This window comes from Paraburkholderia sp. BGA-UO-ETr-F21 (assembly GCF_059567925.1).
Map to the genome: position 1 here is coordinate 57361 of NZ_JCAQOY010000009.1, position 57145 is coordinate 114505.

51 protein-coding genes and 4 pseudogenes (2 of these 55 running past the window's edge) are annotated in these 57145 nt (G+C 62.7%); 28 read left to right on the plus strand and 27 right to left on the minus strand.

Translation table 11 applies throughout. The annotated features are described in order from the left end of the window. The 3 genes from hpnJ to AC57B1_RS08400 form a co-directional block, all read left to right on the plus strand. Positions 1 to 344: the 3' end of a hopanoid biosynthesis associated radical SAM protein HpnJ gene (gene hpnJ, locus AC57B1_RS08390; protein WP_496417217.1), read on the plus strand. 1078 nt of this gene lie to the left of the window's left edge; 344 of the gene's 1422 nt are visible here — the last part of the coding sequence; the start codon falls outside the window, past its left edge; it ends in the stop codon at positions 342 to 344. Next, positions 341 to 1501 (plus strand): bacteriohopanetetrol glucosamine biosynthesis glycosyltransferase HpnI, encoded by a 1161-nt coding sequence (hpnI, locus tag AC57B1_RS08395; protein ID WP_408350920.1) that lies wholly within the window; start codon positions 341 to 343, stop codon positions 1499 to 1501. The genes hpnJ and hpnI (AC57B1_RS08395) overlap by 4 nt, the downstream gene beginning before the upstream one ends. A 103-nt stretch (positions 1502 to 1604) precedes the next feature. Further along, positions 1605 to 2600, plus strand: a complete 996-nt coding sequence (locus AC57B1_RS08400; protein ID WP_408481585.1) for a flippase-like domain-containing protein — start codon at positions 1605 to 1607, stop codon at positions 2598 to 2600. Between the two features lie 96 nt (positions 2601 to 2696). Here the strand turns inward: AC57B1_RS08400 and AC57B1_RS08405 are convergent, their stop codons facing one another. Both AC57B1_RS08405 and AC57B1_RS08410 read right to left on the minus strand, forming a co-directional pair. After that, on the minus strand, positions 2697 to 4100 hold the full coding sequence (locus tag AC57B1_RS08405; protein WP_496417218.1) for an ATP-binding protein: 1404 nt from the start codon (positions 4098 to 4100) through the stop codon (positions 2697 to 2699). Next, positions 4097 to 4756: a response regulator gene (locus AC57B1_RS08410; RefSeq protein WP_091793845.1), complete on the minus strand. Its 660-nt coding sequence runs from the start codon at positions 4754 to 4756 to the stop codon at positions 4097 to 4099. The genes AC57B1_RS08405 and AC57B1_RS08410 overlap by 4 nt, the downstream gene beginning before the upstream one ends. Before the next feature lie 324 nt (positions 4757 to 5080). On the opposite strand from AC57B1_RS08410, the gene AC57B1_RS08415 reads away from it, so the two are divergent. The 3 genes from AC57B1_RS08415 to hpnK are packed head-to-tail and all read left to right on the plus strand — an operon-like array spanning position 5081 to position 7532. Then, positions 5081 to 5431, plus strand: a complete 351-nt coding sequence (locus AC57B1_RS08415) for a hypothetical protein (RefSeq protein ID WP_408350927.1) — start codon at positions 5081 to 5083, stop codon at positions 5429 to 5431. A gap of 12 nt (positions 5432 to 5443) precedes the next feature. After that, positions 5444 to 6718 (plus strand): bacteriohopanetetrol glucosamine biosynthesis glycosyltransferase HpnI, encoded by a 1275-nt coding sequence (hpnI, locus tag AC57B1_RS08420; protein WP_496417219.1) that lies wholly within the window; start codon positions 5444 to 5446, stop codon positions 6716 to 6718. Beyond that, a complete protein-coding gene (gene hpnK, locus AC57B1_RS08425) occupies positions 6708 to 7532 on the plus strand; it encodes a hopanoid biosynthesis-associated protein HpnK (protein WP_408350933.1) in 825 nt (274 codons plus the stop codon). Before hpnI (AC57B1_RS08420) ends, hpnK begins: the two co-directional genes overlap by 11 nt. Positions 7533 to 7561: 29 nt before the next feature. Here the strand turns inward: hpnK and AC57B1_RS08430 are convergent, their stop codons facing one another. Then, entirely contained in the window at positions 7562 to 8542 is a 981-nt protein-coding gene (locus AC57B1_RS08430) for a LysR family transcriptional regulator (RefSeq protein ID WP_496417220.1), read from the minus strand. Positions 8543 to 8859: 317 nt separating this feature from the next. Between AC57B1_RS08430 and AC57B1_RS08435 the strand changes: the two genes are divergently transcribed. The 9 genes from AC57B1_RS08435 to AC57B1_RS08475 all read left to right on the plus strand — a co-directional run bounded on the left by AC57B1_RS08435 (position 8860) and on the right by AC57B1_RS08475 (position 21152). Then, entirely contained in the window at positions 8860 to 10344 is a 1485-nt protein-coding gene (locus AC57B1_RS08435; protein ID WP_496417221.1) for a UbiD family decarboxylase, read from the plus strand. After that, positions 10337 to 10963 (plus strand): UbiX family flavin prenyltransferase, encoded by a 627-nt coding sequence (locus AC57B1_RS08440; RefSeq protein WP_408481554.1) that lies wholly within the window; start codon positions 10337 to 10339, stop codon positions 10961 to 10963. Before AC57B1_RS08435 ends, AC57B1_RS08440 begins: the two co-directional genes overlap by 8 nt. Further along, positions 10960 to 14004, plus strand: coding sequence for a xanthine dehydrogenase family protein molybdopterin-binding subunit (locus tag AC57B1_RS08445; RefSeq protein WP_496417222.1), 3045 nt, complete (start codon positions 10960 to 10962; stop codon positions 14002 to 14004). The genes AC57B1_RS08440 and AC57B1_RS08445 overlap by 4 nt, the downstream gene beginning before the upstream one ends. Further along, a complete protein-coding gene (locus tag AC57B1_RS08450) occupies positions 14001 to 14822 on the plus strand; it encodes an FAD binding domain-containing protein (protein ID WP_496417223.1) in 822 nt (273 codons plus the stop codon). Before AC57B1_RS08445 ends, AC57B1_RS08450 begins: the two co-directional genes overlap by 4 nt. After that, positions 14795 to 15376 (plus strand): (2Fe-2S)-binding protein, encoded by a 582-nt coding sequence (locus tag AC57B1_RS08455; RefSeq protein WP_496417224.1) that lies wholly within the window; start codon positions 14795 to 14797, stop codon positions 15374 to 15376. The genes AC57B1_RS08450 and AC57B1_RS08455 overlap by 28 nt, the downstream gene beginning before the upstream one ends. Continuing rightward, positions 15369 to 16946, plus strand: a complete 1578-nt coding sequence (locus tag AC57B1_RS08460) for an AMP-binding protein (RefSeq protein WP_496417225.1) — start codon at positions 15369 to 15371, stop codon at positions 16944 to 16946. Before AC57B1_RS08455 ends, AC57B1_RS08460 begins: the two co-directional genes overlap by 8 nt. 3 nt (positions 16947 to 16949) lie before the next feature. Beyond that, positions 16950 to 17756, plus strand: coding sequence for an enoyl-CoA hydratase/isomerase family protein (locus AC57B1_RS08465; RefSeq protein ID WP_496417226.1), 807 nt, complete (start codon positions 16950 to 16952; stop codon positions 17754 to 17756). A gap of 193 nt (positions 17757 to 17949) precedes the next feature. Further along, the gene (locus AC57B1_RS08470; RefSeq protein WP_496417227.1) at positions 17950 to 19683 is read left to right on the plus strand and encodes a GMC family oxidoreductase; all 1734 of its coding nucleotides are present in this window, start codon (positions 17950 to 17952) and stop codon (positions 19681 to 19683) included. Between the two features lie 92 nt (positions 19684 to 19775). Next, on the plus strand, positions 19776 to 21152 hold the full coding sequence (locus AC57B1_RS08475) for an MFS transporter (RefSeq protein ID WP_496417228.1): 1377 nt from the start codon (positions 19776 to 19778) through the stop codon (positions 21150 to 21152). Here AC57B1_RS08475 and AC57B1_RS08480 read toward each other — a convergent pair. Next, a complete protein-coding gene (locus AC57B1_RS08480) occupies positions 21149 to 22072 on the minus strand; it encodes a LysR family transcriptional regulator (protein WP_496417229.1) in 924 nt (307 codons plus the stop codon). The two genes, AC57B1_RS08475 and AC57B1_RS08480, sit on opposite strands and share 4 nt — an antisense overlap. A gap of 202 nt (positions 22073 to 22274) precedes the next feature. Here AC57B1_RS08480 and AC57B1_RS08485 point away from each other — a divergent pair, with 202 nt between their 5' ends. Continuing rightward, entirely contained in the window at positions 22275 to 23141 is an 867-nt protein-coding gene (locus tag AC57B1_RS08485; RefSeq protein ID WP_496417230.1) for a ProQ/FinO family protein, read from the plus strand. 15 nt (positions 23142 to 23156) lie between these two features. Here AC57B1_RS08485 and AC57B1_RS08490 read toward each other — a convergent pair whose 3' ends face one another. Further along, positions 23157 to 24509 carry a TAXI family TRAP transporter solute-binding subunit gene (locus AC57B1_RS08490; protein WP_496417231.1) on the minus strand — a complete coding sequence of 451 codons (1353 nt, stop codon included), beginning with the start codon at positions 24507 to 24509 and terminating at the stop codon, positions 23157 to 23159. A gap of 284 nt (positions 24510 to 24793) precedes the next feature. Here AC57B1_RS08490 and AC57B1_RS08495 point away from each other — a divergent pair, with 284 nt between their 5' ends. The 3 genes from AC57B1_RS08495 (at position 24794) to AC57B1_RS08505 (ending at position 26667) form a co-directional block, all read left to right on the plus strand. Next, complete coding sequence (locus tag AC57B1_RS08495; protein WP_496417232.1) at positions 24794 to 25255, plus strand: DUF2946 domain-containing protein; 462 nt, start codon at positions 24794 to 24796, stop codon at positions 25253 to 25255. Between the two features lie 104 nt (positions 25256 to 25359). Next, the gene (locus tag AC57B1_RS08500) at positions 25360 to 26253 is read left to right on the plus strand and encodes a hypothetical protein (RefSeq protein ID WP_496417233.1); all 894 of its coding nucleotides are present in this window, start codon (positions 25360 to 25362) and stop codon (positions 26251 to 26253) included. A 15-nt stretch (positions 26254 to 26268) separates the two neighbouring features. Continuing rightward, on the plus strand, positions 26269 to 26667 hold the full coding sequence (locus tag AC57B1_RS08505) for a copper resistance CopC family protein (protein WP_496417234.1): 399 nt from the start codon (positions 26269 to 26271) through the stop codon (positions 26665 to 26667). Positions 26668 to 26780: 113 nt separating this feature from the next. Here the strand turns inward: AC57B1_RS08505 and tssM are convergent, their stop codons facing one another. The 10 genes from tssM to tssH all read right to left on the minus strand — a co-directional run bounded on the left by tssM (position 26781) and on the right by tssH (position 40674). Then, positions 26781 to 30809, minus strand: a complete 4029-nt coding sequence (gene tssM / locus AC57B1_RS08510; protein ID WP_496417235.1) for a type VI secretion system membrane subunit TssM — start codon at positions 30807 to 30809, stop codon at positions 26781 to 26783. A gap of 32 nt (positions 30810 to 30841) precedes the next feature. Further along, a complete protein-coding gene (tssL, locus tag AC57B1_RS08515) occupies positions 30842 to 32077 on the minus strand; it encodes a type VI secretion system protein TssL, long form (RefSeq protein WP_496417376.1) in 1236 nt (411 codons plus the stop codon). A gap of 186 nt (positions 32078 to 32263) precedes the next feature. Next, positions 32264 to 33610, minus strand: coding sequence for a type VI secretion system baseplate subunit TssK (gene tssK / locus AC57B1_RS08520; RefSeq protein WP_496417236.1), 1347 nt, complete (start codon positions 33608 to 33610; stop codon positions 32264 to 32266). Positions 33611 to 33622: 12 nt separating this feature from the next. Then, positions 33623 to 34123: a type VI secretion system lipoprotein TssJ gene (tssJ, locus tag AC57B1_RS08525; RefSeq protein ID WP_496417377.1), complete on the minus strand. Its 501-nt coding sequence runs from the start codon at positions 34121 to 34123 to the stop codon at positions 33623 to 33625. A 113-nt stretch (positions 34124 to 34236) separates the two neighbouring features. Next, positions 34237 to 34719, minus strand: coding sequence for an Hcp family type VI secretion system effector (locus tag AC57B1_RS08530; RefSeq protein ID WP_091793890.1), 483 nt, complete (start codon positions 34717 to 34719; stop codon positions 34237 to 34239). A 46-nt stretch (positions 34720 to 34765) separates the two neighbouring features. Beyond that, entirely contained in the window at positions 34766 to 35203 is a 438-nt protein-coding gene (locus tag AC57B1_RS08535; RefSeq protein ID WP_496417237.1) for a DUF3828 domain-containing protein, read from the minus strand. Positions 35204 to 35253: 50 nt separating this feature from the next. Further along, the gene (locus AC57B1_RS08540) at positions 35254 to 35655 is read right to left on the minus strand and encodes a hypothetical protein (protein WP_496417238.1); all 402 of its coding nucleotides are present in this window, start codon (positions 35653 to 35655) and stop codon (positions 35254 to 35256) included. A 130-nt stretch (positions 35656 to 35785) separates the two neighbouring features. After that, complete coding sequence (gene tssC / locus AC57B1_RS08545; RefSeq protein ID WP_496417239.1) at positions 35786 to 37279, minus strand: type VI secretion system contractile sheath large subunit; 1494 nt, start codon at positions 37277 to 37279, stop codon at positions 35786 to 35788. A gap of 33 nt (positions 37280 to 37312) precedes the next feature. After that, positions 37313 to 37858: a type VI secretion system contractile sheath small subunit gene (tssB, locus tag AC57B1_RS08550; protein WP_496417240.1), complete on the minus strand. Its 546-nt coding sequence runs from the start codon at positions 37856 to 37858 to the stop codon at positions 37313 to 37315. 38 nt (positions 37859 to 37896) lie between these two features. Then, the gene (tssH, locus tag AC57B1_RS08555) at positions 37897 to 40674 is read right to left on the minus strand and encodes a type VI secretion system ATPase TssH (protein WP_496417241.1); all 2778 of its coding nucleotides are present in this window, start codon (positions 40672 to 40674) and stop codon (positions 37897 to 37899) included. 569 nt (positions 40675 to 41243) lie between these two features. Here tssH and AC57B1_RS08560 point away from each other — a divergent pair. The 9 genes from AC57B1_RS08560 to AC57B1_RS08600 all read left to right on the plus strand — a co-directional run bounded on the left by AC57B1_RS08560 (position 41244) and on the right by AC57B1_RS08600 (position 47413). After that, positions 41244 to 41906 carry a TagK domain-containing protein gene (locus tag AC57B1_RS08560; RefSeq protein WP_496417242.1) on the plus strand — a complete coding sequence of 221 codons (663 nt, stop codon included), beginning with the start codon at positions 41244 to 41246 and terminating at the stop codon, positions 41904 to 41906. Between the two features lie 51 nt (positions 41907 to 41957). Beyond that, positions 41958 to 42536 (plus strand): type VI secretion system baseplate subunit TssE, encoded by a 579-nt coding sequence (gene tssE / locus AC57B1_RS08565; RefSeq protein WP_496417243.1) that lies wholly within the window; start codon positions 41958 to 41960, stop codon positions 42534 to 42536. 75 nt (positions 42537 to 42611) lie between these two features. Next, positions 42612 to 43709, plus strand: a complete 1098-nt coding sequence (locus AC57B1_RS08570; RefSeq protein WP_496417244.1) for a type VI secretion system protein TssA — start codon at positions 42612 to 42614, stop codon at positions 43707 to 43709. Between the two features lie 474 nt (positions 43710 to 44183). Then, positions 44184 to 44450, plus strand: a complete 267-nt coding sequence (locus AC57B1_RS08575) for a PAAR domain-containing protein (protein ID WP_496417245.1) — start codon at positions 44184 to 44186, stop codon at positions 44448 to 44450. Beyond that, the gene (locus tag AC57B1_RS08580) at positions 44447 to 44992 is read left to right on the plus strand and encodes a PAAR domain-containing protein (RefSeq protein ID WP_408351010.1); all 546 of its coding nucleotides are present in this window, start codon (positions 44447 to 44449) and stop codon (positions 44990 to 44992) included. The genes AC57B1_RS08575 and AC57B1_RS08580 overlap by 4 nt, the downstream gene beginning before the upstream one ends. Before the next feature lie 8 nt (positions 44993 to 45000). Next, a complete protein-coding gene (locus tag AC57B1_RS08585; protein ID WP_496417246.1) occupies positions 45001 to 45564 on the plus strand; it encodes a lysozyme in 564 nt (187 codons plus the stop codon). After that, positions 45551 to 46000, plus strand: coding sequence for a hypothetical protein (locus AC57B1_RS08590; RefSeq protein WP_496417247.1), 450 nt, complete (start codon positions 45551 to 45553; stop codon positions 45998 to 46000). Before AC57B1_RS08585 ends, AC57B1_RS08590 begins: the two co-directional genes overlap by 14 nt. A 204-nt stretch (positions 46001 to 46204) precedes the next feature. Continuing rightward, entirely contained in the window at positions 46205 to 46654 is a 450-nt protein-coding gene (locus AC57B1_RS08595; protein WP_496417248.1) for a hypothetical protein, read from the plus strand. 3 nt (positions 46655 to 46657) lie between these two features. Further along, the gene (locus AC57B1_RS08600; protein ID WP_496417249.1) at positions 46658 to 47413 is read left to right on the plus strand and encodes a hypothetical protein; all 756 of its coding nucleotides are present in this window, start codon (positions 46658 to 46660) and stop codon (positions 47411 to 47413) included. 507 nt (positions 47414 to 47920) lie between these two features. On the opposite strand, the gene AC57B1_RS08605 is transcribed toward AC57B1_RS08600, so the two are convergent. From AC57B1_RS08605 to hpaC, 12 genes and pseudogenes are all read right to left on the minus strand, one after another. After that, the gene (locus tag AC57B1_RS08605; protein ID WP_496417250.1) at positions 47921 to 48370 is read right to left on the minus strand and encodes a hypothetical protein; all 450 of its coding nucleotides are present in this window, start codon (positions 48368 to 48370) and stop codon (positions 47921 to 47923) included. 115 nt (positions 48371 to 48485) lie between these two features. Next, positions 48486 to 48716 (minus strand): annotated as a pseudogene (locus AC57B1_RS08610) (integrase core domain-containing protein); the annotation flags it as partial. Further along, entirely contained in the window at positions 48644 to 49006 is a 363-nt protein-coding gene (locus AC57B1_RS08615) for a class II aldolase/adducin family protein (protein ID WP_496417251.1), read from the minus strand. The gene AC57B1_RS08615 and the pseudogene AC57B1_RS08610, both read right to left, overlap by 73 nt. A 9-nt stretch (positions 49007 to 49015) precedes the next feature. Further along, complete coding sequence (locus AC57B1_RS08620; RefSeq protein ID WP_046565360.1) at positions 49016 to 49813, minus strand: alpha/beta fold hydrolase; 798 nt, start codon at positions 49811 to 49813, stop codon at positions 49016 to 49018. Positions 49814 to 49843: 30 nt separating this feature from the next. Continuing rightward, positions 49844 to 50737, minus strand: a complete 894-nt coding sequence (locus tag AC57B1_RS08625) for a fumarylacetoacetate hydrolase family protein (RefSeq protein WP_046565363.1) — start codon at positions 50735 to 50737, stop codon at positions 49844 to 49846. A gap of 24 nt (positions 50738 to 50761) precedes the next feature. Beyond that, on the minus strand, positions 50762 to 52018 hold the full coding sequence (locus AC57B1_RS08630; RefSeq protein WP_046565365.1) for an FAD-dependent monooxygenase: 1257 nt from the start codon (positions 52016 to 52018) through the stop codon (positions 50762 to 50764). Positions 52019 to 52446: 428 nt separating this feature from the next. After that, positions 52447 to 53185 (minus strand): annotated as a pseudogene (locus AC57B1_RS08635) (IS6 family transposase). 70 nt (positions 53186 to 53255) lie between these two features. Continuing rightward, positions 53256 to 53486: a hypothetical protein gene (locus AC57B1_RS08640; protein ID WP_149029642.1), complete on the minus strand. Its 231-nt coding sequence runs from the start codon at positions 53484 to 53486 to the stop codon at positions 53256 to 53258. 417 nt (positions 53487 to 53903) lie between these two features. Then, positions 53904 to 54797 (minus strand): annotated as a pseudogene (locus AC57B1_RS08645) (IS630 family transposase); the annotation flags it as partial. 276 nt (positions 54798 to 55073) lie between these two features. Next, positions 55074 to 55226: pseudogene (locus tag AC57B1_RS08650) on the minus strand (integrase core domain-containing protein); the annotation flags it as partial. A gap of 70 nt (positions 55227 to 55296) precedes the next feature. Then, a protein-coding gene (locus tag AC57B1_RS08655) for an IS3 family transposase (protein ID WP_085954161.1) occupies positions 55297 to 56531 on the minus strand; the annotation gives its coding sequence in 2 pieces (ribosomal slippage) (positions 55297 to 56177 and positions 56177 to 56531; 1236 coding nt in all). 416 nt (positions 56532 to 56947) lie between these two features. Further along, a protein-coding gene (gene hpaC / locus AC57B1_RS08660; protein WP_496417252.1) for a 4-hydroxyphenylacetate 3-monooxygenase, reductase component crosses the window boundary here: on the minus strand, positions 56948 to 57145 show its final stretch. The gene runs 342 nt beyond the window's last position; only the last 198 of its 540 coding nucleotides appear in the window; its start codon lies beyond the right edge, outside the window; the stop codon is at positions 56948 to 56950.

Genomic DNA, 57145 nt, shown 5'->3' on the forward strand with positions numbered 1-57145 from the left:
AATACGCCAAGGAGATCAATCCGCACACGATCCAGGTGTCGCTCGCCGCGCCGTATCCCGGCACCAGGCTCTACAACGAGGCCGTTGAAAACGGCTGGCTCGAAGAGAACAAGGTGATCAACCTCGTCAGCAAGTCGGGCGTGCAACTCGCGGCGATCGGCTATCCGCATCTATCGCGTGACGAGATCTACCATCAGCTCGAACGCTTCTATAAGCATTTCTATTTCCGGCCGTCGAAGATCTGGGAAATATTGCGCGAGATGCTGACGAGCTGGGACATGATGAAGCGACGCTTGCGTGAAGGCGTCGAATTCTTCCGTTTCCTGCGCGCCCGCCAGGCGTGAGCGCCGCGCATCTGGCCGCCGTCACGCTCGCCTGCGCGTGCGCGGCGGGCGCGGTCCTCGGCATCGGCTACACCGCGCTCGCCGGTGTGCTGATCGGACGGTTCTTCAAACGCGCGGTGTCCGAGCCGACCGACTTCGTGCCGGTCACCATCGTGAAACCGCTGCACGGCAACGAGTGGGCGCTGCTCGACAATCTCTCGAGCTTCTGCCGGCAGAACTATCCGGGGCCCGTGCAGTTTCTGTTCGGCGTGCACGACTGCGCCGATCCCGCGCTGCAAGCCGTCGACGAATTGCGGCGCCTGCATCCCGAAGCGGACATCACCGTAGTGGCCGATGCGCGCCTCTATGGGCCGAACCGCAAGATCAGCAACATCCTCAATATGCTGCCGCAAGCGCGGCACGACGTGCTTGTCTTCGCCGACAGCGACGTGAGCGTCGGAGCGGACTATCTGCGCCACGTGATCGGCGAACTGCAGAAGCCCGGCGTGGGGCTCGTCACCTGCGCGTATCGCGGACAGCCCGATCCCGGTTTCTGGCCGCGCCTGTCGGCCAAGGCGACCAACTATCAGTTCCTGCCGGGCGTCGTGACGGGCCTCGCGCTCGGGCTCGCGCGTCCGTGCTTCGGCCAGACGATCGCGATGCGGCGCGATACGCTCGACAACATCGGCGGCCTGACGCCGTTCGTGCGGCATCTGGCGGAAGATCACGCAATTGGTGAAGCGGTGCGGCTGACCGGCGAGAAGGTGGTGATTCCGCCGTTCACCATCTCGCATGCCTGTGTCGAAGCGAGCGCGGCACAGCTGATCGAGCACGAGTTGCGCTGGAGCCGCACGATCCGCCGCATCGATCCGCTCGGCCATCTCGGCTCGGCACTGGTTCATCCGTTCGCGTTCGCATTGCTCGCGGTTATCTTCTCGGCGGGCGGCTGGTGGGCTTGGTCGCTCGCGCTGGCCGCCGTCGGCGCGCGGCTCGCCCTGAAGCTGCTGTCCGATCGCGCGTTGAAGCAGGCGCATCGTGACCTGTGGCTGCTGCCAATATGGGATATCGTATCGTTTGCGATTTTCGTCGCGAGCTTCTGGTCGTCGCGCGTGATCTGGCGAGGCTTCAGCTTCAAGGTGGACGGCGACGGCCTGTTGTCGGCGGCGCAGGACGAATGACGGACGAAGGGCAGCCTGGATCGGCAATGATGAGTCGTATTTTCGAAGCAGCTTTCAAACGCGAAGCAACGCGCCAGAAGCGCGCGTACGAGGTGGGCGCGTGATGAAACACCTCGGCCGCGTCGCCGCGCTAGTTGGCCTGCTGGTCTCGCTCTGGCTCGTCTGGCAGGATAATCCCGCCGCCGTGCTCGGCGCGCTGCGCGCGGCCGGCGTGGGACTGCTGCTGGCTGCGCTCGCCCACGTGCTGCCGATGCTCGCCAATGCGTGCGACTGGCGTTCGCTGATTCGCGGCGCGAACCGTCCGGGCGTGTTCCAGATGCTGCACCTCGTGTGGGTGCGCGAATCGGTCAACAGCATGCTGCCGGTGGCGCGCATCGGCGGCGAAGTAGTGTCGTTTCGCATGCTCAGGCGTTGGGGCGTGCGGCCGTCCACGGCGGTGGGCAGCATCATCGTCGACATGCAACTCACGGTGATCAGCCAGTTGCTCTTCACGATGGTCGGCATCGGCTTCCTGTTCGCGCACGCGCATTCCGACACGCTGCGGCTCGCCGGACAACTGGCATGGGGCGTGGTGGTGCTCACGCCGCTCCTCGTGCTGTTCTCGCTCGTGCAGCACGCCAGTCCGTTCGAGCGCATCACGCGCACACTCAATCATATGACGAGCGGCAAGCTCGCCGCACTGGTCGGGCAGTCGGCGCAGATCGATCAGGCCATCAAGCTGATCTGGCGCAGGCGTGGCGTGGTGCTGCGTTATCTGTTCTTCTGGCAACCGTTGCAGTGTTTCCTCACCTCGCTGGAAATCTGGCTCGCGCTGTACTTTCTCGGCGTGCACGTCACGCTCGTCGAAGCGGTGGTGATCGAATCGCTGATCCAGGCGATCAGCAGCGCGGCCTTCTTCGTGCCGGGCGGGCTCGGCGTGCAGGAGGGCGGCTTCATTCTGATCGGCGGCGCGCTTGGCCTCGATCCCTCCACCTGTCTCGCGCTGGCCGGCGCACGGCGCATTCGCGACCTCGTGATGTTCGTGCCGGGGCTGATTGCGTGGCAGTTCGCGGAGTCGTCGAATCGGGCGCCGCAGCGAGCCTTCGAGCGCGCACCTTAGCGAGACGAACGGACAGGGCACGCGGACGTCGTGGCGCGTATAGCGAGCAACTGCGGGTGAGGGGAGGGCGCGCCGTCAGTTCGCGTCGCGATCTTCTCAGCTCACCTGAGCGTAGGCGGGAAACGACACCTCGACCGTGAGGCCCCGTTCGCCAATGCCCGCACCCAGACGCAGGCTCGCGCCGAAGTGCTCCGCGATTCGCGCGACGATCGACAGTCCCAGCCCGCTGCCGGTGGCCTGATTGCCGGTGGCGCGAAAGAAACGATTCGTCAGACGGTCGAGATCGTCGGGCGCGACGCCGGGGCCGTCGTCGCGTACGCTCACCTGCACGCGGTCTTCGGCGTGCTGCACCGCCACTTCGATGCTGCCGCCGGCGCGGCCGTACTTGATCGCGTTATCGAGCAGATTGTCGAGCAGGATGCCGATCAGCACGGGCTCCGCGTTGATCTCGGCGCGCATGTCGCCCTTTAGCATGACGTGAATGTTTTTCTGCTGGGCGTTGCGCTCGTTGGCGAGCAGCGCGTCTTTTGCCACCACGGCGGGTTTGAGCGGCGCTGTCGACATGGTTTCGTGCGCGTCCAGACGCGCGAGCAGCAGCAATTGCTCCGCGAGCCGCGCGCTGCGATCGACGCCTTGCACCACGCGTTCCATTGCCAGCCGTTGCCGCGCTTCGTCCGTTTCGGCCAGTGCGACCTGTGCCTGCACCTTGATCGCGGCCAGCGGCGTTTTCAGTTCATGAGAGGCGTCGGCGGTGAACGCGCGCTCGCGCTCCAGCGAGTGCAGCAAACGCGAGAGCAGCAGATTGATCGCATCGACGAGCGGTCGCACCTCGGTCGGCGCGCGGCCGATATCGACCGGTTCCAGCCGGTTCACGCCACGCGTACGGATCGCCCCCGAGAGCACCCGCAGCGGCGCGAGGCTCCAGCCGATGCTGAACCACACCAGCACCGCCAGCACCGGCAGCGCGATCAACGTGGGGCGGGCGATGCGGCTCGCGACACCGCTCACCAGGTCGCTGCGCGTGTTGGCCGGTTCGAAGACGCGCACAGTGTGCCCGAGCAGCGTGTCGCGCAAGGTGAACGAGTGATACATCTGGCCGCTGAGCGTGATGTCCTGCGCGCCGCTCGCAGCCGGCACCGGTAGATCCCATGCGTTGAGCGCGCGCAATTGCGGGCTGCCCGCCAGCACCTCGCCGTTCGCGCCGCGCACCTGAAAGAGGGCGTCGCGCGGCAGCGAATCGTCGTCGTCGCTGTCGTTGGCGCCGGGCTCACCGCCTCTTTCTTCTTCGCGCACGTCGATGCGGGCGTTGGCGAGCGTGGTCAGATTGCGCTCATCGAGCAGCGCGAGAATCTGCGCGAGTTCGGCGAGCCGCGCCCCTTCCCATTCGCTCACTTCGCGTACGGCCTGGCGATAGCTGGACACGAGCGCAATGCCCCACATCAGCACGATGCTCGCGAGAACCAGCAGCACGAGCCGCCGACGGATCGACGCGCCCATCATTCTTTCTCCACCACGTAGCCGATATTGCGCACCGTCTTGATCAGCTTCGCGCCGAGCTTCTTGCGCAGATTGGACACGTGCACCTCGATCGCGTTGCTCTCGATTTCTTCCTGCCAGCCATACAGGCTTTCTTCAAGACGCGAGCGCGACTGCGGTATGCCCTGGTTGGTCAGCAACTGCATCAGGATGGCCCATTCGCGCGAGGTGAGCGGCACGCGTTTCGCGCCCACTTCGACGGTTTGAGCGGCCGGATTGACCGTCAGGTCCTGATAGCGGATCTGCTCGACGCTGCGGCCTTGCGCACGGCGCAGCAGAGCCCGGCAGCGCGCGATCAGCTCGGTCAGGTCGAAAGGCTTGCCCACGTAGTCGTCGGCACCCGCTTCGAGGCCATCGACCCGATCGACCACCGTGCCGCGCGCGGTCAGGACCAGCACCGGCACGTGCTTGCCCGAATCGCGCAGCCGTTTGAGCAGATCCATGCCCGATACGCGCGGTAACCCGAGATCGAGCACCACCAGCGCGTACGCGGTGGTGTCGAGCGCGAGACCGGCCTTGTGGCCGTCGCGGGCCCAGTCGACGGTGAAGCCGGCTTGGCGCAGTCCTGCTTCGACACCGCAGCCGATCAGATCGTCGTCTTCTACGAGGAGTACGCGCATGGGTCCATTCGTTCCATTCGATGTTTTTTGCATGGCGGCCGGCAGGTCAGGTGTCGAACCGCAGCCCGAAGTTTAACCATGCTGTTCATAACACGCTTTATACGCCTTCTTCCTTAAGGTTTCCTTCAGCTTGAATCGCTACTATCGGCCATCAACAGATCCTTGCCGCGGCGCCATTGCAAGCACGCGGTCTCGCGTCTGTTGCAACGTCTTTGCAGTTCAATCGTAGGCATCTCGATGGAATGGACGGTCGGCCGTTTTTCGGACCGACGGGTCGCGCCGAGGCAAGGCGCCAGGCATTTCGTCAGGCAACGAGACCGAGTCATGAAGCCAGTCACCGTCGATATGCTGCGCGCCCACCTGCTGGTGGCTTCGCTTACGGCCATGGGCGCGGAGTTGCTCGTGTGCCTCGGGCTGCTGGTGTGGCCGGTTTCGGAGCACGCCTTTGGTTCCATGCCGTTCCGGCTTTTGGCCGTGGCGGTGATTGTCAGCGGTGTGATCGTCACGCGCCAGTTCGCGCACGCCGCCTTCGACTTCGCTCTGCAGGGTCATTACGCCACAGGCGCCGGCCGGCCCGCACGGTCTGTCGCGGTCGCCTCGAACTGTCCACGGCGCTGGCTCGTGATTCTTCATCTGCGCCTGACCGGCAGACCGTTCGTGCTCGCCGAGCATTGACGGAATGGGACGATGGCGGCGCACGCATTAACAGCATGCCAATGGGTTCTGCTCGGCGGATGCGTCGGCGCTTCGCTGTACGCGCTGCTGGCGGCGGTTGCGATGCCGTTTTATGCCTCTCGCCGGCACGTAGCGGGTAGTCCTGCTCAAGGCGCTTCGCGCAACGCGCATCCGGTGTATCCCTTCAAACATGTCGGTGTCAGCGTGCTCAAGCCGCTGTGCGGCGCCGAGCCACGGCTCTATGAAAATCTGCGGACCTTCTGCGAGCAGCGCCATGGATACTTCCAGCTGGTGCTCGGCGTGTCCTCGCCCGACGACCCGGCCATTGCCGTGGTCCGCCGGCTTCAGGCGGCCTATCCATTGCACGACATCGAACTCGCGATCGATACGCGCGTGCACGGCAGCAATCTCAAGGTCAGCAATCTGATCAACATGGCGGAGCGGGCCCGCCATGAGGTGATCGTGATCGCCGATAGCGACATTGCCGTCGAAGACCATTATCTCGACAGCGTGGCCGCGCCGCTCGCGGATCCGCGCGTGGGCGTGGTCACGTGTCTTTACGTGGCCCAAGGTGTCGGCGGTTTCTGGCCGCGCGTGGGCGCGCTCTTCATCAACGAATGGTTCGCGCCGTCGGTGCGTGTCGCGCACGCGGCCGGTTCGCGCAGTTTCGGCTTCGGAGCGACACTCGCTTTGCGGCGCGCGACGCTCGAGCGCATCGGCGGTTTCGAGGTGCTGAAAAACTGTCTCGCGGACGATTACTGGCTGGCCGAACACGTGCGCGCCCTCGGGCTGCAAACCGTACTCTCGCGCGTGATCGTGGCCACCGATGTGATCGAGCCGACGTTCTCCGCGCTGTGGCAGCGCGAAACGCGCTGGCTGCGCACGATCCGCTCGGTGAACCCGCTCGGCTTCGCGTTCCTCTTCATCACCTTTCCCACGCCCTGGCTGCTGACCGGCGCGTGGCTCACCGCCAGCCTTGCTGCGAATACGTCCCATGCGGCCCACGTGTGGGCCGAACTCACGTGCGCAACCAGCACGACGATCGGCCTCGCTGCCCGTCTGCTGTTGCATTGGCGCTCCGCGCGTCATGGGCATACTTTCTGGCGTGATCTGCCGCTCGTGCCCTTGCGCGATGCCTTGCTGGCGTTGCAGTGGCTGGCGGGCGCGTTCGGCTCGCACGTGGTGTGGCGCGGTGCGCGCGTGCCCGTCGAGACTTCCACGTCGAGGGCGGCGCGCGGCGGCGCGATGAACGTGATGGATGTCGCGGAGGCGTCCGATGGTCGCTAAGCCGCGCGGACTCATCGTGACCGCCGACGATTTCGGACTGCACGCGCGCGTGAACGAGGCGGTCGAGCGCGCGCATCGCGACGGCGTGCTGAGCGCCGCGAGCCTGATGGTCGGCGCGCCGGCCGCCGGCGACGCGGTGGCGCGCGCGCGTGCGTTGCCGCAACTGCGGGTCGGTCTGCATCTGGTGCTGGCTGACGGCGTCGCGAGCGCGCCGCGCGAGCGGATTGCGGCTTTGGTCGACGAACATGGCCGCTTTGGCAGCAACATGGCGTGGGACGGCGTGAGGTTCTTTTTCTTGCCGCACGTGCGCAAGCAGCTTGCACGGGAAATTCGCGCGCAGTTCGAGGCCTTCGCGAACACCGGTCTGACGCTCGATCATGTCAACACCCACAAACACTTTCATTTGCACCCGACGGTGCTCGGGCTGATTCTGGACATCGGCCGCGAATACGGAATGAAGGCCATGCGCTTGCCGTTCGAAGCGAATGCGCCGCTATGGTTGCGGCCGTGGATCGCGCGGGTCGAGGCGCGTCTGGATCGCGCGGGCATCGCGCATAACGATTATGTGGTTGGGATCGCGAATAGTGGGCGGATGGACGAGGTGGCGTGGCTTGCGGCGCTCGCCGATCTGCCGCATGGGGTGGGGGAGATTTATTGCCATCCGGCGGTGGCGGGCGAGCGGGCGTTGAGCGACGGCATGCGCGATTACCGGCACGAGGCGGAATTGCAGGCGCTGTTGTCGGCGAAGGTCGCCATGGCGATTCGCGCGGCGGGAGTGCGGGTCGGCGGGTTTGCAGATGTGCTGGCCGGGTAGTTTTGCGGTCGGCGCCGGCACTAGAGGGCCTAATGTTTCCCGGACGAAAGCGCCATAGGTGGCTCGCTCGACGCATCTCCAGACGGGGGGCTCAGCGTCGCGTCCAGTTCCGATGCGCTCGACACCTGGCGCAATTCATCGGCGATGATCGACACCAGCGCATCCGCCGCGGCGCTCAACGGGCGTCGCGGATGGGTCACGCACACGATATGCCGCACGATGCGCGGCGCGAGAATGGGATAGGCGCGCAGGCTGCCCTGGCGCACCCCGCGCTGCACGGCGATACGCGGCAGGATGGTCGCGAAATGGGTACTCTCCACCAGTTTCACGATCGTGCTCAACACGTCGATCTCGAAGCGCGGCGCGAGCAGCACGTCTTCATGCTGTGCAGCCGTATCGAGCACGCCCCGCAAGCCGTGACGCTTGGTCGGTAGCACCAGTTCCAGTTCCGGCAGTTGCGCGAGTTCAATCGCGTGCGGCAACTCGGGTCCGTGCGCGGCGCTCGTCACCAGCACCATTTCCTCGTCGAGCAAGGGCTGCGCATCGAGTGAAAGACGTGCGCGCGGTTTGTTGATCAGCGCCGCGTCGAGCTGGCCGCCCGCCACCCAGTCGATGAAAGTCGCGCTGTAGCCGTCCGCCACGGTCACTTCGACATGGGGGTAACGCGCGTGGAAACGCGACAGCGCATCGGCCAGCACGCTTTCCGTGACCGATGCGATCAGCCCGATCGACACATGCCCGGTCACCACCTCGTCGCGCTGCACGAGTTGCTGACGGGCGTGCGCGAGATCGCGCATGATCGGCAGAAACAGTCGGTACATCAGCCGGCCGGCCGCTGTCGGCGCCATGCCGTGCGCGTTGCGCTCGAAGAGCTGCTGGTGCAGTTCGTCCTCGAGTTTGGCGATCTGCATGCTGAGCGCGGGCTGCACGATGTTCAGGCGTTTTGCCGCCCGCGTGACCGAACCGTCCTCGAAGAGCGCGATGAAATACTGGATTTGCCTGAGGTCCATGTTGGTATGAATAAAACATCAGCAAACGTAATGAGAACGGCGCGCCGTATCAGATGAAAACGGGAGCCGCGCGCCACCAATGCCTGTAAAGCGTGGCTGCGGCCCTCCGCCATGGTCGGCGACCCGCGCGGTGGCTCGCGGTCTCCATTGATATCCTGCCTACAATTGCCTGTCATTGGTGCTAACACGCATATCATCAGGAATGATCCAGCGCATCAATAATCAATATTAGAAGTTATAAGCCGATCTCGTTACGCTTCCGTCATCAACTGGCCGTCCGGTTCGGACATGAAGCCGGGGCACGGATGGAGACGTAAATGAATACTCGCGATGCCGCATCGCACGGTACTTTCCACCTGACGTGGGGTCGCCCGTCCGGTGTGCTCACGCTGCGTGACTGGCTGGCGCACCTGGCGCATACAGGCCGGCTGGCCACGATCGATCAACCGGTCGCGCTAGAACACGAACTCGCCGCGATTGCGAAGCGCCTCGACGGCACGCAAGCCGCGTTCTTCACGAAGCCGGGCGGTCACGACGTGCCGGTGGTCAGCGGTTTCATGTCGCGCCGCGGCTGGATCGCCGAAGCAATGGGCGTGGCCGAGGCCGATCTGCTCGCGCGCTTTCGCGACGCGGCCGATCAGCCGGTTCCCTCGAACGAAATTCCTCGCGCCGAGGCGCCCTGCCAGCAGGTCGTGCATACCAGCGGCATCGACCTTCACCAGCTGCTGCCGATTCCCACGCACAGCGAACACGACAACGGGCCGTATATCACCGCGGGTCTCGTGATCGCGCGTAATCCGCGTACCGGCGTGCAGAACGTGTCGATCAACCGCATTCAGGTGCATGGACCGGACCGCATGGCGATCCTGCTGCTGCCGCGCCACTTGTACGCCTTCCAGAAAGCCGCGGAAAAAGCGGGTGAGGCGCTCGACGTCGCCATCGCGATCGGCGTCGATCCGCTGACGATGCTCGCCTCGCAAGCCATCTCCCCAATCGATTCCGACGAGCTCGAAATCGCCGGCGCACTGCATGGCGCGCCGCTGCCGGTGGTCAAATGCGTGAGCAACGGCGTCGACGTGCCGGCCTACGCCGAGATCGTGATAGAAGGGCGCATTCTGCCCAACGTGCGCGAACTGGAAGGCCCATTCGGCGAATTCCCGAAGTACTACAGCGCGCAGGAAGCGCGCGAGGTGATCGAAGTCACCGCGGTGACGCATCGCGAGAAGCCGATTTTTCATACGATCGTGCCGGCGGAAATGGAACATCTGCTGCTCGGCGCGATTCCACGCGAGGCGACGCTGCTCGCGCATCTGCAGCGTAGTCATCCCAACGTGAAGGACGTGCATCTGTCCGTGGGCGGCGTGTGCCGCTATCACCTGTGGGTGCAGTTCGAGAAGAAGCGCGAAGGCGAAGCGAAGAATGTGATTCTGTGCGCGTTCGGCGCGCACTACGACATCAAGCAGGTCGTGGTGGTCGACACCGATGTGGACGTGCACGATCCGGCCGAAATCGAATGGGCCATCGCCACGCGTTTCCAGGCGGACCGCGACCTCGTCGTGATCGAAGGCGCGCAAGGCTCGCCGCTCGATCCGTCCACCACCGTCGGTCAGCCCGAGGACGCGCCGCCGCATCTGCAAGGCGTGAGCGCCAAGATGGGACTCGACGCCACGCGGCCCGTGGTGTATCCGTCGCACGTGTTCACACGGGTGTGCATTCCGGGGCAGGACACGGTGAATCTGGAGACACTCGTGGCCGCCGACAACACCGCGTTCAATACGTATCTGGGCGGCGCGCATGGCTGATCACGGACACCAGCCTCAGCGCATCGTCGTGGGCATCTCCGGCGCGAGCGGCGCGCTGATCGCCGTGCGTCTGCTGGCGGCGTTGCGCCGCCTCGGCACGCACGAAACGCATCTGATCGTGTCGGCCTCCGGCGCGGTCACGGCGGCGCAGGAACTCGGCATGACGCGCGGCGACCTCGAGCGTCTCGCCGACGTGGTCTACAACGTGCGCGACATTGGCGCGGCGGTGGCGAGCGGTTCGTTCATCACGGCGGGCATGGTGATCGCGCCGTGCTCGATGAAAACGCTCGCGGGCGTGGCCAACGGTTTCGCCGACAACCTGCTCACGCGCGCCGCCGATGTGATGCTCAAGGAGCGCCGCCGGCTCGTGCTGGTCGCACGCGAAACGCCGCTCAACCTCGCGCATCTGCGCAACATGACTTCCGTCACGGAGATGGGCGGGATCGTCATGCCGCCGGTGCCCGCTTTCTACGCGCATCCCAGGACGATCGAGGACGTGGTCGATCACACGGTAGGCCGTATTCTCGATCTGTTCGGGATCGAGCATCGGGAGATCGCGCAGCGTTGGAGCGGACTCGCGGACGAATTCGCGGCGCGCCGCTCTGGAGACGACGAATGAATCAGCGCGACTTGCTCCATTCGGGCGACGCGTCGACCCAGGAACGCCCCGCTGAGCCGGCGTTGGAGAATCGCCCGCAGCGGCATCTAGGCCGCCCGATGGAGCGTCTGGAGGATCCAGCGATTCTCACCGGCCGCGGCCGTTATGGCGACGACATCGGTATCCGGCCCGGCACGCTGCACGCCGCGATCCTGCGCTCGCCGCACGCGCACGCGGAACTGGTGTCGATCGATACCGAAGCCGCGTCGAAACTGCCCGGTGTGCACGCAATTCTGACCCGCGACGACCTGCGCGCCTGGTCACGGCCCTTCGTGGTCGGCGTGAAATCGCCGATGGAACAGTGGGCGCTAGCCATGGACCGCGTGCGCTATGTCGGCGAACCGGTGGCGGTGGTGCTGGCGCAATCGCGCGCGCTGGCCGAAGACGGTCTGGATCTGCTCAAGGTCGAGTACGCGATGCTCGAGCCGGTCACGTCGATCGAACAGGCGGCGAGCGATCAGTCGCCGGTCTTGCACGAGAAAGTGGGCAGCAACGTGATCAGCGACCGGCACTTCCGCTACGGCGAGCCGGAAGCCGCGTTCGAGCAGGCGCCGCATCGCGTGAAACTGGTCGCGCATTATCCGCGCAATAGCTGCGCGCCGATCGAATGCGGCGTGGTGATCGCGGAGTATCTGGCCGGCGACGAAGGCTACGACGTCACATCGAATTTCATGGGGCCGTTCTCGCTGCACGCAGTGATGGCGATGGCGCTCAACATCCCGGCCAACCGTTTGCGGCACAAGGCGCCGCGCGATTCGGGCGGCAGCTTCGGCGTGAAGCAGGCCGTGTTTCCGTACGTCGTGTTGATGTGTCTCGCCTCGCGCAAAGCGGGCGCGCCGGTGAAATGGGTCGAGGATCGGCTCGAACATCTGAGCGCGGCGACCTCCGCGACCGCGCGCGTTTCGACGCTCGAAGCGGCCGTGGAAAACGATGGCCGCATTACGGCGCTCGCTTACGACCAGCTCGAAGATTGCGGCGGCTATCTGCGCGCGCCGGAACCGGCCACGTTCTACCGCATGCATGGCTGCCTGACCGGTGCCTATGCGATCGACAATCTGCTGGTGCGCAACCGCGTCGTGCTGACCAACAAGACGCCGACGGGTCTGGTGCGCGGCTTCGGCGGACCGCAGGTGTACTTCGCGCTCGAACGGCTGATGCAGCGCATCGCGCTCGAACTGAAGCTCGATGTGCTCGACGTGTACCGCCGCAATTTCGTCGCCGCCGATGCGTTCCCATATCGTGCCGCGGCCGGCGCGCTGCTCGACTCGGGCAATTACCAGGAAGCATTGCGCCGCGCGCTCGCCGAAGGCAATTACGAAGAACTGCGCAAGCGCCGCGACGCGGCACGCCAGCAAGGGCGGCTATACGGTATCGGCTTTGCGGCGATCGTCGAGCCGTCGGTGTCGAACATGGGCTACATCACGACCGTGATGCCCGCCGAGGCGCGCAAAAAAGCCGGGCCGAAGAGCGGCGCGATCGCGAGCGCGACCGTGAGCGTCGATCTGCTCGGCGGCGTGGTAGTGACGATTGCATCAACGCCCGCGGGCCAGGGGCATATGACGGTGTGCGCGCAAGTGGTTGCGGACGTGCTCGGCGTGTCGCCGCATGACGTCGTCGTCAATGTCGAATTCGATACGCACAAGGACGCGTGGTCGGTGGCGGCAGGCAATTATTCCAGCCGCTTCGCCGGCGCGGTGGCGGGCACGGTGCATCTCGCGGCCGTGCGCGTGCGTGACAAGATCGCGCGCATCGTGTCGAAGCAGTTGGGTTGCGCGCCGGACGAGATCCGCTTTGAAGAAGGCCGCATCTTTGCGAAGGGCGCAGAAGATCGCGCGCAGCCGTTCGGCCGTGTCGCCGCCAATGCACCCCATTGGGCGCCCGCGCTGTTGCCCGAAGGCGAAGAGCCGGGCTTGCGCGAGACGGTGTTCTGGAATCCGCCCAACATGGCCGCGCCGGACGAGAACGACCGCATCAATACGTCGGCGGCCTACGGTTTCGCTTTCGACATGTGTGGAATCGAAGTGGATCGCGCCACGGGCCGCGTGCGGATCGATCGCTACGTCACCGCGCATGACGCCGGCACGCTGCTCAATCCCGCGCTCGCCGACGGCCAGATTCGCGGCGCCTTCGCGCAAGGACTCGGCGCGGCGTTGATGGAGGAATTCCGCTACGGCGCGGACGGCAGCTTCCAGTCGGGCACGCTCGCCGACTATCTGATGCCGACCACCTGCGAGGTGCCCGATCCGCTGATCGTGCATCTGGAAACACCGTCGCCGTTCACGCCGCTCGGCGCGAAAGGACTGGGCGAGGGCAACAACATGAGTACGCCGCCGTGCATCGCCAATGCGGTTGCGGATGCGCTCGGGGTTGACGATATTCGCTTGCCGCTAACGCCGTCGAAAGTGATGGCGCTGATCGGCATCGACGATCCGGAGCCGTCGCGTCCCGAGTTGCGTGAGGCGCCCGCGACCAAACCGGCGACGCCGGGTGGCGGCAAGGCGCTCACCGCGCAAGGCAGCGTGGATTTGCCGGCATCGCCGGCAGCGATTTTTGCCGTCCTGCTCGATCCGAACGCGCTCGCCAAAGTGATACCCGGCTGCCATGCGCTCGAAGCCGAAGGCACGAACCAGTATCGCGCCGACGTGACGGTCGGCGTCGGGATGATCAAGGCGCGTTTCGAAGCAAAGATCGGCCTGTCGGAAATCGACGCGCCGCATCGGCTGCGTCTGGCGGGCGCGGGCATGTCGTCGCTCGGCAGCGCGCGCGGCAGCGGCCTCGTCGAACTGACGCCGAGCGAAAGCGGCACGCGTCTTTCCTACGACTACGAAGCCCAGGTGTCGGGCAAGGTCGCGGCAGTGGGCGGACGCATGCTCGAAGGCGCGGCCAAGGTCGTGTTGCGGCAACTGTTCGAATCGCTCGGCCGTCAGGCGGCGGGCAAGCCGGTTCACACCGGCGGCTCGTGGCTCTCGCGCGTCTTGGCCCGTTTCAGGAGACAGTCATGAAACCCGCACCGTTCGATTATCTGCGCGCCATGACGACGCAGCATGCACTCGACGCCCTCGCGCAAAGCGGTGAGGACGCCCGCGTGCTGGCCGGCGGCCAGTCGCTGATGGCGGTGCTGAACATGCGGCTCGCGCAGCCGCGCGTGCTGATCGACATCTCGCGCACCGACGAGCTGAACTCGGTGCGCGTCGATCACAAGGCCGGCTTGCTGATCGTCGGCGCGGCGGCGACGCAAGGCAGCGTCGAATGGCGCGCGACGCTGCGCGACGAAGTGCCGTTGCTGGCCATGGCGTTCCCGCATATCTCGCACTTCCAGATCCGCAATCGCGGCACGGTATGTGGCTCGGTCGCCCATGCCGACCCGAGCGCGGAACTGCCGCTGGTGCTGGCCGCACTCGGCGGCGACGTGTTGCTGCGCTCGAAAAGGAAACACCGTGTGCTGCCAGCCCACGAGTTTTTCCAAGGCATGTTGATGACCGCGCGTGAGCCCGATGAGCTGGTGGAAGCCGTGCGCTTTCCGCTCAAGCGGCCGGGCGAACGCTACGGCTTCACGGAATTCTCCGCGCGCCACGGCGACTTCGCGATGGTCGCCTGCGCGGCGGTCGTCACGAGCGATTCGATCCGCCTCGCGGTCGGCGGCGTCGCGGACCGGCCGGTGGTCGAGCAATGGCCGCGTCTGCGCGACGACGATCTGCGCAGCGCATTGAACGATTTGAGCTGGAAGCTGGGCGCGCAGGACGACGCGCATATCAGTGCGGCGTATCGCCGGCATCTGGTCCGGCAACTGGGATGGCGCGTGATCGAGGAGGCGAAGTGAGCAACACATCGAACGGCAATGTCGTGCACGTGATGCGGCAGGGCGAACGGCAATGCGTCACGCTGACGCTCAATGGCCATGAACGCAGCGGCTATTGCGAACCGCGTGAACTGCTGTCGGATTTCATCCGTCACGAACTGGGCGCGACCGGCACGCACGTCGGCTGCGAGCACGGCGTGTGCGGCGCGTGCACGGTGCACGTGGACGGCGTGGCGGGACGCTCGTGCCTGATGCTGGCGGTGCAGGCCGACGGCCGCCGCATCGACACGGTGGAGGGACTCGCGCCCGACCTGAAGCTCGGCGATCTGCAGCAGGCGTTCCAGCGTCATCACGCGTTGCAGTGCGGCTTCTGCACGGCCGGGATATTGATGTCGTGCGCCGACTATTTGCAGCGCGTGCCTGATCCGAGCGAAGCCCAAGTGCGCGACATGCTGTCGGGCCATCTGTGCCGCTGTACGGGCTATACGCCGATCGTCGCCGCAGTGCTCGACGTGGCGGCGCGGCGCCGGCAAGGCAAGACGGCCGACTCGGGCGTGGAGGCCGCTCATGCTTGACCTCGGCCGAACTTTTCTGCAAGCCGTGGAGCGCAGCCCCAACGCGCTCGCGTTGGTCGACGGCGAACTCGCCTTGACGTATGCGCAGTGGCACCGCCTCATCCTGAAGGTTGCCGAAGGCGTGCGCTCGCTCGGTCTCGCGCATGGCGACCGCTTGCTGGTAGTGCTGCAAAACCGCTGGGAAATGGCGACCCTGCATTGGGCCTGTCAGTTCACCGGTGTGGTGATCGTGCCGTTGAACTGGCGCGCCAAACCCGATGAACTCGAGTACTGCGTGACGGATGCCGGGGTGAAGGCCATCGTCTATGAGCCGGTTAGCGCCGAGGCCGTCGCGCAAAGTCCTGCCGCGCAAGCGCTGCCGCGCATCGGTCTCGACGGCGCGCAAGGCGGCACCGCGAGCTTCGAAACGCTGATGGCGCAGAGCACGCAGAACTCGCTGAACGCCGGTCGCACCTGCGCGAATGCCGACGACTATTCGCTGATTCTCTACACGTCGGGCACCACCGGCAAGGCCAAAGGCGTGCCGCGCCGTCATCGTCATGAACGCGCCGCGGCGCTCGCCCATGTCGCGCAGAATCTGTACGGACACGGCGAACGCACGCTCGGCGTGATGCCGCTTTATCACACCATGGGCGTGCGCTCGCTGCTCTCGATGGCGCTGGTGGACGGCCTGTTCGTCTGCGTGCGCCGCTGGAATGCGCGCTTCGCACTCGATGCGATCGCGCGGCACGAGCTCACCTGCCTCTATCTGGTGCCGACGCTGTATCACGATCTGCTGGCCGATGCGGCTTTTGCCGAGACGGATACGTCGACGGTGAAGAAGCTGGGTTTCGCCGGCGCGCCGATGAACGACGGTTTGCTCAAGCGCCTCTCGGCGGCGTTCGAACCCGACCTGTTCGTCAACCACTACGGCTCGTCGGAGGTCTACACCTTCAGCATCGATCAGGACGCCACGCGCAAGCCGGGCAGTGCGGGGCGCGCGGGCATCAACACGCGTTTGCGCGTCGTCACGCTCGACGCCCATACGCCCGAGGACCTCGCGCAAGTGGGCGAAGAAGGCCAGATCATCGCCGACCTGCTGGGTGACGAAGCTTTCGAAGGCTACTGGAATCGTCCCGACGCGAACGCCAAGTCGCTGCGCGACGGCTGGTACTTCACCGGCGACACCGGGTTCTTCGACGCCGAAGGCGACCTGTACGTATCGGGCCGCGTCGACGACATGATCATCAGCGGCGGCGAGAACATCTCGCCAGTCGATATCGAGTCGGTGCTGTCGCTGCATCCCGCGGTCGACGAAGTCGCGGTGGCCGGCGTGAAGGACGAGCGCTGGGGCCAGCGCGTCGTCGCTTTCGTCAAACGCCGCGATTACGTCGACGCCGACACGCTCGACGCGCACTGTCGCACCTCCGAGCTCGTCAACTTCAAGCGTCCGCGCGAATACGTGTTCGTGGACGACATACCGAAGTCGCCGGTCGGCAAGATTTTGCGCCGCAAGCTGTCCGCGGGCGAGTACCAGCGCGACACGCACGGCGAAGCCATCGCACCTCCCACGCAAACCACCAAGGAGTAACTCATGACCGAGCTGACCCACCGCGGCCAGAGCCTGCTGCAGGATCTCGACGGCTTTTCCATCGAGATCGACGCGCAACGCGAGCGGGCCGACATCATCCTGCACCGACCGCCGCTGAATGTGATTTCGATGCACGCGCGCGACCAGTTGCGCGCCGCTTTCGAGGCGCTCGACGAAGATCCGCGCGTGCGTGTGATCGTGGTGCGCGCCAAAGGCGAACATTTTTCGAGCGGCGGCGATATCAAGGGCTTTCTCGAAGCATCGCCCGAAACCGTGTCGAAGCTCGCCTGGAATATTGCCGCGCCCGCACGCTGCTCGAAGCCGGTGATCGCGGCCAATCGCGGCTTCTGCTTCGGGGTGGGTTTCGAACTGTCGCTCGCGTGCGATTTCCGCATTGCCACCGACACGACGTTCTACGCGCTGCCGGAACAGAAGCTCGGCCAGATTCCGGGGTCGGGCGGCTCGGCCCGTTTGCAGCAGATGGTCGGCATCGGCCGCACCAAGGACATCGTAATGCGCTCGCGCCGGATTCCGGGCAAGCAGGCTTACGAGTGGGGCATCGCGGTCGAATGCGTGGCCGACTCCGAACTCGAAGCGACCACCGACGCGCTGGTGGATGAACTGCGCGCGTTCTCGCCGCTCGCGCAACGCACCGCGAAGAAGCTGCTGAACGATACCGAGGACGCGCCGCTGTCGATCGCGATTGAACTCGAAGGGCACTGCTATAGCCGTTTGCGCACTTCTGATGATTTCCGCGAGGGCGTCGAGGCGTTTCGTGGCAAGCGCAAGCCGGTGTTTCGCGGGAGTTGAGGCGAACGGCGGGCGTGGTCGGATTCAAAAATTGCGTTGCATGGGACATTAGTAAGCGCTAAAGCGCTAACTACTGTCGACAGCGTTGCATGGGATCGGAGTAAGCGCTAAAGCGCTAACTCCGTTCGACAGCGGTGCATGGGACCGGAGTAAGCGCTAAAGCGCTAACTCCGGTCGACAAGGAGACAGTCGTATGGAGCGCTTCGATTACGTGATCGTCGGCGGTGGCTCGGCAGGATGCGTGCTCGCGCATCGCCTGTCGGCCAATGCGTCGTTGCGCGTCGCGCTGATCGAAGCGGGCGCGGATACGCCGCCCGGCAAAGTGCCCGCAGCCATCCTCGACAGCTATCCGATGCCCGTCTTCTGCGGCAATCAATACATCTGGCCGGAACTGAAGGCCAGCGCCACGCGCAACGCCGCGCCCCGCGTGTACGAGCAGGGCCGCGTGATGGGCGGCGGGTCGAGCATCAATGTGCAGTCGGCCAACCGCGGCCTGCCGCGCGACTACGACGGCTGGGCCGCCGACGGCGCGAGCGGTTGGGCATGGCAGGACGTGCTGCCGTATTTCCGCAAACTCGAACGCGATGTGAATTTCCCCGCCGGCGAACTGCACGGCAGCGACGGCCCGGTGCCGATCCGCCGCATTCTCCCGGCCTACTGGCCGGCGTTTTGCGATGCCTTCGCGAACGGCATGCGGAAGAACGGTTTCGCGGCCTTGGAGGATCAGAACGCCGAATTCGGCGACGGCTATTTTCCCGGCGCGTTTTCGAATCTCGACGACCGGCGCGTATCGAGCGCAGCCGCGTATCTGGACGAGGCGACGCGCCGGCGCCGCAATCTGCACGTCTATGCGGACTTGCGCGTCGAGTCGATCGTCATGGAAGGGCGTGTGGCTCGTGGCGTGGTCGCGGTGCAACGCAGCGGCGCGCGTATCCGTTTCGACGCCAATGAGGTGATCGTGAGCGCGGGCGCATTGCAATCCCCCGCATTGCTGATGCGGGCCGGCATCGGCGCGAAGGCGGAACTGGATGCGCTCGGCATCCAGTGCAAAGTCGATCGGCCGGGCGTGGGCCGCAATCTGCAAGATCATCCGTCGCTCACGTTCTGTCATTTTCTCGAGCGGCGTTTTCGCATGCCGCTCGCGCACCGCCGCGCGAGTATGACGGCCGCGCGTTTTACCTCGGGTGTCGCGGACTGCGACGAATCCGATCTGTATCTCTCGAGTGCGACGCGTGCTGCATGGCACGCGCTCGGCAACCGGCTCGGATTGTTTTTTCTCTGGTGCAACCGGCCTTATTCGCGCGGCCGTGTGCAGCTCGTATCCGCTGATCCGGCGGTGGCGCCGCGGGTCGATCTGAATCTGCTCGACGATCCGCGCGATCTCGCGCGCCTCGCATACGGCGTGCGGATGCTCGCGAAAATCGTCGAGGCTTCGGGTCTGGGCGACAACCCGCGCGACTTTTTTCCGGCCGCGTTCTCACCGCGGGTGAAAGCGCTGAGCCGCGTCAGCAAGGGCAATGCGGTGCTGACCTCGCTGCTCGGCACGTTGCTCGATACGCCCGCGCCGCTGCGGCGTCTGTTGATCGAACGTTTCTTCACGCGCGGCCAGCGCATGTCCGCGCTGCTCGCCGAGCCAGCCGCGCTCGACGACTTCATTCGCGCCAACGTGTTCGGTGTCTGGCATGCGAGCGGGACTTGCCGGATGGGCAGCGCGCACGACGTCATGGCGGTCACCGACACGTCGGGCAGCGTGCACGGCGCGCACGGCCTGCGCGTCGTCGACGCCTCGCTGATGCCACGGCTGCCCTCGGCGAACACGAATATCCCGACCATCATGATGGCCGAAAAAATCGCCGACGCGATGCTCGCGCGGCGCGCGGCTTGTGCTGGATCGAATACGGCGCCGCTCACCGCGGCCTCGTCATAAGGTTTCTTAACACCACCAAGAGCACGCGCAAAAGAGCGTGCCTCAAACGGGGACGATCGAAAGACGGCCCGCAGATAGTCAAGGAGATGACGATGTCCGTAGCAGCGCAAAATGGCGCCGCCTTGCCCGCGGTAGATCAGCGGCAAGTGATGGGTGCGGTAATGGCCTCGTGCCTCGGCTGGGCACTGGATCTGTTCGATCTGTTCGTGTTGCTGTTCGTCGCGCCGGTGGTCGGCCGGCTGTTCTTCCCTTCCGAGCACGCGATGCTCTCGCTCGCCGCGGTCTATGCGTCGTTTGCCGTGACGCTGCTGATGCGCCCGCTCGGTTCGGCATGGTTCGGCTCTTACGCGGATCGCCATGGACGCAAGGGCGCGATGATCATCGCGGTGGTCGGCGTGGGGCTTTCCACCGCCGCCTTCGGCGTGCTGCCGACCGTCGCGCAGGTCGGCGTCGTCGCGCCAATCCTGTTCCTCGTGCTGCGGCTCGTGCAGGGCGTGTTCGTGGGCGGTGTGGTGGCCTCGACGCATACCATCGGCACCGAATCGGTCGCGCCGAAGTATCGCGGCGCGGTGTCGGGGCTGATCGGCGGCGGGGGAGCCGGCCTCGGCGCGTTGCTCGCCTCGCTCACCTATCTGGCGATGTCGGCGCTGTTCCCCGGCGCGGCATTCGATGTATGGGGCTGGCGCTGCATGTTCTTCACCGGCATCATCAGCTCGGTGCTGGGCCTGTTCGTCTTCAGCAGTCTGGAAGAGTCGCCGCTGTGGAAAAAGCTCGCCGCCGAAAAGGCCGCCAAGGCCGCGGCGCAGAGGCTCGACGCGCCGGTCGAAATCGTCCGCTCGCCGGTGCGCACGCTGTTTTCCCGCGACTATCGCTCGATCCTGTTCGTCAATCTGCTGCTCACCGTCGGCGGCGGCAGCGGCTATTACCTGACCTCGGGTTATCTGCCGACCTTTCTGAAGGTGGTGAGCCATGCGCCGAACGGCGCCGCGGCGGCGATCCTGCTGATCTGCAGCGTGGCGGTGGTGATCGCGTCGGTGGCGGCGGGGCATCTGAGCACGTTCATCGGCCGCAAGAGCGCTTTCATCTGGCTCGGCGTGATTCGCCTGTTCGCGTTGCCCGCGCTGTTCCTGCTGTTGCCCACGGCACAAAGCATCACCATGATCGGCGTGTACGCGGTGATTCTCAGCGCGCTCGGCAGCGCGGGCTATGCGCCGATCCTGATCTTCCTGAACGAACGGTTCCCGACCGCGATTCGCGCGACCGGCACCGGGCTTTCGTGGAACATCGGCTTCGCCATCGGCGGAATGATGCCGACCGCCGTCTCGCTGGTCGCCAAAGACGCCAGCGAGTTGCCGATGACGCTGGCGATCTTCGTCGCGGCAATCAGCGTGATTTTCCTGATCGGCGCGTTCGTCGTGCCGGAGACGCTCGGCCGGCTCGAGCAGAGCGCGGTGCGCGACGCGGTCTAGCTCGCGGACGGGTCGGCCGGCACGCCCGTCGTCACGCGCCGGATCTCCTCGCCGATGATCTCGATCAGCGCGTGCGCCGCGGGCCCGATCGGCCGCTTCGGATGGCTCACGCGGATGATGTGCCGGATGATCGGCGGCGACGTGATGGTGCGCGCGCACAGCACGCCTTCGTCGACCTTGCGCTGAACCACCACGCGCGGCAGGATCGTCGCGACGCTGCTCTGTTCGACGAACTGCACGATGGTGTTCAGCAGATCGATCTCGAACTTCGGTTTGATGACCACGTCTTCGGCCAGCAACGCCGCGTCCAGCACGCCGCGCAGGCCGTTGCGACGGGTCGGCAGCGCCAGTTCGATGCTGGCCAGCTGCGCGAGATCGACGGCCAGCGGCAGGTCGGGGCCGAGCGCGGCGCTCGTCACCAGCACCATTTCCTCGTCGACCAGCGGCACCACGTCGAGCGTGAGGCGCCCGCGCGGCTTGTTGATGATGGCCGCGTCCAGCCGGCCGGCTTCGACCGCGTCGATCAATTGCGCGCTGAAGCCGTCGGCGACCGACGCTTCGACCTGCGGGAACATCGCATTGAACCTGGCGAGCGACTCCGGCAGCACGCTTTCCGCCTCCGACGACACCATGCCGAGCGACACGCGCCCCGTCACGATAGCGTCCTGCCGGCTCAACTGGTCGCGCGCCCGTTCGATGTCGCGCATGATCGGCGTGTACAGGCGGTACATCTGGCGCGCGCCGTCGGTCGGCGTCATGCCGTGCGGGCCGCGTTCGAACAGTTTCTGGCGCAATTCGGTTTCGAGCTTCGAAATCTGCATGCTGAGCGCCGGTTGCACGATATTGAGCCGCTTCGCCGCGCGCGTGACGGAGCCGTCTTCGAAAAGCGCAATGAAATACTGGATTTGCTTGAGGTCCATGAAGCGCGCAGGCGGTGGCGGGAAGGGACAAAATCAAGGCGCAAAGCGCCGCGAATATCGAGTTTAATCGCACCGCGCCGAACCTACGCGCGAACCTACGCGCGAGCCTGCGCAGAGGCCCGCGCGGCGCAGCTCGCGGCATCGTCACGAGCGGCTTTCCTTACGCTGCTACAATCTCGTCTTTCTCGATCGATTGTGCGCTATGGGTTTCGAACAACTCGCTGAACTGAAGAAGCAATTGGCCGCGGCTCGCCGCGAGGCTGCGCCTGCCGCGAAATCCGGCGCCAAGCCTGCTTCGAAGGACGCTGCCAGGCCGGCTAAGGAGGCTTCCAAGCCCGCTGCCAAAGACGCGTCCAAGCCGGGCGCGAGGCCTGCCCGCAAGCCCGCGCCGCCGCGCCGTGCCGCGCCCGCAGCCGCTCCCGGCGCCAGGCCGGCCGCGGAGGCCAGGCCGGCGGTGGACGCAAAGCCGGTGGACCCGGTGGTGAAATCGATCGGGCGGTTGCAGAAGCGCTTTCCCGTTGCTTTCCCCAAGAATCCGGCGCCCAAGCTGCCGCTGAAGGTCGGTATTTTCGAAGATCTGATGGTGCATGCGAAGGAACTGTCGCTGAGCGAAGCCGAATTGCGTGATGCGATCAAGACCTGGTGCCGTGGCAGCCGTTATTGGAAATGTCTCGTCGAAGGCGCGGCTCGCGTCGATCTGACGGGCGCCGAGGCAGGCAAGGTCACCGCGCAGGAAGCCTCCGGCGCGCAGCGTCTGCAGGCGCATCGGGCGGGCAAGGGCGCGCCGAAGACGGCCGGCGCGGCGAATGCAAACGCAACCGGCGAGGCCGCGACGGAAGTGGGCGCGCAAGCCACTGCCGAGGCAGCAACCACGCAGGCCGAAGCGCCGAATGCTCCTGCCGGGGCGGAGGGTGTCCCCGAGGCCGCAGCAGCCTCGCAAGCAGGCGTTGCGGACAAGCCGCAGGCCGGCGCGGCGGATACGACGGTGGATGATCGTGAAGCCACTCACGAAGCAAGTCACGAAGCCGCTACGGAACCGGCCAGCGCGCCGGCCACCCGCGAAGCGTAAAACCCGCCACCCCGCCTAGGGGTGGCTGTCTTGCCGCGACGCAGCCCCCAGCCGGCTGCGCACGAATCCGACGTGTTCGCGCAGCACATAGAACGCGTCGGCGTAGGCGAGCGGCATGCGCAGCCGGTTCAACGAATCCTCGATCCGATCCAGTTCCGCGAAGAGCCGTTTGCGCTCCTCTTCGGTCGAATCGGCGAGCGCGCCGCGTTCGATCGCAATCAGCGAACCATAAAAACGATAGATGCGCGAGCGTACCCGCCAGCGGTAGAGCGCGGGAATCAGCCGCATGGCCGGGAACAGCAGCACCGCCACCGGCAGCAGCAGAACGAGCGTGCGGTCGCCGATGCTCGCCAGCCAGAACGGCAGCGTACGGTAGAGAAAGCTTTTGCCCGTCCTGTAGTAACGCTGCGCGTCCTCGCTGATCTGATATTCGCGCGCAACCGGACTCGGAAATTGCCCCGCGCGCTGCAATAAACCCGGCATGCCGTGCACTTCCTGCGCGGCTTCGATCAGCAGATCGGAAATGGCTGGATGCAGCGTGTTGCGAGCCACCAGCTCGACGGTCGGACTGATCAGATGCACCGTTTCAGGCGGGATCGTGCGCTTCAGGTCCAGCACGCCGGGCGGCAGGTCGATCTCGTCCAGATAGGGAAAGAGTCGCGTATAGGCGCGCGCCTCGGCGAAATTCATGACCGACACGCCGGGCACCTTGAGCAGGCGCAGCATCAGGCCGCGGGTCGCGGAATCGCCGTTCAGGATCGCCGCGTCCACTTCGCCCGTCACCAGTTGGGTGGCGGCCTGCAAGCCGTCGGTCGGCACCAGTACGGTGTCGCCGCCCGGCTCGATACCATTGGCATCCAATAGTTTGAGCGAGAGCAGCCGCGTGCCGCTGCCCTCGCGCCCCACTGCGATCCGTTTGCCTTCCAGTTGCGAAAGCTGGCTCAACCCGGAGCCGCGATAGAACACCACCACCGGGATATAGAAGACGCTGCCGAGCGACATTAGCGACGAAGTGTTGAGGCCATCGGCCACGCCACCTTGCACGAAGGCGATGTCGACGTGCTGCTTCGGGTCCAGCAGGCGCTGCAGGTTCTGTACGGAGCCGTCGGACTCCAGCACGTTCAGCTTGATGCCGTTGCGAGCAAGGATTTTCTTGTACTGTTCTGCGGCGACGAAAAACGAGCTGTCGTGCGGGCCGGCGCTCATGGTGATCGTCTTGGGCGGCGCCGGATCGACCAGCCAGACGATCAGCGTGACCATCAGCACGACGAGCGCGGCCACGACGATATAAGGCAACGTGTGATCGCGCCACTCGGCGTGGGGTTGAACGCCTGAAAAATGCGGAGGACGCGGGCGCTGCTCTCTCATGGGGACTCGGTGCCGGGGCCGGGATGATTGCATTGTCCACTGTCCGCGCCCTGTTTGCCGTCGGCAGTTTGCTCTATTGACGGGGCGTAGGCAAAGTTTGCACCAGCCGTGAATGCAAACGGAATGGCGGGAGCGGGGCGGCCAACGCCAGACGTTCAAGGAAGCGCCGCGGACACGCAGCGGATCGGTGAAATGTCCGGCATAACGGGCGCGCCGGCAAGCGGAAGGCGCGGGTCGTCGTGGCATAATCCGCGACAGCTTCCCCTCGTGTCGCCGGGCGCATCGTGAGTCGTTTCTATCGGAAGATCGGCAGTTGGCTGGGATTGTTCGCGATCCTGATGGCCACGCTCGCCCCGACGATCTCGCACACGCTGGCCGCACGCAGCGCTGAAAGCGCCATGGCGGGCGAGCATTGCGATATGCCGTCGATGGCCTCCATGGGCTCCATGGACACGATGCCCGCGATGGACACGATGCAGGAAGACGTGCCGCACGCGTCATCAGTCGCATCCAGTACGCCTCGCCAGCCCGGCAACGACCACACCCAGCACTCCACCCTGTCCGACGGCGACGCCTGCGGCTATTGCAGCCTGCTCGCCCACATGCCCGTCGTGCCGAGCGTCGAGGGACTGTTCGTCGTCACCGTGCGTGCTTTACAGCACACCGTCGCGACCCGCTTCGACAGCGTGCGCCGCGTCGAGTCGCTCAGCTTCGCGCAGCCCCGCGCCCCTCCTTCCGCATCCTGATTCGAGTCTTCACGCGCGATGCATCGAGTGCATCGCGGCTGCCGCCGCACGTCCGTCGCGACTGCGCGCGCCGGCCTTAACACGACCTAGAAACAGGATGAATCATGTTGAACCAGACAACGCGCAGCGGGAAACCGCCGCGCGCGGCGGCGCTTGTCGCTGCCGCCGGCGTTTTGTTGTGCGCGCCCTCGCTCGCCAGTGCCCACGCGATTGCGGGCAATCGCGTCTTTCCGTCGACGATGGCTGTCGACGACCCCGGCGTGGGCGACGAAGCCAACCTCCAGTTCGGCCATCAACGCGTGCCGGGCGACAACGGCGACCAGAGCATCAACACCTTCGACTTCGAGTACGACAAGCTGATCACGTCGCGGCTCGCGGTGTCCGTGGACGGCACCTATGCGATGCAGAACAATCCGCGGGCGCACGGCTTCGACAACTTCGGCGCCGGCCTGAAGTACCTGCTGTATGTCAACGACGCGCACGAGTTCATGACCTCGATCGGCGTGGATGCCGAACTCGGCGGCACGGGCAGCCGCGCGATCGCCGACAACTTCTCGACGATCTCGCCGACCGTGTACGTGGGCAAGGGCATGGGCGATCTGCCCGAGTCGCTCACGTATCTGCGTCCGCTCGCCATTACCGGTGAAGCGGGACCGGCGCTGACCACTGGCGCGGGACAGCCGAACGCATTCAACTACGGCTTCACGGTGCAATACAGCTTGCCGTATCTGCAGCAGCACGTGCGCGATGTCGGCCTGCCGCAGCCGCTCGCGAACCTGATTCCGCTAGTGGAGATTCCGCTGTCACGCAGCCAGGGGCAGACGACCGGCACGGTCAATCCGGGCTTTATCTGGATCAACCGTTATGGGCAGTTCGGCGTGGAGGCGCAGATCCCGATCAATCATGCGAGCGGCTCGCACGTGGGCATTCTGGTCCAGGCGCATATCTTCCTCGACGATGTTGCGCCGACCACGATCGGCAAACCTTTGTTTCAGTAACGCGGGAGAATCACGATGATCATGAATGGCACGATCGGCAACCATCGCGGTGATGCGACGCGCATTGCCGCGAAACTGGCGGTGTGGTTCGCCGGTCTCGCAGTTGCGAGCGCGGCTTTCGCGCACGTGTTCCCGCAGAAGCAGGAACCCGGAGCCGGTGCGACGGTCGCCTCACCCGCGCAGGTGCGGGTGATTTTTGACGGACCGCTCGAAGCGGCGTTCAGTTCGCTGACGGTGACCGACGCGAGCGGCAAGCAGGTCAACACGCAGAAAGCCGCGGTCGACGAGCATCAACCGGCGCTGATCGCCGTGCCGCTGCCGCCGCTCGCGGCGGGTCACTATACGGTGCACTGGGTGGCCGTGGCGTCGGATGGACATCGCACGCACGGCGACTACGCGTTCAATGTGAAATAGCGGCACGCGGTGATGCGCTGCGTCATCCGTCGAGGTATGGCGCGCGGTCGGTCGCATCATTCTGTTGCAATGACGCCGACCGCATGCGCATGCCCGGGATATCGCTTGCGGTATCAATGAGACGCGCCCGTCGCTTCGGCCGGAATTCCCGGCGGAAGTCCCGGCGGTGGTCCGCTGTCGGTGAGGGTGAGCATCCGCATCGAACTCGGGCATTTGAACGTCTTCAGCACATCGCTCGTCAGGGGATTGGCGACGCTGCCCGCACCCGCGATATCGAGCACAGCCTTGCGGCCGTCGAAGTCGAAGGCTACGCGCGTGCGTCCCGGCGTCGTGGTCTCGGCAACCTGGCCTTTCTGAACCAGTCGCATCAGCGCCCATGGTCCGTCCGTTGCGAGCGTCGAAGTCTCCGGCCGGATGCGCGGCTCGGCCGTCACCTCCGCATGCACCCCGCCGCGTGTGCCCGGCCACGTCACCGGGAACGGCGTAACCGGCCCATGCTGATAGAGCGTCGTCTGACCGTCGATATCGATCATCAGTCCGGTAATCGTCGGATCGAGCTCGGGAATCCGGATCTCCGCCTTCCATGACAGCTGTTTCCGATCCGGGTTGGCGAAGAAGATGTCGCGGATCGCCTTCGCATGCTGGAACGGTTCGAGCTCCGGCCCCTGGACGGGTTCCGTCGCGCCGGCCAACGTCTTGTAGCGCCAGGGTGTTGCCGACGTATCCACGAAGGCCGAGAGTGTCTTCACGAAGAAGTCGTCGATCACACCACCTTGCGCGAAGACCCGCGTGAAGTCGTCGATACGCACCTCGCGCTGGCTGCCCGCCGCGAACGGATAGTTGCCTTCGATCGTCAACCGGCAGGTGTCGCCGACTACCGCCTGCATCTGTCGCGAGAGCAACTGGCCGATGCCCTGATTTACCTCGCGCGAGCCGTCCGCCGCCAGCGCCAGCAACACGGCGCGAAGCGGAGGCGGCATGGTGTTGGCGGTCATCTTGAGTCTGGCCGCCGTGTCGCTCGCCGGCGGCATGCTGTTGTTGGCGAGCGCATTGTCGGCGACCGTCAACGCCGTGTAGTAGTCGTTCAGCAGGTTCCCCACGCCGTCGAGCCCCGTCTTGTCCACTTGCGCCGTGCCTGCCTGCACGGCGGCCTGTCCGTCCGCGTTGCCCGTAACGACCTCGCGCAGCGCGGCGAAGTGACTATCGACCAGTTCACGTTCGATGATTTCCGAGGCCCGGATGCCGAGCGTCTTATCCGCTTTCTCGCTCAGCCGGTCGGCGGCCTTTTGCAGCAGGGAGGCGTCCGCTGCCGCGACGGCTTGCGTCAGCGTGGTCTCGCGCACGGCCGCGCGCGCCAGCCGGGCAAGCGGGGAATCGGGCGCTGCGAAGCTGCGCAGCACCTGTAGATCGAACTGCAGACTGGTCCCGTTGACGGTGCGAATGTCGCCGAGAAACGCATCCCACTGTCGCGCGTATTCCGTCAGATATTGGCGGCGGATAGCCTCCGTGAGTGGGTCGTCGGCGCGGCTCGCCGCGCTGACGAACTCAGCCGTTTTTTTTTGAGCCTCGCCCAGATAGGTGCGACCCATTACCCAGGCGTCGTCGTCGCGCGCGGCCTCGACGAACTCGGACACACGCTTGTCGAACAGCTGCCGGTAGCCGTCGAAGGTGAAGAGTCCCGGCACGCCGCGCGACAGTGGGGCGCCGCTCGCCCGCGTGAAGACGAGTCCGGCTTGCGGGCCGACCGCGCGGATCAGGGTGAATTCGTCGGGCGCCTCTTTCTGCATCGCCGCTCTGGCCCGTTCATACAGACGCGCGGTTGCATTGCTGCCATCGAGAAACGAGCGGGCCTGCTGCACCAGCGAATCGTTTCGGATCAGCGGTGACTGGACCACGCGGCTGCCTGAAAAGAGCTGCTGCACGTGCTCGATCATCGAGGCCCGGCCGCCGAACACCGCTGCGCTATCCGTGTTCGCCCAGTCGTCGAGCACCCAGGCTTTCACGTCGTCGGCGTGGAATTTTGGCTTGTCGTAGAGCATCAGGTAGACGCGTAGCGCGTCGTAGGCGGTCTTCGAGTCCTTGTTCGTCACCGCTTGCGAGATGACGTTCTCCATACGCCGCACAATAGGCGGCAGCAGCAGGTTGTCTTCGAGCACGTCGAAGGTGCGGCGGCTCTCGGCGACCACCTCAGGCGCGGTATAAAGACCGAACCGGAAGGTGCTATCCGGGTCCGCCATGTCTAGCCCCGGGAAGGTCGGCAGGTAACGCGCTTCGGTGAGCGTGTCGGGGACCGCGTCGGGTTTCGGCTCCTTGTAGAGTTGCGCGACCTTCGCGGCCAGCGCCTGCGACTTGCGGCCGATGAGGGAAAGATAGTCGCTGTTGTGCGCGAAACTGAGCCGCAGGCCGATTGCAAGCCATGCGAAGAGAAGCACGGCGAGCGCATGGCCGATGAACCGCAGCAAACGAAAACGGAATTCCCAGCGCAGATTGGGGCGCACCAGTTGCGCCTCGGCGAACACGACCTTGGTGAGCAGATCGTGCAGGAAGTAGCTTTGATTGCCCGCCGGCCTGGCACCGCGCGTACCGGGCACCCTATCGGGCGATGCCGACAGCCGCCGTGCGATAGTGCGCCGCTCGGCGACCAACGTGTCGCCTGCCTGAATCGCGCTCGTGAAGTAAACGCCGCGCAGGGCGGCGTGAAGTTGCGTGGCGTCGTAACGTGAGTCGAGGAACACGCGTTCGACCAGCTCGCCCAGCGGTTGCGACAGTGCCGCAAACTCTTCGGATAGCGCGACGAGCTGCCGGCGCCGGGCCGGATCGAATTCGTCCTGCAAACGCGTGTTGACGCCCTCGGCGAGGCGGTTTGTCAACAGGGCGAGTTCCTCGTCGCAGCGCGTCCGCATGCCTCGGGCGGCAAGCGACTCCTTGCCGTAGGGCAGCGTAAAGCCCCAAGGTTGGGCTCGTCCCTCGGCCGTCAAGGAAGCGAAGTATTCGTTGAAGCCGCACAGGCGGTCCATTTTGGTCACGACCAGATAGACCGGAAAGCGGATGCCGAGCGTTTCGCGCAACTCCGCAAGACGTGCGCGTAACGCCGCCGCTTCGGCCATGTGCGCGTTGTCGTCGAGACTCGTCAGCGCGGCAAGCTCGACTGTCACTATCGCGCCGTTGATCGGCGCGCGAGGTCGGTGTTTGCGCAGCATCGCAAGAAAGCCGAGCCATTCGTCCGCATCCGTTTTTTCGTGCAACCGGTTCGAGTCCGGATGATTAGCGGCGGGCGACGCGACCGTTTCGCTCGTGGCGGCCGCGTCTTCATGCCTTGATGTGGCCGTCGCCTTGTCAGCAGCCTTGCTCGTCACCGTAGCGCGCGTCGACGCCGGTCGCCCGTTTTGCGAGGTGCCGTGACGGGTGTAGTGCCCCGCGGTATCGATCAGCACCGCTTCGTTGGTCAGCCACCATTCGACGGACTCAGTGCCAAGGAGAGCACCGGCAGTGCGCTGCATCTGCGCCGCGAGCGGAAACGGCAGTCCGGCATTGAGCAGGGCGGAGGTCTTGCCGGAGCCTTGCGCGCCGAGCGTGATGTACCACGGCAGTTCATACAGGTAGCGTGTGCCCTGAAACAGACGCCCGATTCCACGTGCTCCCGTGCGGATGGCTTTCAAACGCGCCAGCGCCGTCGAGACGATCGCATGCACGTTTTCCAGTCGCGCCGCAGCCGGCGATGCCTCCTTCCTGCGGCCAAATTCGAGCAGACTCTGGAGGAATTGCGGTTCGCTGCGCATTTTCTGCAAGAGCAGGAACGCCCAGTACAAGACGGAGATCGCCAGCAAGAGCGCAATGGCGATCATGCGCGCCGAGGCGGACACAAACGGTTGTTCGCGGCCGACGGTGACGAATGGCGACGCCTGCCAGATCAGCAGGCATAGCAGCGCCACGAAAAACACACTGGCGGACCAGCCCGCCAGCCACAGCAGCACGCCTGCCAGCATGAGTGCTATCGCCAGCACACGCATGCCGACGGGGGCGAGCGGCTTCAAGCCGCTGAACGCCACCAGTGGACCCACAAACCAGATCACCAACGCGATAACCAGCAGCGCGGCGAGAGCGAGGAACTGGCGCGATACCAGAAACGACAACTTCTTCATGCCTGAATTTCCCGAGTGTCCTGGTTGATCCGTCATTGCGCGACCGTGATCTCGACGCGGCGATTTTGCGCGCGGCCCTGTATGGTGGCGTTATCGCCCACTGGATCGGCGGCACCTTTTCCTACGGCTTCGAGGCGCGTCGCCGGTACGCCGGCTGTCTGAAGCCGTTGCATGATCTGCGTGGCGCGCTCCTCCGAGAGCGCTTCGTTCGAGGCGAACTGGCGGCTTCGGACCGGCAGATTGTCGGTGTAACCCAACACGGCGACCTTGCCCGGCACCTTGACGATTTCGCCCGCGAGCCTGGTGATGAGTGGCGTCATCGCGCTCTTCACCGCCGCAGCCCCCGGCGGGAACATGGAATCTCCGCGGAACGTTACCGAGCTGTGATGGTCGTCTTCGTCGACACTCACTGTGCCGGCGGCAATCTCGTTCATCAACAGTTCCTTGAGGTGCAGTGCGCGCGGGGGAGGCGGGGGTGTCATGCGGCCAATATCGGCGATCTGCTGTTGCACCTCCGCGCTGTGGTTCAGCAATTCGTGTTTGAAGTAGCCGAACAGTGCGATCAGGATGACTGAAAGAACAAAAAGCGTGATCCATACCGGGAAGTCGAAAAATGACACCCGATTGCCCTTCGCATCCGATTGCCAGTGTGGCGACAGCGCGACGGCCAGACTCCCGTGCCGCGGCATGATCTCGTTATAGATCCGTTGACGCACGGTTTCATGTTTGCGTCGTCCATCGGCCTCATAGCGGTAGCGGCCTTCAAAGCCCAAGCTAAGAATCCGGTAGATGAGTTCGAGCAGGTCGAGATGTTCCTGCGACTCGCTCATCAGCCGCCCGACCAGCAGATAGACCTTGGTGCCGCCTTGCCGATCTTCGTGGAAGAGCGTGGCAAGTCCATGGGTATTCCATTCGACGCCGGTTTCTCCGCCTTTGCCCCATACCGTTTGCATGGCGGCTTCGTCGAGTGCCGTGCACAGGCAATAGCGCGCACCGAGCATATGATCGCGCCGGATGTTGGTCTGATCGCAAAGCTTCTGGAAAGCCCGCACTTCCTGCTCAAGTAGCACTCGCAACTGTTCTATCCCGTCCTGCTGCAACGGGTCGGGCAGGTCCGCCAGCGCGCGCAACAAAGGGCGGGCCGCTTCGAGCAGCGGGTTGCGCGAGGCCCTGATCGCGGCAAGGCGCTCCGCGGTCGATTCACCCGGCGGCGCGTCTCGATGAAACGACGGGCCGGACGCCGCCGCGCTCGCGGCTCGGGAAGACACTTCTGGCTGCGCGAAATGTGAGGCGGCGGCCTGTATGCCGCCCTGATCGCCCGGCCACGAGTCACGCTCGCGCGAGCGGTTTGCTACGTCTGAATGCACTGACTGACCTTTTCTCTCTGGATTGTCGTCGCCCCTTGTTATTCGAGGCGCTAGCGTCTCACGCTGCCTGGCACCCGCTGATGCGTGCTAGCCGCGCACGCCCCACAGTTCGAGCTTCAGCGAAGGGAATTCGCCGGCGACATGCAAGGCAAGTCCACCGTGTCGCGCGACTTCGTCCCACAACGGGCCGCCACGAGCGAACTCGTAATAGACAAAGCCCGCGTTAAACGGGATCTGTCGCGGCGGGACCGGCAACGCCTGTAGCGCGATGCCCGGCAGATGTCCCCGCACCAGATCGGGCAGCCGTTCAGAGGGGCCGGCTTTCGCCTGAGCGGCAAACTGTTGCTGGAGCAGGTCGGGCGGCATCGTGGCATGCACCGCGAGCACCACTGCCGTGAAGGTGCGCATGTCGACGGGATCGACCACCGCGTTGCGCATTCCATGTCCCAGCTCTCTTAGTTCAATGTGCTGTGCGCTGCGCACCAGCACCGCATTGAGCAGTAGATGCGTGTCGTCCACCAACGGCTTCAGACAAAGGTGCGGCGTGGTGTGCTGGTAAGCCGGATGGGAATCGAGCGGCCGCCGGCTATCGGTGCGCACATAGGTCGACAGTTCTCCCGCCATGCCGAGCAGCAGCGCGTAAAGATCGGCCGGGGACGTGGCCGGCACCCGGCGTAGATGCTGGAGCAAGGGCTCGTAACGATTGAGCGTTTGCAACAGCAGATAGTCGGAGACTTCCGCTGTGGTGCCGGCGTTGCCGTTAGCGCCGGTCAGCCGGGTTGCGAGCGCGGTTGCACGCAGGCGTGTGAGTTCGTGAATCTTCGCGAGCCAGCTCGTGAGCAGTTCGCTCGCACCGAAGCCCGCCACCGGCGGAATCAAAGTCTCGTCCAGCGCGATGCTGCTGTCCGCGTGAATCGTCTTGACGCGAGTGAGCGCGAGGCCGATCCATGCATCGGTCAATTCCTTCTCCGGCACGAGCCGCAGGCGCAGGTTCGACAACTGCACGGTTTTCGGACCTTGTCCGATCGAATTCGTGTCGCGCAACTCGGTGTCGAATACGGCGTTGCGCGCGAGCGAGTCGGCGGCGTTGTCGAAGGTCGTCTCTTCGCCGTTCGGCACACGCACGGGCACCGCGAGATAGATCACCTGATCCAGGTGCTCCGCGCGGACGGTGAGCGGCGCGGGCGGCGACGTGCTGGCGGCCATATCGAACGGTGTGCCGTCCGCGAATACGCCACTGGCCGACTTCACGATCACCTTGCCGAGCGCCAGCGCTTCGCTATCGAGACTGTAGTGACTGAAGCCGAAGAAGAACGGCGAGAGCGTCGCTGCGCGTTTGTGCGCATAGTGCTCGAGGTATCGCTCCTGTTGCTGAAAAAGCTGCGGGCGCAGAAAGAGCCCCTCGCTCCAGACCACCTTGTTATGCCAGCTCATGCTTTTATTCCACTATTTTCTTTCGGTGATCCTGATTGCGTTCGGTTCAAGATCGATGGTCAGTTTCAATTTCGGCGAGGCGCGATACCACGCCGCGTCGGGCGCGGCCGCGAGCGGATAGGCCGCGCGCCATACCGAGTTGGGCAGATCCCGATAGGCCGCGAGTATTCCTATCACGGTTGTGGCGGGATCGGTTTTGGTCCGGATTAATCTGCTCTCGCCTGGCCGCAACTGGAATTGCGCGCGCGTGACAAGGTCGTCCGCGAGGGCTGTCCTGTCTTTGTCCTGCAATGAAAAGAAGTCGGCGGAATTGAATGCCGCGTCGGTTTTCAATTCATAAACCCGTATGACGATCGGCGCCGCACGCTTCTGGTCGTCTGGATTGACGCCCGACGACGCAACGACCGACAGTTCGAGCTTGACGGGTTCTTTCGCGGTGTTCGGATCGCGGCTGGCGCACGCGGTCAGCGCACATGCGAAGGCGAGGGCAATAACGTCGGTGAACGGGCGCATTGGGCAACGCAAAAATGAGGCACGATAGAAACGCAGCAAGGACGCAACCCGGCGAGGCCAGGGAACTCTAGGACCTACCGGGGACGGGGCTGCGCGTGAACCGGCAACGCGGCTCAAGTTTCCTTATTGCCCTTGATGTCGTAACCGGCTGTCACTGCGCCGCCGCTACCGCCCTGTGCGTTCTGAACGACATACTCCTGCTTGACCTTCGCAAACGAAAGGCGAACATGCTCGTGAATACCGTCGTCGGCGTTGCTGCCGGACGGATGAACCTGGGTGACGATCACATCGTTCATGGTGATCTTCAGATATTCGAGCGGGTTGCCACCGGCTTTGCGCACAACCAGCACAGCCTGATCGACGTGCTTGCCGGTCAGGCAGTATTTCATCAGGTTCGGGCTCGCCCGATCCACGAGGTGTTCGAACTCGAGGTCGTCCACGGTCGCTTTTCCTGCGCCGCCGCCGGAGCCTGCATGCATATTCGCTTGCTGGGACACTCGCCAGCCCCAACTCCTGACCTCGATTTCGTTCTTGTGCGAAGCATCGGGCGACTCTCCATCAATACCGTTGATCTTGAGAAAAATGTCTTGTGCCATTTAGAAAGCGCTCCTTGCGTGTTGAATATTGACAGTCTGGTTTTCACTACTTGCTGGCTACATCCGCAATCTCTGCCTGTAGTGCCTCACGAAGACTGCGGCGATCGTCGGCGGCCCTCATATCGTCGATAAGCCATCTGCCACGAACCCAAACCAGATCGAACTCCACCTGGTGTGGCTCCTTGAAGTTTGTAAACGACACGACGGCCTTCGCCGTGTGACGCTTCGCGACCGTGACGTCGATGCCAGTCGTCGCGATATCGAAATCCTGGCAGCGGCAAACCGGATCCATGTCCAGATAGCCGGCCTCTCCCTTCAATGCCCGCCGATCTTTCCTGATCACCCGCAGGAGTGAGGGCGACGCAATCGCATGAGAACCGGACGTATCGATGCGGGGAGGGTCGCCGTTGAACGTGTAGGCGCCAAAGACGGTTTGCAGAAACCGCTTCGCCGAATCGACGCTCTGTGCAAGTGCCGGTTGCATGCCCAGAGCGGCCCACGCAACCGCCGCCAAAGCGCAGTTTCGCCATTGCCTCATTGCGCCCCCTGCCAGCGATACACCTTGTACGCCGGCTTCTTTTGACGGTAGCCGGGACCGCCCCACATATCGTTCTGGCGAAAATCCGAGACCCACTGCAAGCCGTTGTACATGGTGATATGGCCGGCGATATTGCCGCCGGGATAAGGCTGAATAACGGCCGTGTCGCCTTTGCGTGGCGTAATCAGGTCGCCCACGGATACTTCGACAAACCCATGCGCGCGCAAAACGGGACCGTAGTTCCTGGCGAACTCGACCGCCGGTCCCTGAGAAATGACGATTCCGCCGGCCGCAAGCGCTTGCCTCACATAGGTCGCGCATCGGCCATTGGAATCCGCATGGGCGTGATTATTCAGATGCCTGACCGCTGCATCGACATCGTAATTTTGATCGGACATATCAACGTGTTGAATCGGATCGCAATCGGTTGAAAATCACAAACGGAAAGCAGGGCGAGATGCGGACGCACAACTGTTTTCGTAGCGATAACACGGTCTGCATCCAGTAGCCCGCTTCCGGCCGTTTCAGTCAGGCGGCTTCCTTGATGGACGGCAACCGCGCGACGAGGCGCAAGGACACCGTCAGCCCTTCGAGCTGAAAGTGCGGGCGCAGAAAGAACTTCGCCTGGTAGTAGCCGGGGTCGCCTTCCACTTCCTCCACCACCACCTCCGCGGCGGCGAGCGGCCGCCGTGCCTTGGTTTCCTGCGATGAGTTGGCGGGATCCGCGTCGACGTAATGCATGACCCACTCGTTCAGCCAGCGCTGCATGTCTTCGCGCTCCTTGAATGCGCCAATCTTGTCGCGCACGATGCACTTGAGGTAGTGCGCGAAGCGCGAACAGGCGAACAGATATGGCAGGCGCGCGGACAGATTCGCGTTCGCGGTGGCGTCCGCGTCGTAGTATTCAGCGGGCTTCTGCAACGACTGCGCACCGATGAAAGTGGCGTGATCGGTGTTCTTGCGGTGGATCAACGGGATGAAGCCGTTCTTCGACAATTCGGCTTCGCGCCGGTCCGAGATGGCGATTTCGGTTGGGCATTTCATGTCGATACCGCCGTCGTCGGTGGGAAACGAATGGCACGGCAGATTCTCGACCGTGCCGCCCGATTCGACGCCGCGGATCAGCGAGCACCAGCCATACAGCTTGAACGAGCGATTGATGTTCACGCCCATCGCGAAGGCCGCGTTGGCCCACGCATAGCGACGGTGATCGGAGCCGTTGGTGTCCTCTTCGAAATCGAACTCGTCGATGGGATGGGTTCTCGCGCCATAGGGCAGCCGGGCGAGGAAGCGGGGCATGGCAAGCCCGACGTAGCGCGCGTCTTCGCTATTGCGCAACGAGTTCCACGGCGCGTACTCCAGGTTTTGCGTGAAGATCCTGGTCAGGTCGCGCGGGTTGGCGAGCTCCTGCCATGATTCCATTTGCAGGACCGAAGGCGACGCGCCGGAAATGAACGGCGTGTGCGCTGCCGCGGCCACCTTGGCGATCGAGCCGAGCAGATCGACGTCGGGCGGCGTATGGTCGAAATAGTAGTCGGCTACGAGGCACCCATAAGGCTCGCCGCCAAGCTGGCCGTACTCCTGTTCGTAGATCTGCTTGAAGAGCGGGCTCTGATCCCACGCCATGCCTTTGTAGCGTTTCATCGTGCGCCGCAACTCCTCTTTCGACACGTCCATGAAACGGATTTTCAGACGCTCGTCGGTCTCCGTGTTCGAGACCAGATGGTGCATACCGCGCCAGGCGGACTCCAGTTTCTGGAAGTCATCATGGTGCAGAATCAGATTGATCTGTTCGGAAAGCTTGTGATCGATCTGCGCGATGATCGCCTCGATGCTTTTATACGCGTCGTCGCTAATCGTGGCCGACTGCAGCAATGCCTGTTCGGCGAGCGTCTGCACGGCGTGTTCGACAGCCACGCGGGCCTGTTCCGTTTTCGGTCTGAATTCGCGGTTGAGCAACTGGGTAAAGTCGGACGGCGTATGCGCTTCCGCAGCCCCCGCGTGTATCTGTTGTGTTGCCATGTCTTGTCCTCCGGATATGTTCTGGCCAGTCGGTCAGATGGTCGCGACCGTATCCACCGTGTCGTGGTCCGCGTCTGTCACGAGCGGTTTCGGTGTGGCCGCAAGCGATTTCAACAACGCCGGATCCTGTAGCAATCTGTTGACGAGTGATTCCGCACCCGATTTGCCATCCATATACGTTTGCAGATTCGCGAGTTGCGTGCGGGCTTCGAGCAGTTGGCGCAGCGAATCGACCTTGCGGGCCACGGCCGCCGGCGAGAAGTCTTCAATGCTCTCGAAGGTCATGTCGACCAGCAACTGTCCGTCGCCTGACAGCGTGTTCGGCACCGTGAATGCGACGCGCGGCTCGATCGCCTTCATCCGTTCGTCGAAGTTGTCGATATCGATGTCGAGGAAACCGCGCGCGGCTACCGGCGGTAGCGCCTCGACGGGCGCGCCGGAAAGGTCCGACAGCACGCCCATCACGAACAGCAATTCGACCTTTTTCTCGGAGCCGTAGACTTCGACGTCGTACTCGATCTGTACACGTGGCGCCCGATTGAGCGCGATGAATTTCTGCGAACTGCTGGGAACGGACATGGAGGTCTCCGAGGGCGGTGGTGAAGAGTCGGCAGCGATCAGTCAACGTGCTCGACGGAAAATGTGGGTGACATGGCGGCTGGTGAGTGCCTTTCCGGCGCTGGCGCAAGCGCATACGTGCATTGGAAAGCGAGCGCCGCGATGGGTAGCGCGCTCGCGTCGACGAGGTCGATCTCGATTCGGGTGATCGTTTGTTTCGACGCAAAGGCGTCGAGCCATATCGCGGAAAGGCGCGGCAGCACATGTTGTTCGATGAAGCCGATCAGCACGCGAGCCCCGGTTTCCTGAACAAGGCACCTGCCGACGATGTAGTCCACCACGAGCGGGCTATAGGCGAGCGCCATGTCGTGAACGTCAGCCATGCGTCTGGCAACGCGCTCCAGATGGAGGCGCACGATGCGCGCAAGCGATTCGTGCGCAAGAGGCCGGTAAGGCACCACGGTGACGCGGCCGAGAAATGCCGCGGGAAATGCCTTGAGCAATTCGGGTCCGAGAGCTTCGCGCAATTGGTTTGCATCGGGTGAGCGCAACGCATCGGCGCACAGCGTGGCCGTGAGTTCCGAGCCCGTGTTGCTGGTGAGCAGAATCGTCGTATTGCGGAAATCGATGTAGCGGCCGTCTCCGTCTTCCATATAGCCCTTGTCGAAGACCTGGAAGAACACTTCATGCACGTCGCGATGAGCCTTCTCGATTTCGTCGAGCAAGACCACAGAATAAGGGCGGCGCCGCACGGCTTCGGTGAGCACGCCTCCCTCGCCGTAACCGACATAGCCGGGCGGGGCGCCTTTCAGTCCGGAAACGCTATGGGCCTCCTGATACTCGCTCATATTGACGGTGATCAGGTTCTGCTCGCCGCCGTAGAGCGCCTCGGCGAGGGCGAGCGCGGTTTCGGTCTTGCCCACACCGGAGGGTCCGGCAAGCAGGAAGACGCCCAGCGGTTTCTTCGGATCCGTGAGCCCCGCGCGCGCGGTTTGCACCCGTTCGCCGATCTGACGCAAGGCGTCGGACTGCCCGATCACGCGCGCTTCGAGCGTGGCTGGCAGCGACTGCACGGCGGCCACTTCGTCGGTGACCATGCGGCCGACGGGAATGCCCGTCCAGTCCGACACAACCTGGGCGACGATCGCCTCGCTCACGTCCGCGAACACGAGTGGCGCATCGCGCTGCAATTGCGTGAGGGCGTGCTCCAGATCTTTGAGCGTGTGAAGCGATGCGCGCGCCTCCATGCTCGTGTCCGCGCGTGGCGTGCCGCTATCGACGCCGAACGCGTTACGAGCGGTGAGCAAGGCCTGCGCCGCTGCGAGCTGCGCTTTCCAGCGGGCTTCGATGCGCCCTTCAACGCTGACGAACTCATCGACGCGGGTCTGGGCTGCCGTCAGTGCGCGGCCGGTGGCCAGCCCGATACGCGATTCCGCGGTGAGCAACTCGCTTTCGACGCGTGCCGCCCGTACGCGCTGACGCACGTCCTGCAACTCTCGCGGAGGCGCGTGCTGGGAAAGTGCGACACGCGCGCACGCGGTGTCGAGAAGACTGATGGCTTTGTCCGGCAATTGCCGTGACGGGAGATAGCGATGCGACAGCGTCACGGCCGCGCGGATCGCCTCGTCGCGCACGACGACATCGTGATGCTGCGAGAAGGTATTTGCGAGGCCGCGCACCATATCGATAGCGGCCGGTTCTTCCGGTTCCCGCACCTGCAGAACCTGGAAACGCCGGGTGAGCGCCGGATCTGTTTCGATGTGGCGCTTGTACTCCGCCCAGGTCGTGGCGCCGATTGTGCGAATCGCGCCACGCGCAAGCGCGGGTTTCAGCAGATTGGCAGCGTCGCCAGTGCCTGTCTGACCGCCCGCACCGATCAGCGCGTGGATTTCGTCGATGAACAGGATCACGGGCACCGCCGAATTCAGCGCGGCCTCCAGCACGCCTCTCAAACGGGACTCGAATTCGCCCTTCATGCTCGCGCCGGCGAGCAGCGCGCCCATGTCGAGCGTCAGCAAGCGCACGCCCACCAGTGTGGGCGGCACGTCGCCGGTGGCGATGGCGCATGCGAGTCCCTCCACGACAGCGGTCTTGCCGACGCCCGCTTCGCCAGTCAGCAACGGATTGTTTTGCCGACGGCGCAGCAGCACGTCGATCATCGTGCGAATTTCCAGTTCGCGCCCGATGACCGGATCAATTTCGCCGTTGTGCGCACGCGCGGTCAGGTCCGTGCAGAACTGTTCGAGCGGCGAAGCTTTTGATTGCGCGGCCAGCGCATGCGAGGTCTCGCCTGGCACCGCCGGTGAAAGATCGCTGTTGTCGTAGGGTGCTTCAGCGGTTTCTGGCGAGGCGCCTATGGATGCCAGCAGAGATGCGTTCAGACCTTCGGCGGTTAGCCTGGCGAACGCCGGTGAGATGCAAAGCAGCATACGCCGCAATTCCACCGTCTGTACGAGTGCCGCGACGAGCCATGCGCTGCGAATGCGCCGGTCATTGAAGCTGAGCGTGGCCAATACCCAGGCTCGCTCGATCGCGAATTCGACGTGATGCGAGAAATCGCTGATCGAACTGGCACCTGCGGGTAGCGCGGCGAGCGCGCTCGCCATGTCATGATCGAGCGCTTCCCGATCGATACCACAGTGCCGCGCGATCCGATGCAGGTCCGAGTCGGGCTGCTGCAGCAGTTGATGCAGCCAATGCACGAGTTCGATATACGGATTGCCGCGCAGCTTGCAGAAGACGGTGGCGGACTCGATGCTTTTGTATAGCGTGGTTCCGAGCTTGCCGAAGAGCGCCTGTCGCGTAGTCGTCGTGGGGTTTCTCTGCGTCGCTGTCATGGGTTTTCGTGCTTTCGCTCGTTGTCGGGCAAAGCAATTGCGGATCGGCCAAAATCAATCTGGGATCAATCTGGGAATAGGGCTGCGGGCTATTCGATCCATTGCGGATCAATCAAATTTCCATTCTTAAGTCATGATATTTTTTTAAGTGAAATAAAATCGTCAGGATTGTATTAAGCGCATGACTTGATTCATTCGTCAATTGATGCGGGTCGAAACAGAGTGAAAATGGATGGCGTTGTGAAAATTCCGAGTTGGATTGGGATTGTTCTTCGTGAAAGTGTTAATTTGTGATTCTATTTTGTATGTAGGCGATTGATTTTATTGTGATTTATTGATCTGTATCGTTGTCTTGAAATTGCGGGATAGTCGTGAAAATATGTAAAATGCCATGCGCTGGAAGGTTTTTTATCCTAATTTTTATCAAAAAAATAAGAGATGTCAGTCAAATAAAATTTAATTCTCTTTGAAATGGACTGATGCCTGGAATTCGTGTTTAGAATGCGGCTTCCGCCAATCGGGAAAGCACGGGCAATGACATGTGGGTCAGAGTATTTATCAGGCGTGAAATGAGGGTATCCCCGCGCGTTGAAGCGGGCCCGACACAAACGGAACGCAAACTGCCGGGAGACAGGCGCCTTGCAAATCAGATCGCCGACGATCATCTGTGCGCCCCCGAATACGATTCCGAGTACCGCAAAGACGAAGATCTGCTTGGCAGCAGCGCGATATTCGGCCTGATCGGCGCCGCCCTGGCGTCTGATACCGGCGAGTTGCGGCGAGATCGCAGCGAAGCAAGCAGCGGTATCGACGATCTGATCGAAACGTTGCACGAGCAGTACCGGCGCGTCCTTTGCGATCCTCATGCGTCTCTGCCTGGAGGTTGGGAAGGGCAGTCTCCTCTTTCAGCCGGCATGTATCCGGCTTCGCACTACGAGGCGCAATCCGGTGCACGGACACAGCACATCGCGTCGATCGAAGCACTTCTGTCCGGGGCGCGTTTCATGGAAGACGCGTTCGGCCCGCTCGCCGCGGACCTGGAAGCCGACTTCGGCGCGGCGGAGCCGGCGCCCGAAATTCTCGGTCTTTTCGCACCGGCGGCATACCTCGCCGTGGCCGCACGGCGCGCGCGCGTGTTGCCGCCCGCGCTGGCACGACGGGACCACCATGCATTGGGTCTGGACAGCCCGTTGCCGGCCCCACGTTCAATGACACACGAAGAGACTCGATGACCGCATATTTATCCCGCAGCAGCAAGACAGAGTGGCAGCAAGGCGCCGCAGATGGACAGGCCTAAGGCGCCTGCTTCCTGGGCCGTGCAACGCGAGGCGCGTTCCGCGCGCGAAGGGGCCGCCGCGCCCCGACGAGCGAGCGCGCATCTGTTGCCAACGTTGCTCGACCGTCTGCGTGACGATGCGCCGCGCAGGCACACGGAAGCGCCCAGTGAATACACGGTGACCCGTTCGCAGATGCGCGACATCGTGCAGCGCGATCTGGCGTTCCTGCTGAATACGACCAGCATGGAGGATCTGATCGATCGCGAGCGATATCCGCATGTGGCTTCGTCGACGGTGAATTTCGGCGTGCCGCCGCTTGCGGGGGCCTTCACGGCAACGCGCAAATGGGAACACATCGAGAAGATCATCCGGTCCGCGATCAACGAGTTCGAGCCGCGGCTTATCGCCGAATCACTCAGCATTGCGCCGCTCGCCGGTGTCGATGCCGATGTTCACTACAACGTGCTGGCATTCGAGGTACGCGGCATGATTCGCATGGATCCGTATCCGCTCGAATTTATGGTGCAGAGTTCGCTCGACCTGGAAACGAGTCAACTGAACGTCACTGGAACGCGCGCGGGCTGAGCGTGGTCCTGTATCGAGGGAGATGCACGAAAAACAACCGCAAGTGCCGATGGCCAGGCGGGATGAAGGGCAATGATGAGCAAAAGCAGAAAACAACCTGTCCAGAACGCAGGGACAACGAAAGCACCTGTGCCTCACAACTGGATGACCCCGATCGACTCCGCGGCACCGTGCGGCATCGACCTCGAATACGACCCGGAATTCGTCGTTCTCGCGGCGAACATGACCACGAGGCTGGACGCTCAATACGGCGATTTCGTGGGATCGCCGGAGCCCGTCAACTGGAGCGACGTCGATCGCGATTGCCGCCGTTTGATGATGCGCAGCAAGGACATGCGTCTCGCCGTGCTGTTCACGCGCTGCCGCACCCGGCTCACCGGTGCGGCGGGACTCGCCGAGGGCGTGGGCCTGCTCGCTGCGTGGCTCGCGGCTTTTGCGGATCAGATTCATCCGCAACCCGGCGTCGACGCGGATCGCGAGGCCGCGCTCGAAATCCGCATGAACGCATTGCAGGCCCTGACCGACGTGGATGGTCTGCTTGCGGATGTGCGAGAAATCGCGTTGACGAAGTCGACTGCCACGCGCCTTCAGGTGCGCGACATTGAGCGTGCGTTTGCTTATCCCCGTCTAAACGATGCACTTGCGCCGGAATCGGTGACGCGGCAACTCGACGATCTGCGCTCACAGCAGCAGGGCACGTTGACGGGCTTCGACGAGGCGCTCGTCAGCCTCGCCGCGATCGACGCATGGAGCCGCGAGCACCTGGGCGTCCACGCGCCGGATCTTTCGGCGCTGACCCGGTTGCTCCGGCATGTTGCGCGAGATGGCGCGTACGCGGACAAAAGGAAAGCGGACATCGCTATGAGTGACCCGCCGACCATCGAACGCGGCGTGGATGATGCGCATCACGATTCGTTGGCCGCGCACGAAGGGGAGTCGGCGTGCGGGAACGTCGATGTGATGGCAGGTGAGAGCGGCGGCACGCCACTTACCGATCGCCACACCGCTCGCGAGCTAATCAGGCAGGCCCGTGAGTGGTTTGAGAAAAACGAACCGAGCAGTCCCGTTTCTTTGCTGCTTGCGCGTGCCGAGCAGCTTGTGGGTAAGCGCTATGCGGAGGTGGTCAAGGCCATTCCCGCTGAACTGCTTGTTCAATGGGAGAGCGAAGGGTGAGCGCCCCACGTGGGAGCGGCGGCGCCGGCCGCCTGAACAGATCAAATAGACATCGGTACGCTTCGACACGAAGTAGTCGATACGCGAAGCGAATTGATGATAGGTCGCTCCCGTTATGCCCTTCACGGAGCTTCCTTTTGCATAGTGGTATGCGAGTCCGCACCGCCGCCGACACACTGCACGCACCCCCCCGCCCGCCAGCATGAGCGGCCACGCCGCACCCATGAAGAAGGCGCAAATCATCGCGCTTTTTTTCGCCCGTGCATCCGGTGCGCTCGGGCCGACCCGTGATCTGTCAACTCCAGTGCGCATTGTCATGCGGCGCGCATCAGTCGCATTGTTTTTCCGACTTATCCCATGTACGCGGCTGCCGGCCTCCACAGATGATTTTGAGCCTGCAGTGGCCAAGCCGCCGCAGCAGCACCGGTGGCTTGGCTCGCCGGTCGCCTTCGTCTATTTCATGGAGTCGTGGAAATGTCGGATCAGGAACGTAAAGGCACGTTTTATCACTTCGTCACTGTAGGCGCGCTCACCGGGCACGGCGGGCGTGTCACCACCGGGCGGTCTATCACGCTGGCCGGGCTGCCCCTTGCGTGTGTCGGAGATATCGTGACATACAGCGACGGCGCGCATGCCGTGATCAACGACAGTCCGCATCGCAGTTGCACACACCCACCCTGTTCGTGCCGCTCGATGAGCATGGCAACCAGCTTCAACTTCAGTGAGGGTGTGCAGGTATGAAACGACGCATAGCAGTTGTGGGCGACACCTTGAGCGGCGGGGGCGAGGTTCTTGACTATGTGCAGGGCACCGGCTTTCGCTTTCACGGCCATAAGGCCGCACTACTCGGCAAGGAAGCATTCTGCCTGTCGTGCAAAAGCACTGGGATACTCGCGAAAGCGGGCGGCCCGTATCGGCTTCAATACGAGACGACGCACCATGTGGCACTCGATGGAGATATCGTTCTGTGCCAATGTCCAACCCCACCGCGCATCACTGCGAGCCTGGCGGGAGAGTCGTGGTGCGAGGACCGCGATTATGAATACGCGCGACGCGTGGAGCTTGATAGTGAGCACGCGTCCCAAGTCGAGTATGCACATCAACGCCACGATGAGCAGTTTGCGCTTGTTGACGCCGCGCATAACGTAGTCCCTGACACGCCTTACACCGTGTTTCTGCCTTCGGGCGAACGGATTCACGGCATGACCGATTCGCGCGGACGAACCCGGCGCTATCAAACGGACAGCGCGCAATCCATCAAGATTTACCTTGGACACAGATAGGAGGTTTGATGCCGGATGCACTTGGGACAGCAATAACGAACACCAATTCTAATTCGTGTGTGATCGTACGGACGGATCGGCTTTGCAAGCCGTGGCGAATCTCTCAGGCGGGAATCGGTTTTATTGAAGCATGGGAGGCTTTCCGGCCACATCTATACGACAACGACGGCGGTGGGCGCAGTGGGAATACAACTATTGGCTTCGGGCACCTGGTTCATATGGGTCCGATATCGGGTGTATCCTCTGAAGCCCCTTTTTTGAGGAGTATATCGTTGGAGCGTGCGCACCAATTAATGCATCAGGATTTGATAGACCCCGAACGGATCGTGAATCAACGCATAAATGTTCCGCTCTTTCAATACGAGTACGATGCATTAGTCGATTTTGTTTATAATTTGCGCAGTCACAATGAGGGACTTTTGCATCTCGTAAACACCGGCCACTACGACCAGGTGCCAGCAAAGTTTTTGGAGTATTCGTGGGCAGGCGACGTACAACCGCGCGGAATTTTAAGGCGACGCCGTGCAGAGGGAAATATGTTCAAGGATGGGAATTGCGATGCGAGCCATTAAAGAAATCATTGTAGCGACTGGCTTTGCCTTTGCCACGTCTGCATTTGCTGACGCGGTTTGTGAGAAACATGCTAAAACGCGTAATGATTTTCTCGAGTGCACAAGAACTGATGCAGACAAGATGCTTTTTGACTCGAAAACTCTATATCTTATAATTAGAGAGCAAGCCAAAGGAGACAGGCGGGCCGCGATAGATCAAAATTATCAGATATGGAAAGACAAGCTTGAATCAGATTGCACAGTGTTAGGCTATTCATTCAATGGGTGGGGGGGAGACTACACGCCGGATACTGATTTCCAGATTGCAGAATGTCGAAAGACCATCGCGACTCAGGAATTTGAATTTTATAAACGGCTCACATGCCCCGCCGATATGGAAACGTCTCCAGTTCCAAAGTGCGCGGCCATAAAAAAGGCGCTTGACGAGAGCCGATAGAAAAACACGATCCCCGCTACGGCGGGGATTTTTATTGGAACGAAGACCTGCGTGAAAACCGATGAGGCATGGCATCCCCTTGTCAAATGGAAGTAGTCTTTAGGAGTTCTCTGATGTCATACATGTCTGCCATGGGGATAAGTTTGAATTTGTAGCGAGAGCTACATTTGCAAACGGCGCAAGCCACTCAATCAGAGAAAAACGATGACAAGCAGACGGTTATTTTTGCGTAACAGCGCATTATCTCTCGTGGGAATCACATCGCAAATTGCCCGCGCCACCCCCGAGTCGCCCCAGCTCCCTGCAACGTCAAACCACGGCTATGCGCTAACCAATGGCGCGAGCGCACTGAAGCGCGACGATGGGTCATGGATTTTTTGGGTTCGCATTATCAATTATGATAATCCTGATGATGATATTAACGCAAGTCTCGAGCTGGCAACTGATAGAGCATTCTCGCAAATCATCGAAAACGTTCCTTTTACTCTTACGAATTCACGATCTTTCATTGCTCAGCCGGTTTACAAGCCAAACTCCGGAAGTTCGCAACTCTTTTATCGCTATGTGATCGGATCGAATCCTTCGACTTCTCGTTCGGTAAGTTCGGTCGTTAACTCAATTTCCCCATGGGATACTGAATCAAAGGCTGAATAACAAATGGCAAAAGTAGAGTTGGTGTTGCAATGGGTCGAAACGGGGTCGAATTCGATGGATTCTTATCAGGCGTTCATGTCTGCAGGAAATAGTCCGAGCGACTCGCTGTCAATAATCCAGAACGGCAGCAATCTGATTGCGACCGTATCAAATGTCAGCAATATGCTGAAACCGATCCGCATCATTACTAACGGCTTATCAGCCACGTCCGCACTAACCCGGATCGTGACTGACTGGAAAGACCCAAATAAAATGGTTCAACCCGGGGATGTGCTAACTCTTGTCAGTGCGACTGGTACAATCGCCGTTACGCTACTTATATGGGCGGAAATTGGACCCGGCGCAGCAGCGGCAATTGGAGCACTCGCCCTTGCCGCTGACTTGCAGTCTTCGTTTCAGCCGTATGTGAGTGCCGCTAAGTTATGGCTTGGAGCTGCATTGTCGAAGACGCTGCAGCTTTCAAAACCAGCATCCATTGCCAGCGCATCGCTTTATTGGGGAAGCGTCAACCACGGGAACGGGTATAACCTTTACACATATGATGAGATAATGTCCGGTAAGGGTCTATTCGTCTATCTGAGTGATAGCATGACAGCGCCGGGTTTGATAAGAATCTCTGGAACCCCAGTGCCGGGTAGTTTTACACCGGTAGCAGACTCCCTATATAAGCAGAGTTACTGCCGGGCGCTGTATGACGAGAGGGGAGGCTCGGACCTTACCAGCTGGATGAATTATTGTCAGAGTACTATGTTCCGATGAAGACGCCTGCAATGCCACTCAGTATTCGAGCTGCCATCGTTGCTTTTCTTCTTGCCTATCTATGTGAGGTATCGGTAGAAGGCGTTTTGTTATGGACTCTGCCTTTAAAGCCGACAGGATGGGTCGCTATAATCGCAAGCCTTATAGCTAATCCGTTGGCACTGGTGTATGCAATGAAACGCCGAAAATGGGCCTTTGATCTTCTCAAGTGGATCGCAGCGTTTAGCATTGTATGGACCGTGTCCGGTGGACCCTATCTTTCGGTATTAGGCGTGTGGTCTATCGCTCTTATTGCGCTTTGCGTATGGCTTCGCGTTCTAGCGTTTATCATGCTACGGCGCGAGTCGGCGAGAGGGTGGATCGACTCCGCTATGGCGGCACGCCACCTGTAGCGCAGGACAAGCGAAGAATCTGCGCCGCGGATATTGACGCCCGCTTCGTGCGGGCGTCTTTACGTAGTTTCTCAAGGGCCGCTTTCGCAGGAGCGGGAATCGATCCTCTCGACACTCAAGGCTTCAGCAGCCTGTAAACAGTCAGGGATTTACGCAACGACAGAAGTGACCACGCATTGAGCAGGCCGACTGAACAAATCCAGAAAATCATCCGGCCTGTACCAGTTTCAGCGCTTGTCTGCCTGATGGACAGCAGCACTCCAAGCAGCACACTGAACACACATAGCGCGATCTGGTATCCAGGTGAATTGACGCCGCAAATCTCACCCGTTGCGTGATTAAGCCAACCTACCAACGTTTGCCAGTTTTCCGTATCGCGCAGCACCGCAGTGACCACCATGCCGTTTTCGAGTCGGGGCGCACCGTCTATCTGTACAGCATAGTGACGTTTTCCCTCGACCGTCACGTTAAAAGCCAGTCTCACTATTCTCGATCCATACCGATCTTTCTCTGCGACTATCCCGCTGATATTTTCAAGTGTGACTGTAATTGCGTGGTAGGTCATAGGCGGGTCGTGCTTCAGGCGGATCAGAAGAACACCAAATATAACCCGCTCGCCATCCTGTATTTCCTTCTACTCATCTGGACTTGCCCCTGCATGACCGGACATGCGGTCACGCTTAGGTTGGTGAATCTGCTCGCTGGCGAAACTCGCGTGGTGAGCAGTATTTCAGGGCGCTGTGCGGATGCGACTCGTTGTAGTGGTCAAACGCGATGGCCAGGTTGTGCAACGCCGTTCTCGCGTCCGGCTTGGGCATCCACGAGACGTAGTCTCTCTTCATCGTTTTGACGAAGCTCTCGGCCATTCCGTTGCTCTGCGGACTTCTGACCGGCGTCGTGATGGGTTTNCCGTCGAGTACATGCCGTGATAGTGAATCACGCAATTGACGTCGGGCCGTGCCGCCAGTACTTCGAGATGGATCGGATACTCGCCCGGCGGGTCGCCCGCGCCTTCGAGCTTGCGGCCTTCCAGGTCCATGATCACGAAGTCTTCCGCGGTGGCATTCATACCCAGCGAGTGACGCGTGATCATGAAGCGTTCACCCGGCAGGCGCACGCTGATATGGCCGAAGCCTTCGATGAAGCCGCGGCGGTACAGGAACCGCCATGCCTTGAGGGTCGTCGTCGTGAGTTCGTTCATGGTCCACGTCTACCGGTGTGATGCGAGCCACTGCAGCAGCACGCGATTGAATGCGTCGGCCTGCTCGACGTTGGGGACGTGCTTCGCGCCCAAGAATTCATCGTAGCTGCCATGCGTAAAGAGGCTGGCGATACGCCGGCTTTCCTCCGGTGTCGCGCGCGGATCCCGCGTGCCGCATGCGACGAGCACGGGCGTTTGCACGGTGTTCAGCCGGTCGGTGAAATGAAAATTGGCGATGGCCTGCGCGCAGCCGATGTATCCGGTCGGCGTGCAGCCGGCGACCGTGTCGCGGATCTGCTTCCAGCGGCCCGGATGCGCCTCACGATACGCCGGGGTCAACCAGCGGTCCATCGTCCGGTCGGCAATCGGTTCGAGCGAACCGGCCTTGTTGATCGCTTCGATCATGGGGCCCCAGAAGGTCGCGGCATCGGGCGGCGATTCCGATTGCGTGTCGCACAACATCAGCGAATGCAGGCGATGCGCGTGACGCAGACCGAGCGACTGCCCGATCATCCCGCCGATCGACAGCCCGACGAAATGACAGCGTTCGATGCGCAGCGCGTCGAGCACGTCGATCACGTCATCGGCGAGCAGGTCGATCGTGTAGGGCGCGGGCGTCGCGGTGCTGCCGCCGTGTCCGCGCAGATCGGTGCGCAGCACGCGATACCCGGCGGCGAGCAGCGCGGGAACCTGCTCGGCCCACAGGCCGAGGTCGGCCGCGAGCGAATGAGAAAACACCACCACCGGTCCATGCTCGGGACCGACGATGTCGTAGCTGATAGTGCGTTGATGCAGAGGAAGCAGCATGGTGTTGTCCGTTGTGTGCGTTGAGCCGTATCAGCCGATCGAACGGCCCTGCGCCGCGACATCGAGCTCCATCGAACCGATGCCGCCGATCGTCCCCTTCAGCCGGTCGCCGTCGACCAGTTGCGATACGCCCGCCGGTGTGCCCGTCGTGATCAGCGTGCCGGGCTTGAGCGTCGTGACGCTCGACAGGAAACGGATCAGCTCACGCACGCCGTTGATCATGTCGGCCGTATGCGCACGCATCACCGTGCTGCCGTTCTGCTCCACCTCGATGTGCAGGTCCTGCGGCTCCGCGATCTCGTCGCGCGTCACGAACCACGGGCCCACGCCACAGAACGTGTCGAAGCCCTTGCGGATGTTGCGTGTGTTGTGCTGCCGGCCCCACGGATCGCGAACGCTGATATCCCAGCACATCGTGTAGCCGTACACGTAATCGAGCGCCTCCTGAGCGCTCACGTCCTTCGCGCTGCGCCCGATCACCGCGCACAGCTCGCACTCGAAGTCCACGTGCTTCGCGATCATCGGCAGGATCACCGTGCCGCCCGGCCCCACGATCGCCGACGACGGCTTCAGGAACACTTCGGCCATCAGGTCATCGGCCGAAAACTGCGAGCGGTCGTACGCGCCGACCCGCTCGGTCATCTCCGACTGATGCGAGCGGTAGTTCGCCGCGCCCGCCCAGATCGCCGGCGGGTTGTCGATCGGCGCGAGCAGGCGCACCGAGGACAGCGCGAGCGGCTCGCCGCGCTGTGCGATGGCCATCGCGTCCTGCGCGGCCGGATGGTTCGCCAGCGCATCGATCACCTCGGCCATCGACGCGCCCGAGCGCGTCGCGCCCGTCATCGCCAGCGCATCGGCGAGCGGATAGATGGCATCGCCCAGGATCAGTCCGGGCAGCCCTTCGTTGTAACGGCAGATCTTCATCGTTTCGATTCGGTTTGGGTTGGATCAATGGGCTGCGGCCGGGCTCGTCGTTGCTGCTGCGGCCGAGGCGGCCGGCGCGTCCGCGTACTGTTCAGCCACCACCGGTGTCTGATCCCACTGCGTGGCCGGGTCGAACCCGTAGAGCCAGTCGTTCTTGCCGTGCATGCTGCCCTTGCCCGTCGCCAGCGCTTCCTTCTGCGCCTGGGTGTCCTTCATGTGCTTGAAGTTCAGGTTCGCGAGCGCGAGACGCTGCACGCCATGTACACGCGGAATGCGCACGCGCCGGAACTGCCTGAACGCTTCTTCGGGGTCCGCCACGGACGACAGCCAGCGCCCCAGGATGTAGGCATCCTCGAACGCCTGGCACGCGCCCTGGCCCGCGTTTGGCACCATCGCGTGCGCTGCGTCGCCGATCAGTTGGATGCGGCCATGGCCCCAGTTGTCGTTGATCGGCCGCGCGAACAGCCCCCACTTCATGCAGTCGGCAACCAGATCGAGCAGCGCCTTCAGTCGCGGCTCCGGATTGGCGAAGCTCGCGCGCATCTCGTCCGGGTCACCGCGTCTGTTCCAGCTCTCCTCGACCCAGTCGCCAGTGTCCTGCTGCGTGACGATGTTCACGAGCTTCTTCTGACGGATGTAGTAGGCCCGCACGTGCGCGCCCGGTCCCACCCATTCTGTCTGGCCCGTCGGCTCCAGAATCCATTCGGGCACGTCGCGCGCATCGAGCAGCGAGCGCCACGCCATCTGGCCCGTGTAGCTCGGGTTGTCGTCGCCGTAGAGCGCCTGGCGCAGCACCGACTTCACGCCGTCCGAGCCGATCACGTACTGCGCTTCGACACGGTGGCCGTTGTCGAACGCGAGCTCCACGCCGTCATCGCGCGGCGTGGCCGCGACCACCCGATGACCGAGGTGAACGCGCGAGCTGTCCAGTGTCGAAGCGAGTGCATCGAGCAGGTCGGCACGGTGGAACGAGTAGTACGGCGCGCCCCACTTCTCCGCGAGCTTGAAGCGGTCACGGAACTCCAGGAACTCGCCGGTCTGCATGTTGCGCGTGTACTCGCCAGGCGAGCGGTGACCCACCGCATCGACGCGCTCGCGTGCGCCCAGACCCCACAACGCCTTGACCGCCTGCGGGCTGCAGCTGACCGCCGCGCCGATCTCGCCGAGCGACGGCGCCGCCTCGAACAGCTCCGCTTCCACGCCGAAGGTCTTCAGCGCGTTGGCCGTCGCCGTGCCGGCCAGCCCGCCGCCTACGATCGCTATGCGGCATTTCGTGCTCATGCGTGTCTCCTGTTAGCTTATGAATCGTTCTGGCCGGGCTGCGCGACGGGCGAACATCTCGCGAGTGATGTGCCGCCTCGAGGCATACGCACGGAACCCCGCTCCATGCATACGAATATACGGACGCTTCGCTGCCGCAACAACTCAACAATTGCGCGAAAAAGATTAACGTCGCTTATGTGTCTGGTTGGAGCATTGGCGCTCCGAGCGCGTCTACCGGCGTGCAATTGGGACCGACGTATCGGGAATCGCCGGGTTTCGTCAAGACGATGAAGAGGGTGTACGCGAAGCAGGGAAAGGCAGGTATCTCGGTCAGACGGCCGAGGATTCATGCACTCCGCTCCAGCCTTTCCCAGCGAACAGACGTGCCTGAAGGCATTGTCAACTTACCGAGGGTGAGACGGCAGGATGGCAGGTACGAAGACTGGTCAGAAAGCAGTCAACGGATTTTGAGCGAGTTCGGTGAAATTCGCGCCATGCAATAAACCGGGCTGCGAGTTGTTTGCGATAACGTGAGGCTCGCATCACGTGCCGCTTCAGGGCGATGTGTTGCCGGATCGGCCCGAAGCAGGAGAGAAATTTTTGTGTGCGTTTCGGATCGCGAAAGCGTCGCATACGACGCTCGCGTTCGCGCGTCGGTTGGTGGATGTTCTCCGCCCGGTTGTTCAGCCTGGCGGCCGCTTTTACGAACATGTGCTTGACGTTCGCCAACTCGGGAATTTCGGCCTTTGCGGCCGGATAACTGCGCAGTTGATCCGTGACGATCTTGCGCGGCACTGGGCTGGATCGCAGCGCACGTTGAAGAAGCGTTGGGGCGTGGCCTTGTCGCACCGCTTTTGTAGCAGGATGTCGAGTGCGGCGCCATGCTCGTCGACCGCACGCCACAGCAGGTACGGTTCGCCACGCAGCGTGACGAACATCTCGTCGAGGTGCCACGTACTACCTGGCTTGCGTCGCGCCCTTTTTATCCCGGTGCGCAAAGCCCTTACCAAACTTGTCGCAACAGCATCGGATCGTCTCGTATGTCACGGTCACACCGCACTCGAAGAGCAGTTCCTCGATGTCGCGCAAACTCAACTCGAAGCGGAAACACCAGCGAACTGCCTGGCTGATGACTGCGGCCGGGAACCGATGACCGTGGTAAAGCGTTTTTTCTTTCTTCGTCACGCCATCTTACCCAACCGGCCCAACGACACCCTTTCCGCGCCTCCGCATGCGTTCCGGAGCTACAGCACGACTAGTACCCGTGGCTGTCGAGCACATGCTGCATTTTGAAAGCCTCCCATGAGGCTGGTCGAATTTGCGTCATCGCGGCGTCCTCCGCCAAAACGATCAGCAGCTTCTTAACGGTTAGCTTCCCATGCGTGTTCACACCGCCGCTGCTTCTGTGCTCTAGGTTGCACCGCGCAACGACCGACTGCAGGGCTGCATAAACGTCGTCGTCTAATTCGAACTCAATCTTGACCATCACTTCCTCGCGATTTACGTCGGCGTGCCACAGCCGAACGGCCACGAAACCCACGCGACGGCGAGAACCGTTCCAGACCAGACTACCGGTTTGACGGACGCCGCAGTCAGCGTTCCCGCACATATCAAAGGGCAAGCGTGGGACCGTCGAATAGTAACATCGACCGCACCTCTCACAGAGACCCAGCGGTCAATCGACGACGCTGCATTCCCGCCGATACGGTTTATGCCGGATGCTTTCCCGCTTCGAAAACATCGGATACGGCGGGAGTGAATGGAGAGGCGGCTTGTCGTGTCCGTGTGCGACTGCCTGCCTAGGCCAGAATCCGCGGCGCGCGCGACGCCGGAAGGTGCTCGACCTGACAGGGGCTTGAACGGCGGGAATCAAGGGTGAACTAGCAGTTCAAATGGCGGCTTTCTAGTGTTCCGTCCCAGAAATAACTTTGCATAGCCGGGCCACTTTCTGGAGAATGGAATCGGCTGTCGCGGTCCATACGAACGGCCGCTTGTGCTGGTTGTACTGCTCGGTATAACGTTCGATGCTGGCAATGAGCTGGCGCACGTTTCTGAATGACCCGCGACGGATCGCCTGTTGCGTAATCAGGCCAAACCAGCGTTCAACCTGATTCAGCCAGCTCGAGTAGGTCGGCGTGAAATGCATGTGGTAGCGCGTATGCCTGGCGAGCCACGCCCTGACCCTCGGATGCTTGTGTGTCGCGTAGTTGTCGACGACCAGATGCACGTCGAGATCGGCCGGCACCGCCTGGTCAATATGCCTGAGGAACGCCAGGAATTCCTGATGCCGGTGGCGTGGCTTGCATTGAGCAATGACTTCGCCCGTCGCTGCATTGAGCGCAGCGAATAAGGTTGTGGTGCCATGCCGGACGTAATCATGCGTCACGCCTTCGAGATAGCCCAGCCCCATCGGCAGCATCGGCTGCGTGCGCTCCAGCGCCTGACACTGGCTCTTCTCGTCGACGCACAGCACCAGGGCGTTGGTGGGCGGGCTCAGGTACAGCCCGACAATATCGCGCACCTTCTCGACGAAGAATGAATCGGTAGACAGCTTGAAGCTCTTTGAACGATGGGGCTGTATACCGAACAGCGACAGATACCGGGCCACCGAACTCTTCGAAATCCCTGTCTGCGAGGCTGCAGAACGCACGCTCCAGTGCGTTGCCCCGTCCGGCTTCTCGTGCAACACCCTGGCCAGTAATTCCGCGACCGCCTCGTCGTCATGTGTGCGTGGTCGGCCAGGGCGAGCTTCATCATGCAGACCCGCAAGCCCCTGAGCGACAAACCGCTTCTTCCAGTGCGTGATCTGTCAAACGAACTAAAGTTGGTACGAATTTGCCACTAAAGTTGAGACTTCTTTGATTTTAGAAGGATGTCGCAATGGTGGGCCTTATGGGTCAAGGGCTCCAGACTGATTGACGTAAAGTTGCAACCCTTCCATCAAGTGAAAAATCATTTGTCCGGCTGACAACGCCAGCCAACACGCGGGCCAAGCCTGGGCGTATCAGTCCGCGAACGCGTCACGGATTTGCCTGGTGGACTTGCCCCTGCATGACCGGACATGCGGTCACGCTTAGGTTGGTGAATCTGCTCGCTGGCGAAACTCGCGTGGTGAGCAGTATTTCAGGGCGCTGTGCGGATGCGACTCGTTGTAGTGGTCAAACGCGATGGCCAGGTTGTGCAACGCCGTTCTCGCGTCCGGCTTGGGCATCCACGAGACGTAGTCTNGCTCGCCATCCTGTATTTCCTTCTACTCATCTGGACTTGCCCCTGCATGACCGGACATGCGGTCACGCTTAGGTTGGTGAATCTGCTCGCTGGCGAAACTCGCGTGGTGAGCAGTATTTCAGGGCGCTGTGCGGATGCGACTCGTTGTAGTGGTCAAACGCGATGGCCAGGTTGTGCAACGCCGTTCTCGCGTCCGGCTTGGGCATCCACGAGACGTAGTCTCTCTTCATCGTTTTGACGAAGCTCTCGGCCATTCCGTTGCTCTGCGGACTTCTGACCGGCGTCGTGATGGGTTTCAGGCCCACTTTTTTCGAGAACGTCAGCGTCTCCTCGGCAATGTAGCAGGAACCGTTGTCGCTGAGCCATTCGATTTCGTTGTCGGCCTTTAACGCACCATCGAAACGGTTTTCTACCGCTTGAAGCATGACATCACGCACCATGTCTCCGGTATAGCCTCCAGTGGTCGCAGCCCAGCTCATGGCTTCCCGGTCACAGCAGTCCAGTGCAAAGATGACGCGCAGCGGCGAGCCGTCATCACAGCGGAATTCGAAGCCGTCCGAGCACCAGCGCGCATTGCTCTGGTCCACCGCGACCCTTCCATCGTGCCGGCGCCTGGATTCGGGATGTCGAGGGCGGCGCTCAAGCAGCAGGCCGTGGGTATGCATGACCCGATAAACCCGTTTTGCATTAACCCGAGGCTGTCCCTGTGCCTCCCGGTTTCGGCGTAGGAGAGCCCAGGCGCGCCGGTAGCCGTAAGTAGGCAAATCAGCAACCAACTCCTGGAGCTCGGCAACGAGCGGCATGTCGTCACGGGCGGGTGTCTTGCGCTTGTCGACCCATTCGGCGTCGCGCTTTATTTTCACTGCGAGATTAGAGCGCGACACACCCAGGACATTACAGACCGTCTTCATCGGTCGTCCCCTGGCAGCAATGGTGAGCGCGCAATCAATTTTTTTGCCCGGCCGTACTCCACTGCTTCGCGGAGGATTTCCACTTCCATCGTCTTCTTGCCCAGCAATCGCTGGAGTTCACGAATCTGTTTCATCGCTTCGGCCAGGTCCGATGCCGGTACCACATGCTCGCCGGCACTGACCGCTGACAGGCTTCCGTCCTGATAGAGCTTGCGCCAGGCGAACACCTGGTTTGCATTCACTTGATGACGACGGGCAACTCCGGAAACGGTTGCGCCGGGCTCGAAGGTCTCGCGCACTATCGCAAGCTTTTCCTCGACAGAGCGCCTGCGGCGCTGTTCGGGCTGGGTCAAAACTTCAATGGGTTCCACGTTAGAGCTGGGCTTAAACATAGGCGTAAGACTACCTCAAAGTTTAAGCGTTCCTCGTGTCCGGTTTTCACGGGGGCCGCCCCACCTGGCACGCTTCACGTCATCGCTATGCAGGTAGATCGACGTCGTCGCAATCGACGCATGGCNGCACTATCGCAAGCTTTTCCTCGACAGAGCGCCTGCGGCGCTGTTCGGGCTGGGTCAAAACTTCAATGGGTTCCACGTTAGAGCTGGGCTTAAACATAGGCGTAAGACTACCTCAAAGTTTAAGCGTTCCTCGTGTCCGGTTTTCACGGGGGCCGCCCCATCATCCGCCAATGTCGGATCAAGATCTTCGCGCTAAAGATGTGTTCACCGGCTGGCACGTACAGCCGCACGCGCTCGCTTTGCGCTTCCGGCACCAAAAAATGAGCTATCGCGCGAGTTGCCGCCCTGCATCAACAGACCGCCGCGCGTTTGACGCGATGGAAGTTGCGATCGAAGTAGATCAGTCCGTCGCCATCCGTTCTCACGCTAATGCGCGTGGTCTTCACGAACATCACCGAATGCGAGCCGACTTCCTTCAGATCGACGATCTCGCCTTGCAGGCTGGCCAGCGCGTCACGCAAGACCGGCACACCATGTGCGCCTTCATC

Bases quoted from the DNA above. Each gene is read 5' to 3' on its own strand.
- tssE (WP_496417243.1), top strand. From the start codon at position 41,958: ATGGACAGGCCTAAGGCGCCTGCTTCCTGGGCCGTGCAACGCGAGGCG.
- AC57B1_RS08410 (WP_091793845.1), bottom strand. From the start codon at position 4,756: ATGCGCGTACTCCTCGTAGAAGACGACGATCTGATCGGCTGCGGTGTC.
- AC57B1_RS08540 (WP_496417238.1), bottom strand. From the start codon at position 35,655: ATGTCCGATCAAAATTACGATGTCGATGCAGCGGTCAGGCATCTGAAT.
- AC57B1_RS08480 (WP_496417229.1), bottom strand. From the start codon at position 22,072: ATGGACCTCAAGCAAATCCAGTATTTCATTGCGCTTTTCGAAGACGGC.
- tssB (WP_496417240.1), bottom strand. From the start codon at position 37,858: ATGTCCGTTCCCAGCAGTTCGCAGAAATTCATCGCGCTCAATCGGGCG.
- AC57B1_RS08630 (WP_046565365.1), bottom strand. From the start codon at position 52,018: ATGAGCACGAAATGCCGCATAGCGATCGTAGGCGGCGGGCTGGCCGGC.
- tssJ (WP_496417377.1), bottom strand. From the start codon at position 34,123: ATGCGCCCGTTCACCGACGTTATTGCCCTCGCCTTCGCATGTGCGCTG.
- AC57B1_RS08570 (WP_496417244.1), top strand. From the start codon at position 42,612: ATGAGCAAAAGCAGAAAACAACCTGTCCAGAACGCAGGGACAACGAAA.
- AC57B1_RS08400 (WP_408481585.1), top strand. From the start codon at position 1,605: ATGAAACACCTCGGCCGCGTCGCCGCGCTAGTTGGCCTGCTGGTCTCG.
- AC57B1_RS08465 (WP_496417226.1), top strand. From the start codon at position 16,950: ATGACCGAGCTGACCCACCGCGGCCAGAGCCTGCTGCAGGATCTCGAC.
- AC57B1_RS08470 (WP_496417227.1), top strand. From the start codon at position 17,950: ATGGAGCGCTTCGATTACGTGATCGTCGGCGGTGGCTCGGCAGGATGC.
- AC57B1_RS08580 (WP_408351010.1), top strand. From the start codon at position 44,447: ATGAAACGACGCATAGCAGTTGTGGGCGACACCTTGAGCGGCGGGGGC.
- AC57B1_RS08430 (WP_496417220.1), bottom strand. From the start codon at position 8,542: ATGGACCTCAGGCAAATCCAGTATTTCATCGCGCTCTTCGAGGACGGT.
- AC57B1_RS08455 (WP_496417224.1), top strand. From the start codon at position 14,795: ATGGCGCGTGATCGAGGAGGCGAAGTGAGCAACACATCGAACGGCAAT.
- tssH (WP_496417241.1), bottom strand. From the start codon at position 40,674: ATGACAGCGACGCAGAGAAACCCCACGACGACTACGCGACAGGCGCTC.
- AC57B1_RS08505 (WP_496417234.1), top strand. From the start codon at position 26,269: ATGATCATGAATGGCACGATCGGCAACCATCGCGGTGATGCGACGCGC.
- AC57B1_RS08475 (WP_496417228.1), top strand. From the start codon at position 19,776: ATGTCCGTAGCAGCGCAAAATGGCGCCGCCTTGCCCGCGGTAGATCAG.
- hpnK (WP_408350933.1), top strand. From the start codon at position 6,708: ATGGTCGCTAAGCCGCGCGGACTCATCGTGACCGCCGACGATTTCGGA.
- AC57B1_RS08445 (WP_496417222.1), top strand. From the start codon at position 10,960: ATGAATCAGCGCGACTTGCTCCATTCGGGCGACGCGTCGACCCAGGAA.
- AC57B1_RS08585 (WP_496417246.1), top strand. From the start codon at position 45,001: ATGCCGGATGCACTTGGGACAGCAATAACGAACACCAATTCTAATTCG.
- AC57B1_RS08620 (WP_046565360.1), bottom strand. From the start codon at position 49,813: ATGCTGCTTCCTCTGCATCAACGCACTATCAGCTACGACATCGTCGGT.
- AC57B1_RS08530 (WP_091793890.1), bottom strand. From the start codon at position 34,719: ATGGCACAAGACATTTTTCTCAAGATCAACGGTATTGATGGAGAGTCG.
- AC57B1_RS08605 (WP_496417250.1), bottom strand. From the start codon at position 48,370: ATGACCTACCACGCAATTACAGTCACACTTGAAAATATCAGCGGGATA.
- AC57B1_RS08590 (WP_496417247.1), top strand. From the start codon at position 45,551: ATGCGAGCCATTAAAGAAATCATTGTAGCGACTGGCTTTGCCTTTGCC.
- AC57B1_RS08490 (WP_496417231.1), bottom strand. From the start codon at position 24,509: ATGAGAGAGCAGCGCCCGCGTCCTCCGCATTTTTCAGGCGTTCAACCC.
- hpnI (WP_496417219.1), top strand. From the start codon at position 5,444: ATGGCGGCGCACGCATTAACAGCATGCCAATGGGTTCTGCTCGGCGGA.
- AC57B1_RS08435 (WP_496417221.1), top strand. From the start codon at position 8,860: ATGAATACTCGCGATGCCGCATCGCACGGTACTTTCCACCTGACGTGG.
- AC57B1_RS08440 (WP_408481554.1), top strand. From the start codon at position 10,337: ATGGCTGATCACGGACACCAGCCTCAGCGCATCGTCGTGGGCATCTCC.
- AC57B1_RS08405 (WP_496417218.1), bottom strand. From the start codon at position 4,100: ATGATGGGCGCGTCGATCCGTCGGCGGCTCGTGCTGCTGGTTCTCGCG.
- AC57B1_RS08600 (WP_496417249.1), top strand. From the start codon at position 46,658: ATGGCAAAAGTAGAGTTGGTGTTGCAATGGGTCGAAACGGGGTCGAAT.
- tssM (WP_496417235.1), bottom strand. From the start codon at position 30,809: ATGAAGAAGTTGTCGTTTCTGGTATCGCGCCAGTTCCTCGCTCTCGCC.
- tssK (WP_496417236.1), bottom strand. From the start codon at position 33,610: ATGAGCTGGCATAACAAGGTGGTCTGGAGCGAGGGGCTCTTTCTGCGC.
- AC57B1_RS08625 (WP_046565363.1), bottom strand. From the start codon at position 50,737: ATGAAGATCTGCCGTTACAACGAAGGGCTGCCCGGACTGATCCTGGGC.
- AC57B1_RS08485 (WP_496417230.1), top strand. From the start codon at position 22,275: ATGGGTTTCGAACAACTCGCTGAACTGAAGAAGCAATTGGCCGCGGCT.
- AC57B1_RS08535 (WP_496417237.1), bottom strand. From the start codon at position 35,203: ATGCAACCGGCACTTGCACAGAGCGTCGATTCGGCGAAGCGGTTTCTG.
- AC57B1_RS08640 (WP_149029642.1), bottom strand. From the start codon at position 53,486: ATGGTCAAGATTGAGTTCGAATTAGACGACGACGTTTATGCAGCCCTG.
- AC57B1_RS08500 (WP_496417233.1), top strand. From the start codon at position 25,360: ATGTTGAACCAGACAACGCGCAGCGGGAAACCGCCGCGCGCGGCGGCG.
- AC57B1_RS08560 (WP_496417242.1), top strand. From the start codon at position 41,244: ATGAGGGTATCCCCGCGCGTTGAAGCGGGCCCGACACAAACGGAACGC.
- tssC (WP_496417239.1), bottom strand. From the start codon at position 37,279: ATGGCAACACAACAGATACACGCGGGGGCTGCGGAAGCGCATACGCCG.
- AC57B1_RS08460 (WP_496417225.1), top strand. From the start codon at position 15,369: ATGCTTGACCTCGGCCGAACTTTTCTGCAAGCCGTGGAGCGCAGCCCC.
- AC57B1_RS08415 (WP_408350927.1), top strand. From the start codon at position 5,081: ATGAAGCCAGTCACCGTCGATATGCTGCGCGCCCACCTGCTGGTGGCT.
- AC57B1_RS08595 (WP_496417248.1), top strand. From the start codon at position 46,205: ATGACAAGCAGACGGTTATTTTTGCGTAACAGCGCATTATCTCTCGTG.
- AC57B1_RS08575 (WP_496417245.1), top strand. From the start codon at position 44,184: ATGTCGGATCAGGAACGTAAAGGCACGTTTTATCACTTCGTCACTGTA.
- AC57B1_RS08450 (WP_496417223.1), top strand. From the start codon at position 14,001: ATGAAACCCGCACCGTTCGATTATCTGCGCGCCATGACGACGCAGCAT.